The sequence below is a fragment of the Sphingobium sp. SA916 genome (assembly GCF_002894065.1).
GTDB classification, from domain to species: domain Bacteria; phylum Pseudomonadota; class Alphaproteobacteria; order Sphingomonadales; family Sphingomonadaceae; genus Sphingobium; species Sphingobium fuliginis.
In genome coordinates this window covers 1-57,671 of record NZ_LXYF01000036.1, presented here as the reverse complement: position 1 = coordinate 57,671, position 57,671 = coordinate 1, and the positions used below count along the sequence as shown (strand labels likewise).

The following is a 57,671-nucleotide window of genomic DNA, read 5'->3' as shown; positions in this document are numbered from 1 at the left end:
GCCATCAAGGGCAAAGCCAGCGGAGTGCGTTCAATGAGCGAGGACAAGGAGGTTGGACCTCAGGAATGGGAGAAGCTCAAGAACGCCGATGAGCACCAAGCGGATTCGGCGGAAGCCAACCGGTTCGGCTTGGATGAAGAAGGACGGAACAATCTCGTCTTTATGATTGTAACGCTTATCGGCCTTCTTCTGGTAGGCCTGTTGCTAGGCATCTACTGGTAAGAGTGGCCTGCTTCTTTCATCGAGCAGAAGCTCGGATCGATCGGTGATCGGGGATATTTTTTCTCGGCCTTCGCTTGCCCATGAAGCTGTACTTTGGCACAGGAGCGCCAAGCTTTAACGCTTGGTGCAAGGCTGGATCGGCAATATATGAATCCTCGTGTTTTTTCGCTGCGTTCGGCTTGGGCGCGCTCGGCAAGCGTGGCGGTCCCGTTGGCCTTTGCGGCGTTGGGTGGATGTGCGACGTTGCCTTCCAATGGTCCTACCGCAGGCCAGATAGAGAAATCGGTCGCGAAGGCGCAAAGCGGACCCAGTCTGACGCTCGTGGATTTGACGCCAACCGCGGTCGCAGGCTTGGCGGCGGCGTCAGCGAACGGCAATGCTGAACTTGCAAATTTGATTCGCACCGGGGATATGGATTCCCCAGAATTAATCCGGCCTGGTGACACGTTGTCTATCGCGATCTACGAAGTGGGCGTTTCGTTGTTTTCGGCTCAGACTGCGGCAGGCGGCGAGTTGTCCAGCCAGGTAACCAATCCTGTCGCGAATGCCCAGCGGATGAACGGCGTTCAGGTCGATGAGGCGGGTGGAATCCAACTGCCTTATATCGGCTATTTGTCCATCGCCGGCTTGAGCCCCCGGACGGTGGAAGCCCTAATCGAGCAACGCTTACGCGGGATGTCCCAAAGTCCCCGGGCGCTCGTGTCGATTGCCGACAGCCTAGCGACGACCTTCTATCTTTCCGGAGCGGTCGCGCGCCCAGGCCGTTACAGGCTGACCATCGCGCGCGAGAAATTGAGCGACTATCTCACGATAGCTGGGGGGGTGCAGGGGGATCCTGAAGATTTGGTGGTACGTCTCTTGAGGGACGGCAAGTCGGTGGAGATGCGTTTAAGCGATATCGCCATCAACTCCGCGAACGATGTCGTGCTTTTGCCGGGAGACCGAGTTGAGATAGTAAAGCGGCCCCGAACCTACACAGTGTTCGGCGCATCGGACCGAGTGGCGCAGGTTCCTTTCGGCGCTCCCGAGCTTTCCTTCGCCGAAGCAATTGCGCGCGCAGGAGGTCCAGCGGACGCACGGGCGAATCCGCGCGGCGTGTTCCTGTTCCGCCTGGAGCAAGGGCAGGAGGGCGCTCGCCCCGTCATATATCGTTTGAACATGATGGATGCGGGTCAATATTTCCTCGCCCAGCAGGTGGGAATGCGGGACAAGGACATCATCTATTTCTCGAATTCGGCGTCCGGTCCACCGACCAAGTTGATCGGCATTATCAATCAGCTTTTTGGCCCATTTGTGACGGCGCGCGCGCTCACCCAGTGACGGTTGGCGAATTGATCTTGCTGCGGAACGAAGTTGGGAATGGAATTGCAGGTTGATGGCTATTCTTCCATCTTGGTTTAGTCGCGATCGCCGGTGGAGACGCGAATTGCCTGCACCGAATTCCTTGCCGCTATTCGATGTTCATGCTTTGACCCCATCAAGGCGCGAATATAACCAGGATTTTATTCGCGCGCGCTGTCAGGCTGTCGGCGTGGCGCCAGCGCAGACGTTGGCGCGGGTCCTAGGCCGATACAAAATGTATGTCGATCCCCAGGATTACGGCCTTTCACCTCATCTGATGCTTGACGGTTATTGGGAAATGCCAACGACCGAAGCGCTTGTTCAATGCGTACGGCCGGGGATGATCGTCGCAGATGTTGGAGCGAATGTCGGCTACTTCACCATTCTGATGGCTGACCTTGTCGGTTCTTCAGGTAAAGTCATGGCCTTCGAGCCCAATCCCGCGATGGCAGAACGTATTCGCCGCAGCGCTTACCTGAACGGATTGACGGAGCGGGTCGAAATCTACCCCGTAGCTTTGCATGATGCAAACTGCCCTGTATCGTTCCTGATGCCTAGCGATGAGCCCAAGAATGCGTATATTGCACCCTACGAAGGGGTGGAACTGACGGGCGGAGTGATCCTTGACGCCGAACGCCTCGACAGCCGGGCGGATTGGCACAGCATTGAATTGCTCAAGATCGACGCGGAGGGCTCGGAAGAGCGGATTTGGGCTGGTGCCTCTGGCCTGCGGCATTCGGATCGGCTCCGTACTATTGTTTTAGAGTTCCAGCCTGGCCGGTACACGGACCCGCGCGCCTTTATCAAAAATATTTGCAGTTGGGGATTCGGTTTAGAATGGATTGATCCGGCCTCAGGGATCGAAGCAGTGACGATCGACGCCATACTCGCTCGCAGGTCTGATGAAGATGTTATGCTGGTTTTTCGGCGCTAGGAGACGAGATGTATGGAAGAAATCTCGATCAAGCGGATTATCGAACCGTTTGTATATTTCCCCAAGCACGCAAGCGCGATTCCTGGCCTTGGTGGGCCTCATCGCAGTCCTGATCCCAATTACTGCTTTCATACCCATTACTTCGAATATCTGCCGGGCGAAGTTCGCATTCACATCACTTTCCGAAAGGCGCGCGCCACAACCGGTGAGCTTTCGATCCGCATTCACGGCTATCGTCCGGACAATCAGCAACTCGGCATAAAATTGATGGCAGCTGAACGCGTTCAATTAGAGGGCTTGGCGGGAGAAGATCATACGATCGTCATCCGCTTCGCTTCCATCCCCGGCGTGCATTATGCGGCCTATGGCTATTTTTCAGCTCCTTCCAATCTCCGGTCGGAAGGCATTGACATGATAGCCGAGGAGCGGGGGGGGGATGATATTGAAAATTATCAGGAAGCCCATGCGCCTCCCACGATGCTGACTACCTCGGAACTGGTCGGCGTTAATTCGCTTGTAACGACCAACCCGGCCCAACTGCGCTTTCCCAATTCCCAAGCCTGCACCATTGGTCAGATTCAGTCGACCGAGTTCCGAGAATTGTGGCCGCAAATCGGAATACATGGTGATTCCGTTGAGCGGTGGCGGCAGCTATACCTGTTGCAGGTCCTTGAGGTATTTGGCTTTCTCCAGTCTGGCGGCCGTGTTCTGGCGGTGGGTCAAGTTCCGGAGCTTGTGCTGAAGATTTTCGAGGATCGGGGATGTCAACTGCTCCAAATCGTACCTGGCGATGCAGAAGAGGATGATCAACTGCCACCCACTTTAGGGCATTTCGACACGATTATCTGTTTGAATGCAATGACCGCTTCGGCTGGCTGGTCCACATTGACGAGCTTCATCGATCATGCGACGCGGCGTTTGACGAACGGTGGACTGGCCGTGTTGATGCTGAACTACAGCGCCGCTCCAGAACTCGGGGGCGAAGAAACTGACGGACTTTCCAGGCCGGATATCGAGCGGTTGGCATTGCGGCTGATCAGTCATGGCTATGACATAGCGCAGCTCAATTTCCCTTCCGGGCGCCAAGGCGACGTTCCTGTTCGAGCAATAGTGCCGTTCGGCCTTGTGGTTCGGCGCTAGCGGTCTATCAGTTGGTTTGAGTTAGATCCCAGTCAAGTAAATATAAGGCGGAACTGAGTGCCCACATTGCTTTCTAAGCTGAGCCGTTTCACGCTGACCAGCCGCCAAAGGCAGATTGCGGCAACAATGCGCAAAGCTGGTGATGATGCGAGAGAGCGCGGGCACTGGCGTCGCGCGGCCGATGCTTATGCCGCATATCTTAAGGTTCGTCCCGATGATTTCGGGATCTGGGTGCAACTTGGGCATATGCGTAAGGAAGCGGGTGATTTTGATCTTGCGGATCAGGCTTATAAGAAGGCGCTACGCCTGGAGCCCGACAATGATGACCTGCTTCTCAGTCTGGGTCATCTGCGGAAGTTGCAGAATAACGGGGAGGAAGCCGCCGCCTTTTATGTCAAGGCAGCCCGCGAGGGTGCAAATTCTCATGCATTGAAGGAGTTGCGGTCGACCTGGTTTCCAGAAACGATCCGCTCAAGTGCGATGAGTGAACTGAATGGCCAGGATGCTAAGGCCGAAGCGATCGTCAATCGCTCGCTTGATGGAGTTTTGCTCATTTCTGCGCTTGGTTTTGTCGCGGGAGCTAGCCGAGGGCAACTGCGGATGACCGGCTATGATCCCCAGATATTGCTGCGATTTCTGCCCAAGGTTGCATCCGCTCCTGTAATCGCGTTGCAAATTGCCTTTGATCGACACTCATTGAAGGCTGACAAGGGCACATTGTTCCTCGACCTTGGCAACGGGTTTAATAGCCAGGATTTTATTCTCCTGGACTATCCCGACGGACCAGATTGCACGATCGAGCTACTGATTGCCGCTCCCCAGGCCATTCGAGCCATACGTTGGGATCCGACTGAAGGCGAGACGAGTTCGTTCGAGCTTCGTTATGTCCGATGTCAGCCTATTCGCTCGATCGACGAGCTAATCGCAAAGATCGATGCTGGTCAAGGCAGAGAGGAGGCAGACCGGACCGGCAGTTCGGACGTTCCTACCCTGGCGCAGATCCGTGAGGGACTGACACCCTTTTTCCAGAAGGGAAAGCTGACGAACAGCGATCGGCAGATCATGCAGCCATTCCTTCCCCCTTGGACGGGCCGAGGGCATGGTTATGCGCATTGGCTGCACTTGTACGGCACTCCTGCCGAGGCTGATTTCCAGCGCATGGACGAGATGATCGAAGCCATGAACTGGCGTCCTCGTTTTTCCTTTGTGATGCCTGTGTATAACACACCACCGCAATTACTGTCCGAAATCATGGATGCGATGTTAAAGCAAAATTATCCTGATTTTGAAATATGCATTGCCGACGACCGCAGTACTGATCCTCGAGTTGAGAAGATTCTGCAAAAATATGCAAGCTCAGATGAACGTGTAAAGGTCACAAAAAGAAACATTAACGGCCATATTTCCCTTTGCTCTAACAGTGCGGCCAACCTGGCAACGGGTGATTATATCGTTCTGGTCGATCACGATGATCTCATTCCTCCATACACTTTATTTGTACTGGCGGCTTATTTGAATCGTTTTCCGGATGCGCGCATTATTTTCAGCGACGAAGATAAGATCAGCATGACTGGAGAGAGATTCGACCCTTATTTCAAGAGCTGTTACAACGAATATCTGATGTACGGCCATAATATGGTCAGCCATCTTGGCGTTTATCATCGTCAGTTGTTTGAAGTGGTGGGAGGTTTTCGTAAAGGGTTGGAGGGAAGTCAGGATTACGATCTTTTCCTGCGTTGTTCGGAATTGATCGATCCGCACCAGATCATTCACATCCCCCACGTCCTTTATCATTGGCGCCAAGTGCCAGGGTCGACGGCTATTTCCGCCGACCAGAAGGATTATGCGATCCTGGCGGCGCGGGCCGCGATCGGCGGTCATCTGGAGCGTTTGCGTCTGCCCCTCACATCGGTCGAAGGTCATGCGCCAGGTAACAGCGCTCTTGCGGTGCCGCATGAACTGGACACCAGCGTCAGCATCATCATCCCTACTCGCAACGGGGTCGATCTGCTGGATGATTGTCTCGCATCAATTGCGCGGCATAATCCGGAAAATATCGAGGTTCTCGTGGTAGACAATGATTCCGATGAAGAGGAATCGCTGCACTATCTGGCTGGCGTGGCGGAGAAATATGCGACGCTTAACGTTCAAGTCATAGCCGCGCCGGGTTCATTTAATTTTTCAGCGATCAACAATCTGGCCGCGGCCAGCGCTAAGGGCGAAATCCTCTGCTTCCTCAACAATGACACTGAGGTGATGGCGTCGGCTTGGCTGGATCGGGCACGAGGGCTGCTTGCGATGGGAGAGATTGGCGCCGTGGGCGCGCGTCTTATCTATCCGGACCATTCCATCCAGCATTTTGGGCTCGTCACAGGAATGTATGAGCATGGTGTTGCTGGTGGCGTGCACCTATTTGAGAATTCTCACGGCTACGGATATTTCAGCAAGCACCGGATGATAGGCGAGTTTACGGCTGTGACGGCGGCCTGCCTTTTCGTGCGCCGCGAGGATTTTGAAAGCGTTGGCGGGTTCGAGCCCCAACTTGCCGTCGCCTATAATGACGTGGACCTATGCTTGAAATTGCGTGCGTTGGGACGCCGCGTGCTTTGCGATCCATCGATCCAACTGGTGCACAAGGAATCGAAGAGTCGCGGGCATGATGTATCGCCTGAGAAGGTTGCGCGCTTGGATCGCGAAGCGCTATGGATGGTAGAGCGATGGGGCGACAGGCTGGTCGAAGATCCCTATTATTCTCCCAATCTATCAATACGACGGCCGGATTTTGCTCTGGCCTATCCCCCGCGGCAGCCCTGGCCTTGGGATTCGCATAATGGGAAGCCAAGCGTTGCCTCAGGTGCGATAATTCGTGCGCCGCGATTTGTTTCTCCGGGCCGGAAAGGTGATCAGGGGTATCTCGCGATCTGCGCCATATTAAAGAATGAAGCTATCAATATTCTGGAATGGATCGCTTATCACCGTGCCATCGGCGTAGAAAAATTTTATCTTTATGATAATAATAGTACAGATCATGTGAAAAAACTGCTTGGAAAACTCATCCTCCAAGGAATCGTTGATCTCATACCGTGGTCGATAAACCCGGGTCAGGTAGAGGCGTATGATGATTTCGCGGACCGCCATCGGCATGGCTGGACTTGGGCGGCGTTCATCGACCTTGATGAATTTATCAATCCATTCGGACATGAGTCCCTGGTCGAATGGCTGGAAGGATTTGCCGATGCATCGGCAATCGCCATTCAATGGTTCAATTTCGGTCCCAATGGAAATGATGTCCCGCCATCCGGTCTGCTGATCGAAGGATATACTACGCGATTGTGCGATGATCATGTTATGCATGGTCACGTCAAGACGATCGTCCGGATGGCGGACTATGATCGCGCACAAGGCCCGCATAGCTTCCATGTACGGGGGAAGGTTGTCGATGAATATGGCGAGGAAATCGATCAGTCGACCAACTACGCCCTCATGCAACCGAAGCAGCATCATGCGATCTGCATCAATCATTACTATACGCGGTCGCGACAGGAATGGCAGTCGAAGATTGATCGTGGACTGGCGGATCATGGTCCTAACAGCCAAACGGTTCGAAACCCGGCCTGGATCGAGATTTATGAACGCGAGGCGATCGTTGCGGATGACCGCATCACCAAGTTCGCTGAAGCTACGCGTAGGGTCCTGTCCGATTTCAATTTGCCGGTCGGTCCCCAATATTCGGAATTGCACAAGTGAGTGGCACGTTTCTAAAAGGCAGCGATAACCACCGGCAGCCGTCGGCCTTTTCTACACAATGCGCCGTCATTGGCGCTTTGATGTTGCGCGAACTCCACTCTCGCTTTGGACGAGATAATATCGGCTATCTATGGCTTATCGGTGAACCGATGATGCTGGCGACAGTAATCAGTTCGATACATTATTTCACAAGCCATTCGCATCAGGGCATGCAGCCCTACCCATTTACTCTGGTAGGTTACTGCCTTTTCATTATTTTTCGCGGAATATTTAATCGTGCAGAAGGCGCAGTGGAAAGCTCCAGTTCACTGATGTATCACAAAATGGTTAAGCCAATCGACGTAATGATCGTGAAAACTATTATCGAATCCTTGGGTTGTGTGGCCTCTTTGATAGTATTGATGGCAATAGGTATTATGCTCGGCATCGCTGAATTTCCTGTGAGGCCGCTCTATCTAATGCTTGGTGCTTTGATGGTTACTTGGTGGTCATTTGCACTTTCTCTGATTGTCGCATCTGTGACCTATGGCAGCCACACATTAGGTAGATTTGTGCACCCTATTTCCTATTTTTGTGTGCCTCTTAGTGGCGCATTCTGGACCATGTCGCTGTTACCTGCGAATTTTCGGTCAGCGATGGCCTGGAACCCGATGGTCGCTATGTTTGAAACTGCCCGTTACGGGCAGTTCGAGTGGGCGGATGACAGATATATGTATATCGGCTATCAGATTACCGTTTGCGCCTGTTTGACTTTCGTTGGACTGGTTTTCATTAGGACGCTGCAAAAGAGAATTCATGTGTAAATTATTGCTCCATGGAGGCCGGTAAATCAGATGTTTATGGATGGTATCATAAAGCCGGCAGACCAGAATCGGTATGAAGCGCGGCAGGCCTCTAGCGCGTTTCTGCGACGGCTTTATGGATTGCGTTATTTTCTTGCGCTCGTGGTTTTGCCGACGGTTCTCGTCGCCAGTTATTATTACATGATTGCGTCTGATCAGTATGAATCCAGTGCAGATTTCGTGGTGCGCAAGGGCGACAGCCAAGGGCGCACTTCCGGGAGTAGCACGGCAGCTTTGCTTGGATTTGGTGTTGGCGGTGGCGGATCGCAACAGACCGATGCGCTAATAATACAAGATTATCTTCTCAGCCATGACGCTGTTGCTAAATTGCGAGCTGACAACGCACTCATTCAGCGTTTCCAGCGCCCTCACATCGATTTTCTAAGCGCGCTTTGGGGGGAGACTCCTGCGCCTGAAACCGTCCTGAAATATTATAGGAAGCATGTCGACGTTGAGCAAAACATCGAGGACGGCATTACGGATGTTCGCGTCCGCGCTTTCACGCCCGAGGACGCACATGCGATCGCCGAAAAGCTGCTTCAGATGGGTGAACAGCGCGTAAATCAAATTAACGAACGGACGATGAGAGGGCAGCTCACGGCAGCGAAAAGCCAATTGAATTTGGCCGAGCAGGATCTGTCCGCAATTCAGGCGCAGCTCACAAATTTCAGGAGAACTAAGGGTGATATCGATCCGGCCGGAACCGGCAAGGCGCAGATCGGCATGGTCGCTGATTTGACGGGGAATTTGACTGCTGCCAGAGCTCGTCTCGATGCTATCAAAGGGTTTATATCGAGATCGAGCCCGCAATATCAAGCCGTGGAAGCCCAGGTTCGAGCGCTTGAAGCGCAGGTCGCCTCCCAGAACACTAAGCTTGTTTCGGGCGGGAATAATATAGCAACTGGCCTTGGAAAATATGAAGATCTGCTGATTCGGCAGGAGTTTGCCGGCAAGCGTTATGCGGCCGCTGCGGCTGCTTACGAGGATGCGCGGGCCCAAGCTTTGAAGCAACAATTGTATTTGGTGCGCGTTGTGGACCCGAACACTCCGGTCAAGTCGCAATTTCCCGAACGGGGGCGTGTTGTGCTGACTGTGTTTTTTTCCCTTCTGCTAGCCTACGGCATTGGATGGATGCTGCTCGCTGGCATTAAAGAGCATAGTCTCTAGGGCTCGTAACTGGAATGCGTCCGCTCAAGTTTCGTTTTTGTGAAATCGCTTGGAGTGGTTTTCATCGGACCCATTGGGGGTAGGTTAATGAATATTACCGTAGAAGCCCGAAACCAGATCATTCCTAGTGAGATTGTGTTCGATCCGCAGCTTTATCTCCTGCGTAATCCCGATGTCGCGGCTGCGGGCGTAGACGCTCGGTCGCATTGGGAACAATATGGGCGGGAGGAGGAGCGGCGCGGAGACCGAAAATCGTGGTGGGCACCCCACTTTGATGAGCAAGCCTATCGTGCCGCTTATCCTGACGCAGCATTAGCCGTCGAAGAGGGGCGTTTCGTCTCCGGGGCCGAACATTTTTTGGCGATCGGTCGAGTTGAACTTCGAAACGGTTCACGGATGGCGCCGGACGGTTTTTCCGAGAGCGACTATCGCGCGGCACGACCATCTGCAGCAGAAGCGGTGGATGCAGGTCTATATGTCAGCGGCTACGACCATTGGCTGCAGTGGGGCAGCCATGAGGACAGGATCGCGGCCAAACTGCGTTCGCAATCTAATTTGCCGGAGCATCCGGTTGCGGCGTTCGTGCCGAGCCGGGAGGTCGCACCTCCGTCGCCTGATAAGGTCAAATTTTGGGCGGACAATGGCTTCATGATCTTGGAAGGCGTAATTTCGGAGGAAAGATGCGAGGCGGTCAACCAACGAATTGACCGTTTGTGGACCGAACGGTCGAGCGAGGCTCCTGCGGTTTCCATCGATGTCTATCTTGAGCGGCCTGATTCTCGGCGTATCCCCATGAAAGATGCGCCTGACGACGCTCGCAGTCTACCGTATAAGATAAACGACATGGCGATATTCGATCCCATCGTACAGGCAGTGGCGCTCGACCAAAAAGTATGTGAAGCCCTGCGCTGGGTTCTGCGATCTGATCCTGCGCTTATCGGGTCACTGAATTTCGAACGAGGAAGCACCCAGCGCTTCCACACCGATACCTTATACATGCCTGGCAAGTCACCCGGTGGCATGACGGCAGCATGGTTCGCGCTGGAGGATGTCACTGAAGAGGCCGGTCCCTTACTCTATTACCCCGGCAGCCACAAAATTCCTATGTTTCGCTTTAGTTCCGGGCTTCCTGCACAGGTGGACGCCGAAGTTCCCTTCTACACAGAATACATGCAAAGGTCAGTGGATGAGCGCGGTCTTGAGTATAGCGCGTTTCTTCCAAAAAAAGGTGACGTCCTTATATGGCACGAATTGCTCTTTCACGGCGGCGCCCCAATAAGAGATTTGTCAAAAACAAGAAAAAGCTTAGTTGTGCATTATTGGCGATCTGAAGAAATGAATGTTCAAGAATTAGGATCGGTCAATGAAGCATACTATTGGAACCGTCCGCCTCTCGCGTAATATCCCTAACAGATTTTTTAAATATATGACGCATTGATTTTGTAGTTAACATCAATTGTTTTTCATTTATGCTTATTTGAGCAGATTTGGATGTACCGCGACGCAGATCGTTAGGGCGCAAACCGTATCCTAAATGAAGAAGCATATGAAAATCGAATTGATGAAACTTGTACTCGTAGAAATAAAAAAGCAGATCTCCTAGGTCTTTAAGGTCACGTCCATCAATGGTTATCAGAAAGCCCATCCATGGGATCGCCCTGTGAGATATGCAACTAAGTAACACCGAATGACAGGAATTTGACTTGAAGATACTTGGTATTGGCCATAGTCATTTATTCTCCTTATTCTCTGGGTACAAGGTGGGCAACTTTCCATCCTTGGAATTCGATTTTATTCATCTGCTTCATCCGGAGTTTCGCTTAGAAAACGGATTCGACAACATTGATGCTATTCTTGATATGATTGAGAAAAAATGTTTTAATGTAGATATTGTAGTTCTCAGTATTTCAGGAAATGAGCACCATATGCTTGGTTTGGTAGAAAGCGAGCGACCGTTTGACTTTCTTCTGCCTGAACAAGAAGGAAGTAAAATTGTCGCAGGTCGAGAACTTATTCCCTATGACCTTGTTTACAAGACCCTCGATCTTCAGATGAACACTGCTTTATATGAATCGTTTGCCGGATTATTTAAGTGTCCGGTCTATCAAATTGAAGCTCCTCCGCCGATATTAGATGAAGCTTACATCCGCGACCATGCGGGAATATTTAGTGAAATGATCGAGGAGCGAGGGGTGAATACCGCCTCTGTTCGACATAAGTTATGGCGAGTAGGTTCTGATATCGCGCGGCGGAGGGCTATTCAGGCCGGCTTCGTTTATGTAGAAAATCCTCCAGCGACGCTTGGCCCGGAAGGGTTTCTTCACTTCATGGCGTTTAACAACGATGCAACCCACGGAAACGCTTGGTATGGGGCGCATGTCATTAACAACCTCCTAGCTTTAATTAATGAGGTGGATCGTGGGTGATCATCCCTATGCTACCCAACCCGCGCACGCCAAGTGGAGCAAAGCTGTTGCGCGCGCACGAATTAGCGACGTTGATCCTGTTGTACAGGGGCGGTTCCTGATCGGCCTCGATGACAAAGTTGTTACTGCCGGGTCATGCTTTGCGCAGCATATCGCCCGGCGATTATCGGGCTCCGGCTTCAATTTCCATGTAACTGAAAAACCGCATCCGTTAATTGCACCTGAGATTGCTGAGACTTATAACTACGGCGTGTTTTCCGCGAGATATGGAAATGTGTACACATCGCGCCAGTTGCTTGAGCTGCTTTTAAGGGCACAAGGAAGCTTCGAACCACTGGAAAGTCATTGGCTCGACGACGCGGGAAATTTTTACGACCCCTATAGGCCTGCTGTGCATCCTGGTGGCTTCGCTAGTTTAGAAGAGTTGATCCAAGATCGTGATCAGCATCTACGGGCCACGCTTCGAGCGTTTGAGGAGATGGATGTATTCATATTTACGCTCGGGCTTACAGAGGGTTGGATTTCATCAGCGGACGGAGCCAATTTTCCGTCGTGTCCAGGTGTAATCGCCGGTAAATATAATCCAGATCGATATCGGTTTATCAATCTCTCGGTTGAGCAGGTGGTGAGTGATGTCTCAGAATTTATTCGTAATGTAAGAAGCTTTAATCCATCATTTCGGATGATTTTGACAGTATCGCCTGTTCCCCTTGCCGCAACGGCGACAGATCAGCACGTCTTGACCGCTACATCTTACTCAAAGGCTGTACTGCGTGTGGCGGCCGAACTGATTTCTGCCGAAGATCCTGAACTTATTGCCTACTTTCCTTCATATGAAATCATCACCGGGAACTTTTCCCGTGGAGCGTATTATGCAGAAGATCTACGAAATGTTCTGGAGTCTGGCGTGGATCATGTGATGAAACTATTTTTCCGTCACTACACATCAGTTGATGTAGAAGATCTGGGGAATTCAAACACTATATCGCCAACGTTTCAGGAACTCGATCACATGAATAGGCTGGTGCGCGTTCAATGTGAAGAAGCGATGTTGGACTCTGGGCTGTAAACAGATTTTTGATCCGCCACGAGTCGTTGGAGATAATATTTGATTGAGGATAGACTACCACAAGCTCGGCAGAGCCCTAGCCATTTTGGAAATCAGCGGCGAAGGGAATAACCAAAGCGATCCGCGAAAGCCTGGCAAGAACTTCGAATTGCAAAGAGTAAGTCGGCAGGCAATTGCGAACGCCAACGGTCGACACCGTCGTTCTGCATTGATGTTCGATGCTGCCCAGCATCCTCAGGGTTTGCAACATCCGCATCAAAATTCGAGTTTGTAGGGAGGTTCAGAAATGACCGGATGCGCTGAATTTCCATTGTTCGATCCGCAATCAAATTTTCATACTTGACGATTAAAACTTTTTCAGAAGGCAACTGCTCGATTAGCAGCAACATGTTGTCGGTGTCGTCTTTTAAGGCATTCAATCCAAATGGATCAGATTTGCTTCCTTCAAAGGCGAAAGTTGTGTCGCCCCGCCGAGCGCGGAAGTCGACCCGTGATAAAAAGACATCTGCGGGGTGGCGTGTTAAAAATATGAATCGGCTATAAGCATATACCCAATTAAGCAAATTGACGATGGCTGTTGGTTGGCACTTTTCTGCGAACCATGTAGATGAGCTAATTCCATTAGACCGATATGCTCTGCGCGCAATTTCGAGCGCTGACGTACGTCCCACTTCAAAAGCATTATTTGCATACGCAGCAATCTCGGATTGATCCATATAGGCAGGATGTAAAAATGGAGAAGGACCGACGGGTTTTGCCGGAGCCCACAGATCCTCTTGGGAATGAACCTCGTGATTTGCTGTGGTTGCCATCTGCGCCACGGAGCGGGCTAGCCATATAGATTGCATGAATTCTTGTGGATACGTCGCTGATGCCACGATGCCGTGCATTGAGCGCAGAACGTTCATCAACAAGGTTGAGCCCGACCGGCCCATACTCACCACATAAAGCGGTTGCGCGACTCTTGCGATATCCTCTTCCGGTCGCTCGATTCGTCCCTCGGCAAAGAAAATTGGTATTTCAACTCCGTCCGTCGTTATCGCCCAGGCGGTAAAACAAAACGATCGGGTCAACCACAAAGCATTGATAAAATCATCGAAGCCGTAGGCTTTTAGAGTGGAATGCGTACCAAGCTTATCACCTACATCTGCTCTTTTCCCCATCCGGATAGAACCGATATTTTGGCTCCCTACCCGAATCACCAAACCGTCATCAAGTTCACGTGTCGAAACGAACCATCCCGCGATTCTAAATACAGGTCCATCTACAACTGGGTGAATAGGTTCGTCAAAATAGGCTTCGACAGTACTTGAACTGGAAACTTGCGGTTGTTGAATAGTAATTTTCATAACCATGACACAACTCAGAGTGCATAAAGAAAGATACTTTTAGCTAATGCGGAAGAATTATTTGTAATTCTCTAGCTGCGCATATAACATGGTAAAGGCTGCTCGCAGGCGAGGCTTCTTCTCGAAACGAACCGTCGACTTCCAATCTATCGAAATAGGCGCCTGGCAAGTTAGGGTGCCTGAACTGTAAGAGACCATCAATAGCATTGCAAACTCGATCGAGTGCATGGCTGCGATCGGCTGCGTTTTCAGCAAGTTGATATAGAGCCAGCCATCCCTTTATTCTTTCCGTCTGTGGCCACAACCGTGCTGCTTTGTCCCTCGCCGACATATCTTCATTGAGCTCGTTGAACATTACGCCTCGCGCTGAATCGGTGCCATATTTCTCCGCCGCCGCAACCAGCATCTTGGCTGTTGTAATTGCGTCGTTGGATCTGCGATTACGACCCCATCGTGCTAAGAGCCAAGCCCATTCACATTGATGCCCAGGCTCTACGATCCTACCGAGTTCACCAGCGATTGGTGTCCAATCCGAATCGTAAAATTCATGGAGGGCTCCGGTTTGCCGGCAGATGAATCGATCCAGGGCTAGTTGGACGATCTCATCGGCCAGCTGTGACCATTTCCTGTCGTCCGGAGTAACATTTTCCCAAGCCAAGCAGCTTTCGAGCATGTGCATGTGGGGGTTAGCTTTCAGAGGGAGAGTGCGGGGATTCGCCTCCTCAAACCCAGCGATCGGGTGCTTCCACCGCTTGTAAATGTGATTTAGCAAGCTATTAGCACGTAACTTCAGATGAGCAGTCGAAGGATAAGCTTCAACAACCGCAGCAAGCCCGAATAGAACAAAGGCATAATCGTAGAGATCGAATTCCTTCCGAACTACACGCCCGTTCGATTCTATAACGGAATGGATACCTCCTTCTTCGTTGTAGTATTTTTCAAGAAATCGGAGGCCATTGAAGATTATTTCTTCGGTTGGTCCTTCCCAACCGAAATTGGCCGCGTTAGAAAAAGAATATAGTTGCCGGCCCACAACACGCGCACGCCGCGGATCATTAAGCGGGCATCCTAAAGCATCAATTTTTTCGAAAAAGCCCCCTTCATTATGATCGACGCCGATTTTGCCCCAAAGTGGATAGACTTGTAGCCTGATCCATTCGAACAGTTCTTGGCGCTTTGCGAGTGTTTTTTCCATATCAGTCATAAGATGGGGTACCTTACCGATTGATAAGTGCGCGGACGAAATCGGCCAAATTTCCGCCGGGAAAAAGGTGGCCCGAAATGCCAGCGCTGGTGGCGGCATCGATATCCGACTGCTTGTCTCCAATTAGGAAGCTTTTGGTCTTAGCGATGGGCCAATGGTCCATGAGATCCAATATCATTCCCGGCGCAGGCTTGCGCCAAGGTGAATCGGCCCGATAACGTGACTCTACTCCATCAATGTGGAACGGGCAGAACCGGCTATCGTCTATCCACGCTCCAATCTCCGCCAAGCCCCTTTTCATGTGATGCATAACTGCTTCGTAATCTTCAACTGTATAGTAGCCCCGCGCGATTCCGGCTTGATTGGTAACTATGAAAACCAAATAACCGGCGTCGTTTGCGCTCTTTATTGCTTCCCTCGCTCCCTCTATCCAATCAAAGCGCTCGACAGATCCAACATATCCATGATCGGCGTTAATTACTCCGTCGCGATCCAGGAAAATCGCGGGCCTCTTAAGAAGCTCAAATATTTCAACTTGCGCTCTGGCATAATCATCCGGTACGCCGATATCGATAAATCCGCCCTCTCCCACAACAGCCTTTAGACGACCAGATCTGGCTAACGCAGGCAACACATCGCTCTCCAGTGAGCTGTTGGGTGATAAGTCGGTTAACAAGCTTTGATTGAAGCAATAGACGCCTGCATTAACTAACATCGTCCCGAATTCGGAACCATTCGACGAAAATTCTGCAACACGGTCGCCGTCCAGTTTTACCTCACCATATCGTGGTGAAGAAGCCATTTGTCGTAGAGATAAGACGCCCGTGATCTCCGGTGAACTCGAAAGTAACCCTGCTAGCTTGCAGAGTGAGATACCGAAATAGCTATCGCCGTTCATCAGAAAGAAGGAATCTTCTAATTTGTTGCGCGCGTGCCAAAGGGCGCCGCCTGTCCCTGCTTGGTCAGGCTCAATAGATAGTTCAACCTTTATATCGTTCTCCACTCGACTTGGGAGTTCGTCAGCGAAGCGTTGCATTTTCGCGGAATGATATGCGGAGAGCAGGAGTATCTGCGAAATTCCCTGCCTCGCGATCTCTCTCACGAGTATTTCCAAAAATGGACATTTACCGACCGAGAGCAGCGGTTTAGGAGTGTCACGAGTTAGCTTTCCCAGTCTCGTCCCCAGTCCGCCTACCAAAATCGCTGCTTGGTTTATCATCGCTCGTTCCGTTGTTCGGGAAGTGTTAGAGTTGCCATGTGTGGGAGCCATCATGTGTGAACATGACTGGGGTTGCATTGGCTCCCGCAGCGCTCAATTTTTCTATAAGCCCGAACCGGTGTTCTGGGTGTACTAAGAAAAAGATGAATCCTCCACCACCTGCGCCCGAAACTTTACCTCCTAGTGCACCACATTCCATTGCGATTTCCATAAGTTCATCGATTCGACTATTTGAAATCCCTTGTGCGGTTGACCGCTTTGCCTTCCAGGACCGTGTGAGGATTTCCGCCATATCATCGATTCTGCCGGATAGAAGTGCAGCTTTCATGGATTGAGCATCGTCCTTGAGCCGATGGAGGCCATCCAAAGTCGCACTGCTCGAAGAAGAGATACCGCTCGTTTGTCGTTCGATAATGTCGGCCGATTTGCGTGAGCGTCCGGAAAAACAAATTACTATGGAGGATTCTAATTCCTTTAAGATTGCATCCGACACTCGAAGCGGATTGACTATGACGCGAGCATCAGTTGTAAACTCAATGAAGTTGACGCCGCCGAATGCGGCCGCATATTGATCCTGCCTACCGCCGGCTAAGCCCGCATCGACACGTTCTATTTCAAAAGCCAGATGGGCAACGTCATAAGGGCCTAATGGTGCGTTGATCGCCAAACGGAGAGCGTCCACCAGTGCCACGACGAGGGCGGATGACGAACCCAAGCCGGATCCGGGTGGGGCATCGACTGTCGTCGCGATCGTCATCGCTATTCTTCGTCCCCCATTGAAATCTCGCACCATTCTGTCATACGCAAGGGCGTGCAATGTAAGCTTCTCGCTCACCAACGGCGCGTCGAGGTCAAAAGCCTCAGTAATATTCAGATCATCAGCTCTCAAAATGATCTTGCCGTCATCGCGAGGAAGTATGCTCGCGAAGGCGAAGCGATCAATTGTCACATTCAGAACCGCGCCGCCGAACTCGTCGCAATAGGGTGAAAGATCGGTCCCTCCTCCGGCCAAGCCAAGGCGTAGAGGTGCTCTTGCGCGAATTTTGTTGAACTTGGCCATGCTTTATAATTCGCCTTCGTCCGAGAACGGGGGATTGCCCTGGTTATTTGACTTCATCCCTTGATAATCTAGGCGATACTGGTTGTAGTATCGCCTTAATTGTGGGGAGGGCTGCTCACTGATCCTGGAGAGCATACCGGTCTCCGTTTCTGAAACATTGGCTTTACGAATAACAATTTCGATTGCTGCTTCTCCGACAGGAGTCATCGTCTGATCATATCGTGGTAAATTATATCTATAACTAGCGGTAATTAACTCGATCTTTTCGACACGAGCCGAAGAGCCGATTTGCTTTACCATGTCGATCACGTTGATCGATTTTCTGCTCCAACTCGTTTCTTTCCAAATGGTAAACGTCCACTTATGATCGCTATTGAACGTGCTTGGAAACTCGCCCTGTTCGAAGAGATCTTCATCCGGTACCAGAATGACAATAAAGCCGCCTGGTTTTACAATCCGAACCCAATTGCGCAGGCCCTCGATTGGTTGATGAAGATGCTCAAGGCAATGGCTGCTCGTGACAAAATCAAGTGAGTTGTCGGCGACGCCTGCCATGAATTGAGCATCACCGTCTTCAAGATCCCAGATCTTTACTCCTGTCATGAGCGGAAACATTTCGCCATAGAGGGAAAGTGGATCTGGTCTACCACCAATGTCTATGCCGTTACCAACAAAATAGCGGCGTATGAAGTTACTGTCGTGAAGGCGGCGAGGAATGGATTTGGAGAGTTCCCGCATTCTTTTTTCCTGAAAGTTCTATGGATATGACGAGAGAGCGGCGCCGGGGGCTTCGTTAAGCCGTAGCCGCGCTAGAGCGTTTTCGTGCAATGATGGGCGGCAGCGCTCCGTCTGAGAGCACGTTCAAAACTGCTATCCGGTCAACCAACCGTTGAGCCACGGCAATGCTTGAATGCTGGGTCTCGATCAGCTTTTTGCCTGCTTGAGCTCGCTGGCGCGCCTCTGTCTGGTTATCGAAGACATGTCGCATAAGATGGGTCGCGTGAGTAACATCTGGCTCCGCCCAGCGGGATCCTTGCGATTCCACATATGCTCCGTCCGGGACAGGCGTCAAACGATAGTCAACAAGATAAGCAGTATCCTCAGACATGAAGTCCATATTTCCGCCATAGCCCGTTCCTATGACGATACGGCCAAATGCCATCGCTTCTGCCATGCCGCGCCCGAATCCTTCGCTTCTATGCAGCGAAATGAAACAATCAGCATATTCGATCAGCCCTGCCATTTCGGCTTGTGGGAGTGTTTTGTGAATCGTAATGATACGCGGGTCGTTCGCCAAGGATTCATCGAGCCGTCTGGCGGCAGTTGGGTGAAATTGCGCGCCAATCGTCTTGATAATTAGCGTGACGTTCGCTCCCTGACGCAATGGAAAGGCGTCGCGAAAAGCTTGAATTACACCTAAAGGATTTTTTCTCGTCTGAAAGGAACTGAAGTCAAAGAAGAATAAAAACACAAAGGAATTTTCCCTAATTCCGTAATTATTCAAATCAGGAAAATGCGTTGCGGGTGCTTCGACACGCAACGGCATGTGAATGACAGGTTTGTCGGTTGCTTGGCGGAGCGTTCCTTGGATAAACTTTGACGGAGCCCAGATTTCGTCTACGAGATCAATTGCTTCGCGCCAAGCCTCTGGAAAGCGTTCAAGTTCCCACGCCCAATATCCGATGTTGTACTGACCTCTCGTAAGTGACTGCCCCAAAATTCTCTTTGCCGCGATCGTTTGGTCGGCATTAATGTGCAGGAGGTTGATTTTCCCAGATGGGACAGGTGTGGTAAAGTTTTCCATTTCCGTATTGCCAAGTCCGCAGTTTAGACCCACGTTGAAGTCGACAATCTCAAATGGAACGTCGAGCAAGGATAGAGCGTGGGCTGTGTTGCGGACGTGTTCTCCCATACCCATTTCTGCTTTTGGATAACCGAAGAGTGTAACTACATCGCGAAGCTTCGGTAGAGAGATCAATTCGGCTGCAGGGCCAGCTAGCGCGGAACTGCTATTGTCAGTACAGGTAAAAACGGAATAGTCAGCGGCATTTATCAAGCCGTAGTTGATAGCCCTCTGCCAAAATTCTGAGTTTGTATGAGCATGGAGAGCTTTCGGTTCACTTCCCTCTGCGTCGGAGACGAACGCTTGTGGCCATTCCGAACCGTGTTGCGTTATCGCGACCAACAGGTCGGAGATGTCAATATGATTGCCATATTCCGAATGGAAATAGTTTGTTGCCCAATCAAGGAGTGATTTACGGCCGTTTAACTCGCGCAGATCAAAAGTGGCGATGAGATCTGAGCGGCTTTTATAAGTGGCATATAGAATTGCAGGTATTGGGACCACGTCATGGAGTAAATCGATCCCAGACAGATAATCGCCTTCGATATTAGAAAGAAAATTGTAAGAAAGTCTCTGGATTGTATGAAGATTATACCTATGTTCTTCGTCAGAATTTTCCGCCATTTTGACGTCTTGTATTATTTTCTCGATGACGTTTCGAGCAAAGGCTGGAACGGAATTTCCGCCAATTCCTGAGAAGATTCCCAATATTTGACGGTGGCGCTTTATAATATTTTTAGCTTCGCTGGCCTCCAAGGGCATTTCGTCAAGGCCATGGTTTTTAAGCCATTCAAGAAATCCCGCGATATCTCTGGGATTGCTCAGGTCGGGAAACGCATTTGCGACATCAGGTCGAATGGCGTGAAGTACAATGAAGAAGTCGGGTAGCATATAAAAAGCGTTTGGCGTTATTGCGGGCGCAAGATCATATGAATTGAAATCCGTGAGAGCCGGGTTGCGGCTCGATCGTCCGACCGAAACAAGGAGTTTCGTCAATTCACGTGCATATGCCCTGTTGTCATTTTGTCGCTCGAAAATACGGATTCCAGGAAGGGTTTGCGACTTGATTGAGTAGTCAAAAAATCCGTTCGACATCATATGATAACGGTACGCAGAAAATGCATCGCGTGTCGTCGCATTTAAGTTTTGAGCAGTTAATCGGTTTTGGTGTCGTGAAACACTGTTCCAATTTTGCATATCTACGCCACTGAAATGAAGAAGGCGTGCGACGTGCTTTCCTGCCATGAGTGTGCCGTCGTCTCTCTTCCAGAGTGGGCGGTGCATTAAATTCCAGTAGCCGACATTATAGCCCTCATGACGGAGGATCGCCACGCCATCATAGAGGGAAGGAACTGCATCGCACCATTTTTGATCGACAAAAATACCGTTCTCGAGATCGACACGGCAATCTGCTATGAGTTTGCGGCACCACCAGCCAATGAATTTGCGTCCTTCATCCGTTCGAGCAACCCCGCAGAAGCCCAGATTATAGATGCCTGCTTTGGCCATATCGAAGTCGTTGGGGTGTAATTCATCCTCGATCGGAGCCAGCGTATGTGGCGTAAGAATGATATTCGCCCCTTGATCAAATAGATCAAAGCATTCTTGCATGCGCGAAACCGCAACTAAATCCGGATCTAAATAAAAAGCACGATCTGCCTGCAACTTCTCAAAAATGTAGGCAAAAACAAATGGTTTTACGGCTGTATTAAGTTCAAGTATCGTGTACTTCAGGCACATCTCTTCAAATTGTGGAATATTTATTTTGGATATTGGGATTATTGCCGTATTATGCAGTGTTTTTGGTGGAGAATCACTCATTTCATCGCAAAGGAATACGGTGAACTGAAAATCGCTGTGAGTTTTTTCCAAGGACTGTTTTAATACAGCGATCTGAGGTAAATAATTAAAGGATGCGATAGTAAACATCATTGTTTGGGACATGAACTACGTTTCCTTTTGGCTTTTAAACGTTTTTTGCAGACCGGTGCGGCGTAATATTTTCTTATTTCGAAACGATCAAATCTAGAAGGAATCCATAGAAGGGTATGTTAATGTCAGCAAGGTCAAACTCGGTATGGGATGCAGGCCTTCTCTTGCTTCTGACTTCGATCAGGGCTCATTGACCAGAACCATAAGAAGACGGCCGACGCGAGCGAGCTGGACACCTCGAAGAACCGCCATTTCAGCAGTGGCCTGCAACAGGAGGGGTGAGCAGGCCTTCTGCGGCTGGTAACCGGTAAGACCGTATGTTCGTGCGGCGAAGTTGGCCCGCTCCGGAGTAAGCAGGAAACGGAGGTTACGCCGGACGGAACGGCGCCTTTCCCCATGCTCAGCCCGTTTTATTCGCGACGCTAGTTTTTTCGCGATCCTTGATCGCGAGGGCGGACTTCGACGCGATGAGGACGAGCGATCGGGGTGCGTCTTTTTCACCGCGGTGGTTCGATAGGTTTGCGAGATTGAAGGACTGGGTTCACCGGTACAGCGGCACGGCCGCAGCGGCTATGTTGCGGCCGGTTTGAAAGACGGCCCGGAACGCGCTGGCTTCGATCCGAGCGACGACGCGGCGCATACACTTCCAGCTTTTCGCCCCTAGCAGATCTCGGCATAGCTGCGCAGAATAACGCGGTCTTGCTCGGCGCGCTTGACGGCGCAGGCATCAGCGGCAGCGACAATGTCCGTATTGGCGCGCAGGGCGGCATTAGTGGCAAGGCCAAAGACATAATCGATGCCATCCGCCTCGCAGAAGGCCATGACTTCGGGCCGCCCATAATGCCCGTCGCCCGGGATGGTGATGTGCGTTTCGGGCTAATGGCGGCGGATATGCCGCACAAGACGCCGGATGTGCCCCGCAGCCTCCGCGCCCGATAGCGTCTTGCCGGTGCGCAGCAGCATGGCGACCGTATCGTAGACATGGATCGGCAGGAAACAGCGCTCACCATGATGACCATTCCAGAAGGATAGTTGCTGATAGCCATGCACGACATCACATGTGTCGTCGATGTCTAGCGTCACCGCCGCGGACACCTCAGCATAGCTGGCGCAGTAGAGGCCAACCAGCGCTCCCATCATGCGCGCCAGTTCGCGCGTGGTTGGCGCATTCTCCCATCTGCTCATGGTCGGTTGGCTCGCCAGGCCCGCGCCCGAACCGGGCAGCTTGCCCAGCGCCAGGCGAAAGCCGGGGTTGTCGCGCAGAGCGTCGAGATCATCGGCGTCCTCATAGCCGCAGGCGATCGCCAGAACCCGCGCCCGCAGGATGTCATCGAGCTTGTGGATAACACGGGAGGATCGCGCGGATCAGCGATGCAAGCGGCGAGCTGCCTGCAGATCCCCATTCGCGCTCGGCTTGAGCCAGCAGAAGAAAGCCGCCGTCCGAGGTCAACCGGCCGCCATCAAAGGCGCCCGTGAGTTTCTTGCCTCCTACCGCTGAAACGGAATCAGAGGCGCGCTATCGTCGCCCTCAGCGGGTGTGGCCTGTGGTATTTTTTGCCTCGTTGCGGCTTAGTCTAGATACCCGATTTCCTACAACAAGCCAATGGCTTACGCTACTCCCGCCAACCCCGCAAACACAGCCTCATGAATACGATTGGCTAAATCGTTCCAGTTTTGAGATAAATTTGGTTTCGCGAAAACTCCAACATCGTTCCAGCTATCCGGTTCGGCTGGTTCGCGCGGTGAACTGGGTTCCTGATCGATGAACATGGGTGACATGATCGGCGGTTTGTCCTCCTCGCCGGATACTTCAGAGTAGCTTGTTGATGGACTCACGCATGTGATCGACGCTGACGCTGGAGTAGCGCTGGACCATGCGCAGCGATTTCCAGCCGCCCATGTTCATGATGGTGATGAGGTCGATCCCGGCCATGACGCAGTGCGATGCCCAGTGGTGGCGCCAGTCATGGACGGTGAAATCCTCTATCTCGGCACGCCTGCAAGCGGTGGCGTGCTGGTTCCTGATCGGGTTGCCGCCGGGGATCTTCGCCTTGCGTGTGTCGGAATAGGGCTTGCCGAACCGGTTGAGGAACACATGCCCCGTTGTCGGCTGACCTTGCTTCTCCCAGATCGGGCGTAGGACGTCCATGACACGTGGATGCATCGGTACGGATCGGATGATCGCATTCTTGGTGTGATTGAGTCGGATCGAGCCCTCCTTCATATCGACGCCGTTCACGCCCCAGGGCAACTGCAACGCGGTCTGGATGCGTGGGCCATGGAAGGCGAGCAGCGTGATGATCGGCTGGATGTGTGGCGAATATGCCGCGATCAGCCGGTCGCGGTCTTCCTTGCTGAGGAAGCGCACCCTTTCATTGTTGAACGGGATCGCCTTGATCCGCAGGGGCGGGAGGTCGTGCAGATCGTGATGGACATTGATGGCCGCCTGGAACACTGAGCGATAGCGATCCTGGCCCGCCGGATCGTGCCCGGTCAGATAGGCGCGGCGAAAATGCTCCCATGCCTGTTTGGGCTCGCGGAGGTTGAAGTCTCCGATCAGGCCATTGAGCTTGCCGATGCGCAGGACATCGGACGGGCAGGGGGGCTTCGCCTTGGTCAGGTAGCTGTCGAAGGCCTGGGCTATGGTTCCCTGCGCGATGAGAGCGGCCGGACCGAACATCAGCCGGTGCCGTAGCTTCGTCTCATATTCCGCCATCAGGTGCGATGCAGCATCGCGGTCACTCGTTCCTGTACTGAATTCCTTGACCGTGATCCGCTTGCGGCCGAGCGCGATTGTTCCCTTGATATAGTAAATCCCGTTTTTGCCACGGGTACGGAAGGAGAGCATGTGATCTTCTCCAAGAGCAGTTGATATTGAGCCTCTGTGGCGCGCAACTTCCCGCATGCATGGAGGTAAGGCACGCCGTATTTGTCAAAGGTACGCCGCATCCATTTTGCCGGATGGGTACTCGTCATGCCGAGCCGCGATAGAATGTCATATGGTGTGAGAAGAGCGACGGCGGGACCGCGAGCGACTGCACGACGCACCATTTCCTCGCCCTCGGTGCCGGAGGTCGGGCCGCCTTTAGTCCCGACAGGCAGGCCTGCGGACTGCCCGTCACCGCTGCTTCGCTTGCGCTCCGTAGCTCGCCTCGTTCCAGCGGTGTACCCCTGATGAAGGACCGCCGCATCGGTTGAGCCAACCGCTGGGTAGAAAGCGTCATTTTTAGCCATGTCGATGCAAGCTTGGTGATATTGGGTAACTTGGCGACAGCTTGCATGAGCAACGCGGTTTAGAAGATTGCGGGACAGCGTCTCCCAGCATCAGTATCATGGCCGATCTCAACTCTCGCTCTCCGAGCTTGGATTGTCCGTGCTCGTCAGGATTTTTGATCGCCAGCGGCATGTTTTTGCTACGATTGCGCACCGGGATCATGACTGCCTCTGGCATGCGTCATCAAGCGACCAGAACATCGGGTTTTTGAGCCAGTCATTGACGGCGGATTCCCGCCATCCCGTGCTGCGGTTCGCGACGTGGATCTGTTGCGGAAAAGTGCCGCGCGCCACTTTCCTGTAGAGCGTCGCCCGGCTGAGACCGGTGCGGTCCAGCACGGCACTGATAGGAAGAATGCGATCAGGCTGCTGTGAGCTCATGGCAGATTCCTGTAGCTTGGACGGGGTTTTTGTGCGCTTGGGCTCCAGGATTGTGGGGTGTCTCGTATGAGGTCAAGTGTTTGAGACGACACCCCTTTTCGGCAATGTGGCCATGGACAGCCATGGGCGTCCATGCCTCGCCACGACGTGGGTGAAATAATTTTTTCCTCATCAGTCCAAGCCCGCTGCGGCTTGGCTGATGAGACTTTCTACGATGGCAGGTGAAGGGAGCGAAAGTCGGGCGGTCCAGAGCGGCCGGGTGATTCGGAGTTCAGATGGCGCGCGGTCGCCAAGCTGCCGTCGCGGCATTGGTGGGCGGTATGCCGCCGCGATAAAGCGGGTATGCAGACATCGCTTGACCACCACCGACATCCTCAGCAAGAGTTCCCCGCATTACCGCTTGAAGGCGGCGATGGCCCGCCTATCCCCCGGCATATGATGTTCTCATGGCCTTCTTCAGGAAGTCGGATAAGCCGTAAGTTATTTTGCTTTGGATGATTTAAGGACGCCTCCCTTCGGGTCGCGCTCTATTCCGCTTCGCTCCACCGAGCCGGCTTCGCCTGTCTCGGCCCTGCCGGGTTTCGATCGCTCACGCGCGATCCGGGCGGATCGCAGGCGGACATCGCTTGGGCAGCGATGGCGTTGGCCGGTCCCGGCCAGGCGGTGTGGGCGGTCGCTTCCCTCTAGGCCCGTCGCGGCGGGCGGCAAGCCGGCCTTTGGCGCGGCTCCTTCACTTGCGTTCCGGTCCTTTGGATGCAGCCCGCCGCTTTGCCGGGCCTGCCGGTGCGCTCTTGCCGCCCACTCCGCCGTCCGGGGCCGGGTATGTGCAAGAGGAGTAAAAGTCATGGAACTCAAGCATATCGACATTGCCTGCCTCTCGGTCTCGCCTGCGAACATGCGGGGCGTGAGGAAAACGCCGGATCTGACCAACATCCTGCCGTCCGTTCGGGCGCGGGGCGTGCTGGTGCCGCTGATCGTGCGGCAGAACGGCAGTCCTACTACCTATGAGATTGTCGCGGGCAAGCGGCGCTATCATGCCGCGCTGATCGTGGCGCAGGAGGAAGGAAGCGTCGATCCGCTGCCCTGTGCGATTATGGAGGCGGGCGATGACGCGGCGGCGCTGGAAGCCTCGCTGATCGAGAATATCGCCCGGCTCGATCCCGATGAGGTGACGCGCTGGGAGACGTTCACGCGGCTGGTGAAGGAAGGCCGGTCGCCGGAGGATATATCGCTGACCTTCGGCCTTACCGCCTTGCAGGTGAAACGAACGCTGGCGTTGGGCAATCTGTTACCCCGCATCCGCAATCTCTATCGCAGCGACACGATCGATGCCGTGACCGTGCGGCATCTGACCTTGGCGTCGAAGGCGCGGCAGCGTGAATGGCTGGCGCTGCTGGACGATGAGGATGCCCGGCCGCCCATGGGCCATCATGTAAAGGCGTGGCTGTTGGGCGGCAATGCTATCGCTACCGACAAGGCGCTGTTCGATCCGGCTGATTATAAAGGTGGGATCGTGGCTGATCTGTTCGGCGATCACAGCTATTTTGCCGACGCCGACCTCTTCTGGCAGATGCAGGAGGCGGCCATTGCCGAGCGCGTCGAGGGTTATCGCGATGCTGGATGGCCGGACATTGCCGTCATGGCGCGGGGTGAGGCTTTTCATGCGTGGGAGCATGAGCGATGCTCCAAGGCCAAGGGCGGGCGCATCTATGTGAGCATCGGCCATGGCGGCGACGTCAGTTTCCATGAGGGCTATGTGACCCTCAAAGAGGCGCGCAGGCTGGAACAGGGCGGGAGCGTGGAGAAGGCGGTTCGGCCCGAACTGTCCGCGCCGCTGGCAAGCTATATCGACCTGCATCGTCATGCCGCCGTGCGGGCCAAGGTCGCGGCAGCGCCCGCCATCGCCCTGCGGCTGATGGTAGCCCACGCCATTGCCGGTTCTTCGTTGTGGCGGGTCGACGTTGCCTCTCAGCGCGGGGCGAGCGATGCAATCAGCGAGAGCGTCGAGAATTGTGCGTCGGAAACTGACTTCGACAGGGAGCGGCGGTTTGCGCTGGACCTGCTCGGCCTCGATCCCGACATGCCGACCGTTACCGGCCACACCTATGATCGGGAGCTGATCCCGCTCTATTCGCGCTTGCTCGAACTTGATGACGCCATGGTGCTGGGCATCCTCGCCATCGTCATGGGCGAGACGCTGGAAGTGGGATCGGCGCTGGTCGAACTTCTGGGCGTTCAGCTCGGTGTCGACATGGCGTCCTGCTGGCAGGCGGATGACGTTCTGCTCGACCTGATCCGCGACCGGGAGGTGATGGGCCATGTCCTTGCCGATGTGGCGGGCAAGGAAGTCGCATCGGGCAATGCCGGGGCGACCGCGAAGGTGCGGCGGCAGATGGTCCGGGACTGCCTTGCCGGGGCCAATGGTCGGGAGAAGCGGGATGGATGGGTGCCGCGCTGGATGGCTTTCCCGCCCTCGACCTATACCGACCGGGGCGGGGTCGGCAGCGCCGAGCGGTGGGCGGCGGTGGCACCGCTGCTGGAGGCGAAGGATGAGCCGGAGCCGAAACAGGAACAGACTGGATCGGAAGCGTCAGAGGTTGATGAAGAGCGCGGAGGCGTGGCCGAGGACGAACCCGTCCAGCAAGCGGCATGATCGAGTCGATGGCAGGCGGCGGTTATCCGTCGCCTGCCTTCTTGCGGAACGTGTCCGTCAATACCCCTTTCGGGGGTGGTTTCTGACATCTGGCGTCATCGCTGGGTGCGAGGTCGGCTGGGCCAGCGGCGCGCTTCGTGGCCTGCGTCGCCCATGATCCCGATGTTTGGCTGAATGGATGCGGAGCGCTGCGGTAGGCAGCGCGAAGTTTCTGGCTGCGGTCATCGCGTGGGGTGCGATGGCGTCCGTTTGAGTCTTGTCGGCCTCCGGCGCGGCGGGGGTGGGCGTCGCTGCCCGATAGTCCCACCGCGGCGAGCCGCAAGTCGGGGCTTCGCCCCAACTCCTCCTCTGCGTTGCGGCCCTTGCGGGTGCGGCCCGCCTCTGACGGTGGGCCTTCCGGTCCGCTCCTGCCGCCCACCCCCGCCGTTCCGGCGGCCGGTGCGATGCGGGAAGGAGAAAGGAAATGGGGTATCAGGATAAGGGACAGACCGGCGCTACTCTTTATAGCGAGGTGACAGACCGGATTGTCGCGCAGATCGAGGAAGGCACCTTGCCATGGGTGCGGCCATGGGATGATGGCAGGGCAGCATTGGGCTTGCCGCGCAACGCAGGAACCGACAGGCGCTATTCGGGGATCAATGTGCTGATCCTGTGGAGCCGATTGTTCGAGGAGGGTTATGGATCACAGCGCTGGCTGACCTATGCCCAAGCGCAGGCGATGGGCGGTAATGTCCGCAAGGGGGAGCGCGGCACGACCGTCTGTTACGCGGATCGCTTCACCCCCAAGGAGGGCGACAACGTCCCGACCGGCCCGGACGGCGAGCCGCGACAGATTGCTTTCCTGAAGCGCTTCACCGTCTTCAACATCGACCAATGCGATGGATTGGGCGAGCGGGCTATGGCCGCCGTCACGACATGGAATGAGGCGCTGACCCTTCCCGTTGCGCAGGTGCTGATCGAGGCGACGGGGGCTGACATTCGCATCGGCGGCGGGGAAGCCTATTATGCCCCGCAGGATGACACTATCCGCGTGCCCCGGCCCGAACATTTCCATGAGCCGATCAACTGGTATCGCACGGCGCTCCATGAACTGGCGCATAATGCCGCGACCCGGATTATGCCGCGCCGCGTGAAATTGGCGCGGTTGTCAGCATGATCGCGCGCGCCCTGTTCGGCATAACCATCGTGGCTCCACCAACATGGAGCATCACGATCATGACCGACATACTGACCGAGGCGGGGACCGCGCGAGCGGCGCTGCTCGCCAACTTCAACGACTATCTCGTCAAGCAGCGCGGGCTGAGCGCACGAACGATCTATCACACACTGCGGTTCGCCAACCGGTTCCTCGATTATCGCTTCGGTGACGGAGCGATCTGTCTCGCGGACCTTCGCCCCGCCGATGTCATCGGCTTCATCGAGCATGTTCTGGCGGCAGCACGCCGCGACAAGACGGTTGCGACGCATGTTCGCACGTTCCTCCAATATCTGTTCGGGTGTGGGGCGACGGCCACCAATCTGGCGCTGAGCCTTCCCAAGACGGCCAAGCGCTGGGATGCACGACTTCCCCGGCATCTCTCGCCGGAAGGGGTTGAAGCGGTGCTCGCTTCGGCGCGCAGCAATCCGCGATATGGCTCGCGCGACTATGCGATGCTGTTGATGATGGCGCGGCTCGGCCTGCGCGCGGTCGAGGTCGTCGCGATCCAGCTCGACGACATCGATTGGCGCGCTGGCGAACTGACAGTGCGCGGCAAAGGCCAGTTGCACGACCGGATGCCGATTACGCCGGAGGTTGGCGACGCATTGAGCACGTATCTGCGCGAGGAACGTGGCCCAGCGACCTGCCGCACCCTGTTCGTCACGCAGCGCGCACCGTATCGGCCGTTCAAGGACGGGCAGATCGTCAACGCGATCCTCAAGGACGCGTTGAAGGCGACCGGACAGAAGCCGGTGACGCCCTATGTGGGATCGCACCTGCTGCGTCATAGCCTTGCAACCCAGCTGGTGAACGCCGGTGCGTCGCTCGACGAGGTCGGTGACGTGCTGCGGCACCGCTCGCGCTCGTCGACCATGATATATGCCCGGCTCGACATCGACGGGCTGCGGTCCGTTGCGATGCCCTGGCCGGTGGCGGGAGGCGCGCAATGAGCCTCACACCACACCTCGACCGCTATCTGGGCGTTCGCCGCAACCTCGGTTACGACCTGCGCACGAGCGAGCGCATCTTGCGCCGCTTCACGGGCCATGCCGACGCCGAGGGCGCCACATACATCGACACGGCGCTGTTCCTGCGCTGGCACGCGACGCTGGCGGAGGCGAACGGCTCGACCCGTGCCACGAGGCTCCGCGCCGTGCGCCTGTTCGCCCAATGGCTCAGCGGGTTCGATCCGGCGCATGAGGTGCCGCCGCAGGGGTTGCTGCCGGACTCTTCGAACCGGCCTCGTCCGCACATCTACACCAGCGCCGAGATCGCGGCGATCGTTGCAGCGGCCCGCGAACTGCCATCGGTCTATGGCCTTCGCGGCTTGACCTGCTCGACGCTGTTCGGACTGATCGCGGTCACGGGCCTGCGGATCAGCGAGGCGCTGGCGCTCGACCGGGATGATCTTGGTCAGGGCGTGTTGCGGGTCCGTCGTGGAAAGCTTGGCCGCGAGCGGCTGCTGCCACTCGATCCGGGCGTGGTGGCCAAGCTCGCCGCCTATCTTGCCGAGCGGGATAGGCTGATCGGCCACCCCGTGAAACCGTTGTTCGTCACCGACAAGGCGACGAGGCTCACCGACTGCACTGCCCGCTACAACTTCGCGCAGACGTGCCAGCGGATCGGGTTGCGATCCCGGCAACGGCATCAGCGACATGGCCGGGGACCGCGCATCCACGATCTGCGCCACACCTTCGCGGTGCGCACGATGATCGACTGGTACCGGACCGGCAAAGACCCGGCGCGCGAGATGATCCGGCTGACGACCTATCTGGGCCATACCGATCCCTCCAACACATACTGGTATCTGGAAGCGGTGCCGGAACTGCTCGATCTGGCGATGGCGCGTGCCACCGCTGGGGAGGTGGCATGATGAGCGTCGCCTTGCCCGCGCTGATCCAGCGCTTCTTCACCGACCGGCTGTGCACGCAACTGGAGGCGAGCCGCCACACGGTCGCGGGCTACCGCGACACGTTCCGGCTGCTGCTCCGATATGCGAGTGCCCAGCTTGGCAAGCCGCCGGTCAAGCTGACGGTGGACGACATCGACGCCGATCTGGTCGCCGACTTCCTCGTGCATACCGAGACGGCGCGTGGCAACAGCGCGCGCAGCCGCAATACTCGGCTCGCCGCCATCCGGTCGTTCTTCCGCTTCGTCGCGATGACTGACCCGGCCTGGCTGCTGCACTGCCAGCGCGTGCTGGCCATGCCCAACAAGCGCTACGTGAAGCGCACGGTAACGTTCCTCGATGCCGATGAGATGGCGGCGTTGCTGGCAGCACCGGATCGCTCGACGTGGGCGGGACGGCGCGACCACGCACTGCTCCTGCTCGCGGGCCAGACCGGCCTGCGGGCATCCGAACTGGTCGGCCTCACGCGGGGCGACGTGGTGCTCGGCTCCGGCGCGCACATCCGCTGCTTGGGCAAGGGCCGGAAGGAACGCGCCACTCCACTTCGCCGTGACACGGCCAAGCTGCTGGCGACGTGGATCGGCACCGACAAGGATGAAGGCAGGCCGCTGTTCCCGTCGATCCGGGGCGAACGACTGAGCCGCGATGCGTTGGAGCATCTGGTCCGCAAGCACTGCCTGACGGCTGCGCGGATATGCCCGAGCATCGGCGCAAAGCGGGTTACGCCACATACGCTGCGCCACAGCAACGCGATGGACCTGCTGCATCACGGCGTTGATCCAGCGGTGATCGCGCTCTGGCTTGGTCACGAGAACGTCGAGACCACCCAGATCTACATCCACGCCGACATGCGGATGAAGGAAAAGGCGCTCGCCCGCGTGGCTGCTCCGCCCACGCCGTCAGGCCGGTTCCGGCCCGACGACCAACTCCTCGCGTTCTTGGAAGGGCTCTGATTATGCCGAACCGTCGCACGGCCGAAGGCCGGAAAACCATCCTCAACCAGAGGCCGTGCGGCATAATCCGGGTCGCGGCATTATGGCCCTTATGCCGATATCGGCATAAGGGGCATTGGACCGGGCATCGTTCGCGGCTGGACCGTCTCCCCGATACCGGCTTTGGCAGTCCCGCCTATGCGCGGGAGGAGCTGATAGCCGAAATGGCCAGCGCCTTTCTCTGCGCCGAATTGGGCATCCTGCCGACCGTCCGTCATGCCGATTATCTGGGCACATGGCTTTCGGTCCTGCGCGAGGACAGCAAGGCGATCTTCCGTGCCGCCAGTCAGGCCAGCAAGGCCGCCGACTATCTGCTGGCCTTCCGGCATGGGGAAGAACAAGGGACGGAAGAACAAGGGGAGGAAGCGGCATGACCCATGACCCCCATGCCGCCGAGCGGCAGCGCTACCGCGCCGCGCTGGCAGGGCTTCCCGCCATCCCCCGGATCGTCTTCCTGCTGCATAGCCTTGATTGCCTGAACTATGAGCAGATCGCCTTCCGCATCGGGGAGGATGTGGGCGCGGTGGAGCGGCACTTCGCCACCGCGCTCAAGCATCTGGTGCGGGAGATAGACGGGCCTTTCCCATGAACCGCCATTTTGGCGACAGTCTCCCGGCCGCGCCCGTTCATCTTCATTTGGTGGACGGGCGCTCTTTGGCTAGGAGGGGGACGATGCGCACCGACCTCGACCATCTGCCAGCCTCCAAGCAGCGCGAACTGGAGCGCGTGGTGCAGATCATCTTCGAGGAATTCGGGGACGCCAACAACCTCGCCACCGGCAAGCGCAAGGCGGGCCGCATCCACAAGATCATCCTCTACGGCAGCTATGCGCGGGGCGGATGGGTCGACGAGCCGCACACCGCCAAGGGCTACAAATCCGACTATGACCTGCTCATCATCGTCAACCAGAAGGAGCTGACCGACCGCGTCCAATATTGGGAGAAGACCGACGAGCGCTTGATGCGCGAACTGGCCATCACCCAGACGCTCAAGACCCCGGTCAATTTCATCGTCCACACCTTGCAGGAGGTGAATGACGGGCTTGCCCATGGGCGCTATTTCTTCATGGACATCGCCCGCGAGGGGATCGCGCTCTATCAGGCCGACGATAGCGAACTGCACAAGCCGATGCCGAAAACGCCAGCGCAAGCGCTGGCTATGGCGAAGGAATATTTTGAGGAGTGGTTTCCAACCGCGAACCACTTTCACGGTTCAGCCATGCATTCTATTGAGCAGGGCTGGTTGAAGAAAGCGGCGTTCGATCTTCATCAGGCCGCAGAACGGCTCTATCACGGCGTCCTTCTGGTTTGCACTTTTTATACCCCACGCAATCACAATCTGGGCTTCCTGCGAACCCAGGCCGAGCGCCTCGATTTCCGGCTCTTCAACGTCTGGCCTCGCGACACGCGGGCCGAGCGGGCGATGTTCGAGAAGCTGAAAGACGCCTATGTGAAGGCGCGCTACTCGAAGCATTACACCATCAGCGAGGAAGAGCTGACCTGGCTCGGAACCCAGGTCGAGGAGTTGGGCCGCGTCGTCCAAATCGTCTGTAGCGAGAAGATCGCCGCTCTTGAGGCCGCCCTCTAGCCGGTGACGAAATTCTTGAGCGCCCGCAGATCGCGGGTGATCCATTTGGCATCCCGCGCGAACATCTCATCATCCATGCCGGGCTGACGAAACAGCGCCAGCATCACCTCCGCCCCGTCGCCATTCTGGATGACGCGGAGGGGAACATGGATTTCCTTGCCGTCCCCTGTATCGACGAAATGATCCATCACCCCATAATCATTATGGGGCGTGAACCGGATGGTGACCGGCCCCTCCGGACCATCGGCAAGCCATTTGTCACCTTCCTGCCGCAGGTCGGATTCGGCAAGGCCTGATGCCCATTTGGGGAAGACCTCCGGTCGCCAGATCGCTTCATAAAGAGCCTGCCAGTCGCGGTTGATGGAGATGCTGTAGGTGCGCGCGGGCAGCATGGCGCCGGTCCTTTTTCTGATTCGAATATCGTTGGCGGGTAGCGCCGTTCGGCGGCGCTGTCACCGATCGGTCGGAAGTGTCGCCCATCGGGAAATCAATGTGGACGCAGCGGCGGGGCGCTGCGAAGTGTCCGACGCACGGCCAAGGCCGAGTGTAATGCACCCTACGCACGGGTGCTGCGCAGATTTATCTATACTTTTCAGAGGGATATTGCCGAATAGGCTTATTCGGGGAAACGAAAAATCCGAATAACCTTATTCGATCCGTGGCTGGCCGATCAGCATAGTCCATTGGTTCGAAACGAAAAAGTCCGGCAAATAAGGCTATTGGCCGGGGCAAATGGCGGGCTGTTCCCAGCGACCTGAGAAGAGTGCGGGCCGGTCAATCCGAAGATGCGCACTTCAGTGCGCACCCTCTGTTCATGCGGATCGGCGCGCTGCTATCTCGATCCAACCGTGGCGGCGGTCCCTGAACAAAGGAACTGACATGCCCGTGATCACCATACAACTCGACGGAGAGCTGCATCGCCGCCTCAAGCGCCGTGCTGCTACCGCCAATCTCTCCATCTCCGCCCTCGTCCGGCCCCTGATCGAGGATGTCGCTGTCGGTCGCGGCGGCTACATCTTCACCGGCCAGGATGAACTGATGGGCATCGCGATCCAGACCTACGCCCTGGTCGCGGAACTGGTAGCCGACCAGTCGCCGCAATTGCTCGCCCGGGGGACGGCCAACGCCCGCCTGCTAATGCGGGACCGGGGGCTACTCGATCCATCCGAGGACCCGCTGGCTGATGTCGCGCACGGCGGTTCTTATCGTGGGGAGGATGGACAATGAGCATCTTCCGGAACGACACATTGGGCTCCATGACGCGCGGCGGTCAGGCCATTGTTCACAATCTGCGGATGACGATGCAGGTCATCCGTCAGACCGGCATTGCCTGCCTCATCGTCTGGGTCATGCTCACCGGCTGGGCGCTTCTGGAGTGGGTGCCGGCCTATACGCAATATCTGCTGAAGCGGATCGGCGAGGCTTGGTTTCAGGTCTATGTGGTGGGCAGTCCATCGAGCGCGATCCAGTTCATGACGCCGGCCGGCTTTCGCTACTGGACCCGGGCCGATGCGATCCTCCAGTCGAACGCCGCCCGAAAGGCGCTGGCCGAGGGACAGGAATATCTTCTCTTCTACGGCAGCGGCGCGGCGCTCATCGCGTTCGGTATCATGCTGTCCGTCTGGTATTATTTCACCAAATCCGGGCGGCATATCGGCTCCAATCAGTTCCTGCGCGGGGCGAGCTTCGCCAAGGCGCGAGAGTTGCGGCGGCGCTTGCGGCGACTACCCAAGGGCTGCCTCAAGGTCGGTGGCATTCAGATTCCGGCCGCCTACGAGCCGGAGCATCTGCTGCTGAGCGGTGCCCCCGGAACGGGGAAGACCAACATCCTCCACGTCATGCTCGAGGGCATCCGCAAGGAGGGCAAGCGTGCGATCGTCTATGACACGGCGGGCAGCTTCGTCGAACGCTTCTACCGTCCGGGCAAGGACATCATCCTCAATCCCTTCGATAGTCGATCGTCTCAGTGGGCGCCCTGGATGGATGCCCCTATCGACTATCATTACGATCAGATCGCGGAATCGGTCGTGCCTGACAGCGGCAAGGATCCTTTCTGGGCGAAGTCGGCACGGGGCACGCTGGTTGCGGTCATGCGCGGCTTGAAGGAGCAGAACCGGATGCTGATTTCGGTGATGCTCGACGTCATTACCCGTTCGGGTCTCAAGAGCCTGGCCGAATTCGTGGAAGGGTCTGACGGCGCGGCGTTCATATCGCAGGAAGGGGAGAGGACATCGGCTGGTATCCAGGCCGAACTCGCCTCCGTGCTGCGCGGGTTCCGCTATCTTGACGACACGAGAGCTGGTCTCTCCATCCGCCGGTGGGTGACCAATGAGGATGACGACGGCTGGCTGTTCATCACCGTCAAGGCCGACCAGCTGCCGACCCTCCGCCCGCTTATCACCATGTGGCTCGACATCGCCATCAATGCGATCATGAGCATGACACCCGATCAGCAGCGACGGCTCTACTGCGTCATCGACGAACTGCCTTCGCTGCAACGCTTGCCGTCGCTTTCGGATTTCCTGGCCCGTGCCCGCAAATATGGTGGCTGCGGTATCCTGGGATTTCAGTCCTATCCCCAGCTTGAGGCGACCTATGGTCGGCAGGAGGCGGCGGCCCTCACTGGCTATTGCTCCACCTGGGTCGCGCTGCGAGCCAATGACGAGCCCACCGCGCGGCATATTTCCAGCAATCTGGGGCAGGTCGAGCAGGTCGAAGCCAATGAGGGCATGTCCTACGGCGTCAACGACATGCGCGACGGGGTCAGCCTCTCGCGGACGCAGGTTACGCGGCCGCTGGTGCTTCCCACCGAGATCGTGAACCTTCCCAATCTGACCGGCTATCTGCGGTTCGGGCGGGATCTTCCGGTGATCCGGTTCACTGACCGCTATCATCCCGCAAAGGCGGATCAGCCCGCCTATGTCGATCGCACCGAACCGGCGGTTCGGCTTGATCCGATAGCGTCAGAAACCATCGATCCAACCGCTGCCAGCGCTCCAGACGATGCCGACAGTCCCGATGCGACCAACGGCCGCCATCGTCCCACGGACATACGTCTCATCGGGCAAAGAAGCGGCGCAGACGGCGGGGCCATCTGGCAGCAGAGTCGACCCAACGGTCCATTCCGGCCCGCCGACCCCGCTTGATCTTCACCCTATCTTCTCACCGAAAGGAATTTCTCATGCGCCGTGTCACACGGAATTTTGTCGAGCCCAGATCATTGCCTTTAGAGGAGCCTCAAGCTCCAGAGGATCATATGATCGCGCCGATCAGCGTCCGCATCGGGACCGCAGTTAGGATGACCGGGATCGGGCGGTCAAAGCTCTATGAGCTGATCCAGCAAGGGGCGATCGATGTGGTCAAGATCGGTTCGGCCACGCTCATTCCGGTCGCCAGTCTGCATCGGTTGCTGGAGCGAAATCGGAGGTGAGAATGAGACGGTCGGAACATTCTACTCACTCGGCTTTGGAGTATCGCTCATCGATACCATCAATGTCCTGCGGGTTGGAAACGTTTGATACCGCCCGTTAGGCATTGATTAACAATAGAGCCCTTGCTCCCCGTGCCATAGCCGCCGGACGTCAGCCGGACCTGCCCGTCTCAAAAATTGGACGTCTCTTCCATCGGAGAAAGGCTGGTGTTCCGGCCAATATTTATTTATGCCCTCGAAACGAATACGGTTCTGATCTTTAGTTAAAGGATGCTGTCGCGTCGAGCCATGACCGAATTGAAATCAAGCGATACTCATTGCGTTGCCGGCCGGCATTGGTTTCAAAGGCTGCATCATCGGGCTGGTCACACACATGAGGTGAGGCTTGCCGTTCGGCCATTTGGCAATTCGCATCTTTTAGCTGTGGTCCTCCTTCTGCTTGGAACTATACTCACGAGAGTAACATTCATAGGCGATCCGGCTGTTCATATGGACGAGGAGTTCTACCTGCTCGTCGCTGACCGCATCTGGCATGGAGCCCTGCCCTATGTTGACATATGGGACCGCAAGCCCATCGGGCTCTTCCTGATTTATGCGTTGTTGCGCCCGCTAAGTCCAACTGGGATAGTTGCCTATCAGATAGGAGCATTTTTCAGCGCATTCATGACGGCAATCGTCATTCGGCAAATTTGCTTACGCTTCTGCAATAATGGCTGCGCTATCCTCGGCGGGCTTCTGTATCTTCTTTTTTTGCCGCTGCTTGGAGGCATGGGGGGACAGGCCCCGGTGTTCTACAATCTGCCGATGGCGGTAGCCGCTTTGCTAATCCTGCAAGCACAAGGATCCGCCTCCAGTCGATCAGTTCATCGTTACGCATACATAGCAATGGCACTTTGCGGCATTGCCATACAGATCAAATATTCGGTGGTTTTCGAGGGAATGGTCTTCGGATTGTGGCTACTGCAGATCAAATGGCGTGATGGCGCTTCGATATTTGACCTGATCCGGTTCGGTTCGGTTCTTATTACGATTGCCCTCACCCCAACTGTCGCAGTCGCAGCCGCATATGTGCTAGGCGGGCATTTCTACGAATTCTTTGACGCCAACTTCCTTTCGATCATGAGAGTTGTCCCGCCGCAGCCTGCAAGGAGATTGGAATTCTTGGCAGGCACAGTTTATTCCATCCTGCCCTTGCTGCTCATGGCCATTGCAGCAACCCTGTTGCTCTTGCGACGTCCGTTTCAAGCCAAAAACCTTTTCCTTGTGACTTGGGGAGCGGCGGCAATCGGAGGATTTTTCGCTCTAGGGAATAATTACGCGCACTATGCACTCCCGGCCATCGCGCCACTGAGCATTCTGAGCGCAACTCTATTCCCGCGTATGGGCATCGGCTTAGTGGCCGGTGGCGTATGGTACATAATTTCGTTTGCAATGCCGGCTTGGGGCGTACCGACCATCCGCGAGCATCATATTAATTCCATGGTCACCGCTCTGCGCCCCTACGCAGCACACGGATGCATTTATGTGAACGATGGCCCGCCCATCCTTTATTTGTTAACGTCATCCTGCCTTCCTACGCCTTATATTTTCCCAGAGCATTTGAATAATGCCGGTGAAAGCAAGGCTATAGACGCGGCCCGCGAAATGAAACGCCTGCTGCGAACGCTCCCTTCGGCTATTATGGTAGCGGATAAGATTTTGGACCACCCGCGCAACCGGAACACGGCCGCCATGATCGATGCCGCCATCGCCGCACATTATCACGAGGTTGTCCGTCTGCCCGACGTGTTCGGAGGCCGGCAGCAAATCATATACGCAAGGAACGATTTTCAGTGAGCAACAGAACGCAAATCATCCTGCTGTTGCTCGTTGCATTTCTTGTGCGAATTTTTGCCGTTTGGCCTTTTTCAATACATCATCCCGATGAAATATTTCAATATTTAGAACCAGCTCACCGTCTGACATTCGGCTACGGCACGATACCTTGGGAATATCGATACGGGATGCGTAGCTGGCTTATTCCCTTGCTTGCCACGCCCCTGATGGCATTGGGTCATGTCATCGCGCCGTCGACGCTCCTGTACGCCAAACTACCGATCCTCCTATCAATTGCGTCCGGCCTTTCTATCACTTGGTCAGCCTGGACCATCGGTCGGCGCATGGGTCCTGTCCATGGTTGGATTGCTGGATTTGTGGCGGCGACCTGGTTTGAACAGATATTCTTCTCCCTCCATCTGCTGACCGAAACATTGGCCACCGGTTGCATATTGCCAGCGGCCGCCCTTTTGACATGCAGGGATGTGTCGTACCGGCAATGGCTGTGGGCTGGCTTTCTGCTTGGGTTGGCGTTCATACTCCGCTTCCAATATGCGCCCGCAATTATGCTTTTGCTTCTCATAAGCAGTGTTTCCAACATCCGTCGTTGTTGGCTTCCCATTCTTATCGGCGGCCTCGCCGCGCTGATCCTTGCAACGGTGGTAGATTTGGCGATGGGCCAGATCCCTTTCAGTTGGATCGTTGAAAATTTCAGGCAAAATCTGATCTTGAACCGCTCGGCCAATTATGGTGTTGACAGCCAGATCGCGTACCTCGCTTTGATTTGGCAATATTGGGGTTGGGCAGCAGCCCCGCTATTCCTGCTTATCCTTCCAGCAATAGAGAAAAATAGAGCGATATTTTGGGTCGCCATTCTCAATCTTGCTGTTCACATGGTCATAGGACACAAGGAATATCGCTTCATATTCTTGACTGTCACGATCCTTATTATCCTGGCTGCCATAGGATCGGCCGAGTTGGTGGTACGATTTTCTGCTCGGTTCAACGTCAGGGCATCTTATGTGGTACCCGCGCTGCTACTCCTCTGGCTCGGCAGTTCAACGAGCCTGGCGGTGGCTGAACCGATGCAATCGCGCTGGACTGCCTTTGGCCCCGGCATGCAACTAGTCAGGAAATATGGCGCCGCTCCGGGAAGCTGCGGTCTCGCACTGCATCATCTGCGGTTCTGGCAAACTGGCGGGTACAGTTATCTCCATCGGGACATCCCGACCTATCTCACCGGATGGAGCAACGCTGATCAAATGAACCGTCAGGATTTCCTGAACGCGGCTGCAGGATTCAATGGAATTATAGCACCCCAAGGCTCGATAAGCGCCAGTACCGGTTATCATCGCGTGGAATGCGCGGGATTCGAAGCCGACGCAAACGCGGCCAACGCTCGCGTGTGCCTATATGTCCGACCGGGCGGCTGCAATCAGCATGCAGCGGAACATTGGTCAGTCCAGAATGTCCTGCTCAGACACGATCAGTAACCTCGGCAATCTATACTTTTTCTTTCGTTAATCAGTTCGATATAATGGCAGTGAAGCGACCTCTGGGGGGATTCCATGCAGCAAGCTTTACATCGGCCCGAAATCGGCTCCGCCTTACGCCCGTTGGAGCTATGCGTGGTTGTGCCTGTACTCAATGAGCGGGCCAATATCGCCGAACTGATTGACCGTGTGAGCAATGTCCTGAGCGAGATTGAATGGGAGATCATGTTCGTCGACGACGGTTCTTGTGACGGCACCCCGGAACTAATCAGCCAGCTCGCCGCCACAGATCGCCGTATCCGGCTCATCCGGCGCTTCAATCGGCGCGGGCTTTCTTCTGCGGTGATCGAAGGCATGATGGCATCCACCGCACCCGTCGTTGCCGTGATCGACGGCGACTTGCAGCATGATGAGACACTGCTACCGAAGCTCTATCAATCCATTACCGAAGATCGCAACGATGTTGCCGTTGGCACCCGCTACACAGCCGAAGGTTCGATCGGGGAGTGGGATCGCAAACGCGCGTGGATCAGTGCATTTGCGACACGTCTTGCCGAAGCCATCGCACGGACGCCGCTCAGCGACCCTATGAGCGGATTTTTTGCGGTCCGTCGCGAGACAATTGCGGAACTGGCACCACGCCTTTCCGGCATCGGTTATAAAATTCTTCTCGACATCATGGCATCGGCGCCACGGCCATTGGAGGTGGCGGAATTTCCATACACTTTCCGCACGCGGCAACATGGAGAAAGCAAGCTCGACAACATAGTTGCGCTTCAATATCTGGAAATGCTGGCTGAAAAGCGGGTCGGACATTTGGTACCGATCAAGTTCCTCAAGTTCAGTTGCGTCGGTGCCTTGGGCTTGGGCGTTCACATGATAGTCTTGTTGACTCTTATCTCGGCTCATGCCGCCTTTGGTACGGCCCAGACGGTGGCCGTATTGACTGCGATGACATTCAACTTCCTGTTGAACAACAGCTTCACTTATCGGGATCAGCGATTGAAGGGGCTGCGAATGCTGACAGGTCTCCTTAGCTTCTATGCGATCTGCGGCCTGGGGGCGATTGCCAATGTCGGGGTAGGCGAAATGTTATTCGGCTCCCATTATGATTGGTGGTTTGCGGGGTTGGCCGGAGCGGCAGTTGGATCGGTATGGAATTATGTGATGGGTAGTCTGTTCACCTGGCGAAAGTCCAGCTGACTGCGCGCGTAGAAGACTTTTGCGCCTGTCGATGAAGTAAGAGCTGTATAAATTTCGCCGGTTTGGGCGGCATTCGGGGGGGCACGATGGATCAAGCTGAGACTGTTTCTGCTGACTGGGCTGTTTCGATAGACGATATGGCGGTCCAGGCTCCGATTAATGCTCGAATGCGAGAGAATCAGGGAGTTGCAGCCCGGCTGGTCGCGGCAAGCTCTCTTATGCTGTTCTTGGAATTGGCGTTGATCCGTTGGCTCGGGGCCAACGTGGTTCACCTGTCTTATTTCTCCAATTTCGTGCTGCTCGGATCATTCTTGGGGATCGGTGCCGGTTTTCTTGTCAGCCGCAAAAGCTGGTCGATCATCCCTGTTTCGTTGCCTCTCCTCACCATTCTGGTGATCGGTGTCTTGAAATTTCCAGTCAGCATTGAGCGTAGCGGATCTGATGTGATTTATTTCACGTCGCTGACCATCAGTGGTCCCCCGGCATGGCTTGCGCTACCTGTTGTATTCGCGCTGGTTGCGGTGATCCTTGCTGGACCGGCCGAGGCAGTCGGCCGATGCTTCGGCAAGATACCGCCTCTATGGGCCTATCGTTACGATCTCATCGGATCGCTGATCGGAATTATTGCCTTTTCCGCGCTGAGCTTCATGCAGGCGCCGCCAATATGCTGGGGGCTTATTGTCGTCTCCGTTTATCTGTGGCTGACTGATCGGCCACGACGGCTAGTCGCCTGCGCCTGGTCGATCGCGCTGGTCCTAATGCTTGGAGCAGAGACGTTGTCTCCCGGCGTGAGTTGGTCGCCCTATTACAAGATTACCACACAGGAGGTTCCCGACATTGGTGCCGCTGAGAAAGGCTTCCTGTTGATTAAGGCTAATGGCGTTCCACATCAACTGATGGCTCCGGCCCAATGGAAAATCGGGCAGGGCGAACGGATTTACGGAACGCCTTATCTTCGTCTTCCCGGCAACAGCCTAGAGAGTGTCTTGATTATCGGTGCTGGTTCAGGTTCCGATGTTGCGATCGCCCTCAAGGAAGGCGCGAAGCATGTCGATGCGGTGGATATCGACCCGCGCATTCTACAGATCGGTGCTGAGAAAAACATCGACCGTCCCTATGTAAGTTCAAGAGTGACCCGACACGTCAACGACGGCCGCGCCTTCTTGGAAAGCACGGACAGGAAATACGATCTGATTCTGTTCGCCTTGCCGGATTCCCTGACACTGGTTAGCGGAGCTTCCCAAATTCGTCTGGAATCCTTTCTGTTCACGAAAGAGGCGATGGAATCAGTACGTCGTCACCTCAAGCCGAACGGTGCTTTCGCGATGTACAATTATTATCGCGAGAAATGGCTGATTGATCGGTTAGCCGGTACAGCGGCGTCCACGTTCGGTCACGCTCCATGTGTCGACACCTTTAACGAAGCGCAGGCAGTGATCGCCGTCGCGATGAGGCAGACGGACCAGCGTTGTAAGCAGGCATGGGGTGTAGGTGCAGACCAGCGCGTTGCTCCGGCTACTGACAATGCTCCGTTCCTCTATTTCAAGGGTGGCTCATTCCCGCCGCTCTACACGGTCACTTTGTTCGCTATCCTGGCGGCATCGCTCTTGGCAGTGCGGGGTCTGGGCGGACCCATCCGGCAGATGCGACCTTATGCCGACCTGTTTTTCATGGGAGCGGCGTTCCTGCTCCTGGAAACGAAAAATGTCGCGACTTTCGCCCTGCTTTTCGGGACGACTTGGTTCGTCAATGCCCTGGTCTTCGCCGGCGTTCTGGTCGTCGTACTCGCTGCGGTTGAGACGACACGGAAGCTGCGCACTCCACCGCTTCCGGTGGTGTTTGCCGGGATTGCTGCGTCATTAGCGATTGCCTGGTATGTACGGCCAGAGTGGCTTCTGCCGTTGCCATTCTACCCGCGGCTGATCACCGCGACTGTTCTTGCATTTCTGCCGATTTTCCTGGCCAATATTGCGTTCGCAAAGAGGTTCCAGGAATCCTCTGACTCGCAATCGGCTTTTGCTATTAATCTGCTTGGAACGATCGTCGGCGGCTGTCTGGAGTATTCTGCGCTTTTCACAGGTTATTCCAATCTGTTGATCATCACTGGGCTACTCTATCTCATCGCATTCCTGCTGGTCCCACGGGCTAGCCAATCGTATTCATGAGGCTGTATGTGCGGGGTTGGCGGGAGTAGCGTAAGCCATTGGCTTGTTGCAGGAAATTGGGTATCTAGACCAAACTGCAACGAGGCAAAAAATGCCACAGGCCACACCCGCCGAGGGCGACGATAGCGCGCCTCTGATTCGTTTCCAGCGGTAGGACGCAAGAAACTCACGGGCGCCTTTGATGGCGGCCGGTTGACCTCGGACGGCGGCGTTCTTCTGCACAATGGAAACTAATTGTCTGGCGGGGGACCGCGCGTCTGCCAGTAGTCTGGTGATAGGTTCTGCTTCTGGCTCTGCGCCTCGCATCGCGGCATAAGCTGCCGCGCGCCAGTAATAATTTGCCATCCTAGGGGGCAGTGGAAGCGCGTCTTCGCGCGATAACACCGTACGCTGGCCATTATTGTTCTTCCATGCCGCAACGGGGATCGGGACAGAAACGGCGCTTCTTCGGTGTCGCCTTGCCGGCGCTGTGTTTCGCAGCCATTTGCTCGCCAGTGATGGCGCAGAATGAAGGAAAGAGCGCGTCGACCTTGTCGGGCGGCTTCGACCTGATCGAAACGCGGATGGGGAAGGGGGACGATGCCTTTCTTCTCGACGGGACCTTTTCCTACGGCGGTGCGACCGATCAGGTCATGCTGGTGACTCAGGGAGGCGGAGCGCTGGGCGGTCAGATCGATGAGGTGCAGGCGCGCCTCTTCTTTGGACATACGGTGAGAAACATGACGTGGTTGGCGGGTGTGCGGAAGGATTTCAAACCCCATCCGCGCGACCTCCACGCCGCGATCGGAGTGCAGGGCACAGTGGGCTCGCGCCTTAGCTGGGAGAGCTACCTCTTCCTCTCGGACGATGCGCAACTGACAGGTGAAGGGCAACTCATCTGTATCGCTCCGGTGAGGGCCGCCTTGCGGTGATCGGCTGATATTTCGAGATGGCACTGGTGCAAGCGCCGGTGTTTGCACCGATACTAAGGACGGTGCGATGAGCCAGATCACAGTAATTTCAGGGCCGGAGCGGTGCCGGGTGTGGAGCGACGAACAGAAGCGAGAGCTGGTCGCGGCAGTCTCGGCGCCGGGGCGAACGTAGCGGAGATTGCCCGCCGTGCTGATCTACGGCCGAACCAGATCTACAGGTGGCGGCGACAGATGGAGCAGGCAGCGCAGGGCTTTGCCGAGGTGCAGGTGCATCCTGATCCGGCACCGGTCATTGGGACGGCGATTGTCGTGGAGTTCGAGCGGGCGATCGTGCGCATTCCCGCTGGCGCATCCCCTGGGCTGGTTTCGGCAGTGCTGCGGTCGGTCAAGCCGTGATCCCAGTTCCCTCCGGCGTTCGGATATGGATTGCAACAGGGCACACGGACATGCGGCGCGGCATGCGCAGCCTGGCCCTGCAGGTGCAGCAGAGTTTCGGACGCGATCCCTTCGCGGGCGATCTCTACATTCCGGGGGCGCCGCGGCGACCTCTGCAAGATCATCTGGCATGATGGCATCGGCATGTCGCTTTATGCCAAGCGTCTCGAGCGCGGGAAGTACATCTGGCCCTCTGCGGTGGACGGCGTGATTGCCATTTCTCCCTCGCAGATGGCCTGCATGTTGGAGGCGATCGACTGGCGTAATCCGCAGGCTACATGGCGCCCGACATTGGCCGGATAAAAGCCACGGCATGACCTAAGAAGCTAGGGATTCCGGTGCTTTTTGGCTATGCCATTGGCCATGGGGACCGAAGCGCAAGCAGAGATCGACAGCCTTCGCGAGCGGCTTGCCGCTGCCGAGGCTGTCGCCGCTGAAGTCGCCCGCATCAAGGCGATCAACGCCGACCTGGAAGCCCGTAACGCCCTTCTCGAACTGCAGAACGAGAAGATGCGTCGCACCCTTTTTGGCCAGCGATCCGAACGCACGTGCCATCTGCTCGACCAGATGGAACTGACCTTCGAAGAGTGCGAGACCGGCGCCAGCGAAGATGAGCTCCTGGCTGCCCTGGCAGCGGCAAAGACCAACGTCGCGCCGTTCGAGCGCAAGCGGCCCGCCCGCAAGCCCTTGCCCGAGCATCTGCCGCGCGAGCGCGTCGTCATCGCCGCGCCCGAGGCCTGCCCCTGCTGCGGCTCGGATCGGCTGTGCAAGCTGGGTGAGGATATTACCGAGACACTTGAGGTCGTGCCGCGCCAATGGAAGGTGGTCCAGACCGTGCGGGAGAAGTTCTCCTGTCGTGTTTGCGAGAAGATCACGCAGCCGCCGGCGCCGTTCCATGTGACGCCTCGCGGGCTCTTTGGTCCCAGCTTCCTGGCGATGCTGCTGTTCGAGAAGTTCGGCGCGCATCAGCCGCTCAACCGCCAGCGGGACCGCTATGCCCGGGAAGGCGTGGATCTGAGCCTTTCCAACCTGGCCGATCAGGTCGGCGCCTGCACCGCCGCGCTGATGCCGCTCTATCTGCTGATCGAAGCCTAGGTCCTGGCGGCCGAGCGACTGCATGGGGACGATACGACGGTGCCGGTGCTGGTCAAGACCAAGACCGCTACGGGCCGGATCTGGACCTATGTCCGGATGATCGACCTTTTGGCGGACCTGCGCCGCCCGCAGCGATCTTCCATTATTCCCGCGACCGGCGGGGCGAGCATCCTGTGGGCCATCTTCGCAGTTGGAGAGGCATTCTTCAGGCCGATGCCTATGCCGGCTATAATGCGTTGTTCCATGCCGACCGCCTGCCGGCGCCGCTCACCCGCGCCCTGTGCTGGAGCCATGCGCGCCGCTATTTCTTCGAGCTGGCCGATGTCGCCGCGCAGCTCAAGAAGCGCCGCAAAAAGGCCGTCATCTCGCCGCTGGCGGTGGAGGCGGTCCGCCGTATCGACGCGATCTTCGACATTGAGCGCGCCATCAACGGCAGACCAGCCCAGGAGCGCCTCGCCCTTCGGCAGGAGCTCAGCGCTCCGCTGGTTGCCGATATGGAAGAATGGATGCGCGACAACCGGTCAAAGCTGTCAAAGAACAGCGATGTGGCCGAGGCCATGGATTACATGCTCAAGGCTTGGCCGGCCTTCGCCGCGTTCCTCGATGATGGCCGCATCTGCCTCTCGAACAACGCGGCGGAACGCGCGCTGAGAAGTATCGCATTGGGCAGAAAATCGTGGCTCTTCGCTGGTTCAGACCGCGGCGGCCAGCGCACCGCCTTCATGCTGAGCCTCATCGGCACAGCAAAGCTCAACGATATCGATCCGCAGGGCTGGCTCGCCGACGTTCTCGCGCGCATCGCCGACATCCCCCAGAACCGTCTCCACGAACTGCTGCCCTGGAACTGGGCACCGCAGAGGATCAACGCGAAGCCGCCTGATCTGTGGCCTTCACCGAATGCCTACACTCATCTATCAGGTGCCGATCACAGGGCGGCTCTATCTCGAACCACGCGTGTCGGTGGGATGGTCCGCGCAGGGCGCAGATGGACAGGGCATGGCCTCCGGCCTCACCGAAGGCGAAGGGACGCTCCGCCTCCGCTATCGGCTGACGCCCAAGATCAATATCTATACAGCGGTGATCCATGAACGACTGCTTGGCGGCACCCGTCGGCTGGCGCGTCAGTCGGGCGATGCGTCGCATTCGACCATGGCGGTGATCGGGTTCGGCTTCAGCCTGTGACTTCTCAGATCTGCCAGGGTTCGGCTCTGGCGGCATGTCGCGAACCCATCGGCGTCGCAAGCTCGATCGGCGCCGGGCGGTAAATTTCCGGCAGTGGGCACGAGCCTGCCGCAACAGCTGCGATCATGGAAGCAGGCGGCCCCCCCTACTCCGCACCGCCAAATAGGCGCCCGATCGGAAAGCCGTCGCGCATGATTGGAGAACCCAGAACGATATAGCTGAAATATTTCTCGATGCCCGCGTCGCTCTCCAGCAGCCCCTCGATGATGCGCTGATAATGGCTGACGCTGCGGGCGACGACCTTCAGAAAATAGTCATAGCCTCCGCTGACATGTGGCACTTGACGATTTCGCATACTTCCCTCGCTCGCGCGAGGAAGCGCCCGAAATCGGCAACGCGGTGATCGGCCAATGTCACCTCCGTGAACACCATCAGGTAATCGCCCATTTTCTCAAGCGCGACCCGCGCACCGTAGGATTTTATGTAACCTGCATCCTCCAGCCTCTTCAGCCGGCTGAGACATGGACTGGCGGACAAGCCGATGGCGTTCGCCAGACCGACGTTCGTGACGCGACCCTGTTCCTGGAGATAGGACAATATCTTTAAATCCAACCGGTCCAGTTTTTCCATTGCACGCTCCACCCGCGCGATCCGCGCGGCCAATGCTATGATTTTTCGGTCGGCAGAATCCATCGGCTCGATACGTCCAAGCCTGCTATTTGGATTGTACAAAGCTCCTAAACCGCAGAATCTTTGGCGGCATTACCGCATGATGGACCGGCAGACCCCTTGGCCTGCCGAAATCAGATGGGACGGGGAAACAGACCAGCGAAATGAAGCTCGACCGGATCGTATCGAAGAAGATCCAATCTAAGCGGTTTCGCTATGCGGTTCCGCGAAGATCGTGTCGGCAACGAAGTGCGCGGCCAGCGCGCCGACAAGCTGGGCAGCGACGAAGGCGGGCACGCAGGCCGGGGCGATCCCGGCGAAGCTGTTGCTCAACGACCGGGCGATGGTGATTGCAGGATTGGCGAAGCTGGTCGCCGAGGTGAACCAATAGGCTGCGGTGATGTAGAGCGCGACGCTGATGGGGATGCTCTCGGGCCGCATCTTCGCCGTTCCGAGGACGGCGAGGATCAGCCCGAATGTCGCGATGGCTTCGCCCGCGAGCTGGCCGGGACCGCTGCGGATCTTGGCCGACAATTGGAGGATCGGCACGTCGAACATCAGATGCGCGAGCCAGACGCCAACTATGCCGCCAACGAGTTGGGCAGCAACGTAAGCGATAGCCGTATCGGTGCGGATGTGGCCGCGCAGCCGCATGACCAGCGTGACGGCCGGGTTCATATGGGAACCGGACACCGGCCCGAACATCGTGATGAGGACGAACAGAATCGCGCCGGTCGCGAGCGTATTGCCGAGAAGGGCAATGGCGACGTTCCCGCCGGCAAGCCGCTCGGCCATGATGCCCGAGCCGATGACCGTGGCGAACAGCATGAAGCTGCCCGCCGCCTCGGCGAAGACGGCACGCCGGGTCACGCGGCCGTTATGCGGTTCCCCGCCCCATCGACGACCTGCTCGCCGTCCTCCTTCGCGAAGGCTCCGCGCTGCGCATCCGGCAGGATGTCGAGCACTGCCTCGGACGGCCGGCAGAGCTTCACGCCGAGCGGCGTCACCACCAGCGGACGATTGATGAGAATGGGGTGCGCCATCATCGCGTCGATCAAGGTTTCATCGGATAATGTATCGTCACCCAGGCCGAGGTCGGCATAAGGCGTGCCTTTCTCGCGCAGGAGTGCGCGCGGCGTCATGCCGGCGCGCTCGATCATTTCGATGAGCAGTGCGCGCGACGGCGGTGTCCTCAGATATTCGACGACATGCGGCTCGACCCCCGAATTACGGATCAGCGCCAGCGTGTTCCGCGAAGTTCCGCAGCCGGGATTGTGATAGATGACGATGGTGGTCACGGGCGCCCGGTCCTTCAGCAACAAGTGAGGTCGGCGAGCAGCGGCTCGCAGAGTTCGGCGCGGCCCTGACAGCAATCCTTGGCGAGAAAGATCATGAGGCCGCGAAGCGTGTCGATATTGGCGCGCTGAATCTGATGCCGGCCGCGCTTGTCGGCGCTGACGAGGCCAGCCTTCGCCAGAACAGCGAGATGGGTGGAAAGGGTGCTTTGGCTCAGGCCGCTGGCTTCCACGAGCGCCCCCGTGGACAGACCGTCGGGCTCATGCCGGACGAGCAGGCGAAAGGCATCGAGCCGCGTGGGGTGTGCGAGCGCCGCAAGAGCTTTGAGAGCGAGGTTCGGATCCATGCATCGGATTTATCCGATGGGTTTTCATCTGGCAATATGCATCGACATTTCCCGATAGATTAGAGTGATCACCATCGTCTTGCCGTCTATGGAAGACTTGGCGGCCCTTCCCATTGCATCGATGCAGATTTCTTGAGCCGTTGCCGCAACCAGGTGAGGCCGGGTGCCTGATGGTGTTGCATCATCACCCGCATGTTCGGCAATGGGATAGGGGGGCTCGAAGATGTCGAGAGACAGCGCCCCAGCCATGACGCACGCCAGTCTTTCGTGCGGTCGAGCAGACCAAGCCGGCCTGTTCATGAATCACAATACTATCTAATTTGGCGTCGAATCGCTTGCCCCACGCTGCGCTGAGGGAGGGGCAGCCTTGCACCATGGCGGAATGAATATGCGAATGAAATTTGGCGCCCCGGTCGATTTGCGCGCCATCGTCCCTACGCCGGATATAAGCACATGAGCGACCCGGACATCTCGCGCCTCACTGACAAGCAGAAAGAATGCCTTCGCTTGGTCGCCCAGAATCTCAACACCAAGCAGATCGCCAGGCAGATCGGCAAATCAGATCATGCGGTGAACCAGCGGGTGCGCCAGGCATTGCGCGCGCTGGGGGTTGCCGATCGTTTCGAAGCCGCCCGCATCCTCTCTGAGGTGGAGGGACGGCAGACATATCAGCCATTGATATATCAACCGGAAGAGGTTGCCCTCGCCCCGCAAATGTCGATTGTTGGGGGGCAGGAGATGCCGGTCGAACATCAAGCGCTGCGCATCCCTCCGCTGGGAGGCCGAGACAATGATCTAGATGCGTTGCAACGCATGAAGTGGATCCTGAGCCTGGCGCTCATGATCGGCGGAACGGTTGCCGCGCTTGTCGCGGCCGGCCTGTGGATCATGTCTTTCTTTTCATAGCGGTCGCGCGTTCAGACAATCCGACTTTCAAGACGACGCTCGTCGTCCAAGGAGATCCCATGTCCAAAGCTGACAGCCCCATGCCGCTTAGCAAAAATGCCGCCCAGACGGTGGTCACCGACCTGAACATGGCTTACGCCAAGCTCGACGATTTACTCGCCCACACGCTCCGGGCCAGCGCGAACATGATCGAAGTGGGGCGGTCCATGGGACTTGATCCTCTAAGCGGGCAGAAGATTTTTTCCGACCTTACACGCTGTACAAACGCCATATTGCAAAGCCGCCAGAGCCTGGTCGAGGCGCATAGCAAGGCGCACCGCATCCGCAAGCGCTCCGAGGTCGCCGACGAGAATCTTTTTGGCTGCCCCCGGGAGAAAATGCAGAGCGGCAAGGCGGGCGTGCCGTCGCTGTTCGGCGATATGCCCGGCAGTGCCGCCGCCTGAGAGGCCGCCTATCTCGGGGAAGTCGAATGGATCTGTCCGCCGCCTTCAATGCAGCTCTGATCTGCATAGCGCTTTATGTCTGGCTCCAAGGTGGCTGGGCAGGAAAAGCAGGTGCCTTGCTCGTCATGCTGGCGAGCGTGCTCACCTATATCGGAATGGGTGGCCATCATCCATTCGGCAAGCCCAACCCTCTGGTGTTCAGCGGCGACCTGCTGCTGCTGATCGGGTTCATCTATCTCGCGCTGACCTCGTCACGATGGTGGCCGATCTGGGCAGCGGCCTTCCAATTCAATGGCGTCTGTTCGCACCTGGTTGCCTGGGCAGCGCCCAAGCTGGTTTCCAAGGTCTACTACAGCATGACCACCGCCTGGGGCATTCCCATCCTGATCGTCATGGCCGTCGGCGTGCTGATGGATCAACGTGCCTCGAGGAGGCTCGAAAATGGGGGGATTCAAGGATGACCGCCATGTTCGGCCAACGCGCAGCACTGCTCCGCCCCACGGATCTGAAGGCGATCGAAAACGATCTTGCCCGCCTCAGCGAAACCATCCGATCGCTGACGGGACCCTCCGAAATCCTTGTCGATGCCGGGGGGCAGGAAACCTCTTCTTCGATGGATGACGTGGCGGAGAAGCGTCTTGGCTCCCTGGCGCGGCGTTTGTTGCGGGAAAGCGATGCTCGGCAGGCGGTGTTACCGTTCGGCATCACCGTCGATCCGGCCTGGCATATGCTGCTGGACCTTTTCGCTGCCGAAACAGAGGGGAAGGCCATTTCAGTGAGCAGCGCCTGCATCGCTTCGGGAGCGCCGCATACGACGGCGCTGCGCTATCTCAATCAGCTGTGCGAGAAGGGGGCCGTGATCCGGGCGCCGGATACCGTGGATGGCCGCCGGATGCATATTCATCTGGCGGAGGAGTTCCGCTCTCGAATACGCGACTATCTCGTCCTGGTGGCCGAGGGGCGGGAGGAGCATCAAACCCCGTAATAGCTGCCAGTTTGAGTGACCAATATGAACCCATCTCTCAGCAAGTCTTTGATTCCTGATGAGACATGGCCAAAGATAAGCGCTATCCTTCATTTATCCCGAGCCAAGAAGCCACAGGGTCGCGTTCCCGCCTCTTCGTGCCTCCCTCCACGAAGAGGCGGGACAATTTTCATCAGGGCCACCCGATTTGCATTTTGGCGGGCAATCCATCTGCCATGCCGCCACTGACATGACTTTGTTCATGAAGGTCGTTCCGGATAGATATTACGGCACTCGCGCGATAAGGAGCCATTTCGTCGCTGGCATGCGTATATGCTGGCGGGGTAAGGGCCAGGGTGGCAATTTAGGATTATGTCGGTGGACGCATAGCGCCGCATCCAAAGCCGTTCCATCTGCGCGATGGACGACTCGGTCAGAAAGGCGCAATATCATTGCTCTTCTCCCCCTTTGGAAGAAGTCTTGGCCCCGCCTTCGTCCCCCTACTGAGGCGGGGCCATTTTCAGTAGCTGTCAGTTGCGTCGGCGGCGGCCGCAAAGTCGCTCATCCGTGGGCGACACCATCGCCAGCCCCGCCTCGAAAGTGCTCACACCGGGCATCTTTTTTCGAACCATCACTGCTTGGTCGAAAATGGACGGTCTGCTCGCCCTCGAACCCTTACTAGCCGGTGCGGCATGCCAGGCAGTGCGTTTCCGATCAATCAAGCTGTGGATCGGCGTGCAATATGGGCTCTGACGCAATTTTGATGACGGAGGTCATGTCGCCGCCGCGATCAGTCTGGCCTCAAGGAGGTCAAGCTTGGCTCGGCCGTACATCTGCCGCTTGACGAGCTTGAGCTTGGTGATCTGGCCTTCGGTCTGCCCGTTTGACCAGTTCGAGGCGATCGCGGCCCGAACGGCATCAATGTCTTTGATCATGCCGCGGGCGAAGGAGTTCACCAAGCTCTGACGTGCCCTTTCAAGCCAGGCATCGAGAGAGGAGACCGCTTTCTTGCGCAGCATGACATGGAAGGCGTCGGTGATGTCGCGTGCCTCGACGAGTTCGGGGACGGATTCCTCGATCGCCGCGACGGTGATCGTTTCAGCTCTCGACAGAGCTTCGCGCTCTACCATCATCAGCCGCGCGATGGTTCGAGCTGACGGAACCCGATGCAATCCCTCCGCTTTTTCCGCTCGCCGCTTCCGCGTTGCCCATTCGGTCACTACCCGAAGCGAGCCGCCGAAGCCCTGCTGCCGCATCGGCCGCCAAAGCTCTGCAGCATTGCGCTGGCCACCAGCCCATTCGGCATCGAGCCAAGGCAACCAGGCTTCAAGGGAGTTTTCCCGAGTGCGGAAGATATCGGTCCGCTGACCACGCAACACAGCCCGCACATACCCTCGGCTGCGCCCGGTCCGGCGAACGATCTCCTTGATAGCGAGCCCAGATTTTGCCTGCTTCAAAATGACCTCGTTGTTCTCCTGCCGGCGAAGATAGCCCTCATATTGTAAGCGTTCCGCCGCCGTGAGCAGCTCCGGATTAACGATGGTCGTGCCGATCGCCGTACGGATTTCGCGCATCGAGCAGCGAACCGCATCGAGAAAGGCGTGGCTGGCATTTTCCATCAGATGCCAACGATCAGCCACTTGCTGGGCGTGGGGAAGGGCCTGGGCGGTGGCTAACGTATATCCACCTCCGCGGTCCCGGGCGACGACCTCAATCTGTGGTTGTCCCACGAGCCAGCCGCGTGCGGTGGCCGGTTCCCGGTCGGAGAGCAAACGGATCGGCCTACGCCGTTCTAGATCGCAAATAATTGTTCCGTAACGCTGATTGCGCCGTGATGCCTAATCGTCAATGCCGACCACCGTGGGTGCAGCATGTTCAGGACGGCCACGGCGACGGATCGACCGCAGAAGCGTATCCTTGCTGACGGGCGCCATCAGCCGATTGGCAAAACGAGCGCCGGGCCGGCCGCCAAGTGCCAGGCCGAGATGAAAGACCAGTACACCGAGCCTACTGGTTCGGCGCGCCCAGGTTCACGACCTCTGTATCGAAGCGCTCGGCGAAATACGTCTGGCACAGTTCGCTGTCCGACAGCGGAATCTCCGCGCATTGAGAACCAGACGAACGGATCGGCCGGCCAGCGGAAGGTCACCCAGCCGCCGAGAGTAATGGCTATGCACCGCCGCCGCCTTCACGTCGCAGCTTGGGCACCGAGAATATGGCTTTGCCGAACGAACCGCGATTTCCATCACCGCTCCAGCATTGTCGACCTGTTCTACCACCAGGCCCGCTGGCACCAACGCTCCATTACGCAATCGACGAGGCATGCTGCTGATCCTCCATGGAAAATCAGCCAAACCCTACCAGCCAGTTGCATCAAATATGAGTCAGAGCCCCGTTCGGACGCCGATTGACAGTTGAAAGGGCGGCGGGTTTCGACATTAACCTGCTATAAATCACCCATATCGCGATTTATAGAAACGAGCATCGGGACCGTCGGAGAAGCCTTCGTTTGGGGTCGATCAAGGGCGGCGGTGGAGATGACTGCGGACCCGCTCGACGCCCGCTGCTGCTAGGTCCGTCGGCGTGCTCCGCTCTGGCCTTTGGAATTTCACGCATGTCAGATGCGAGATAATTCTTGCCTATTCCGTCAGCCAGTGGAATTATCGCGTATCTGAAATGCGAGATAATCTTATGACGATCCATCTGGTCGGCGAGACCATCGATGCCAAGCGCGCGCACCAGCGCGCGCGAGCCGGCGAGCTCGTGCAACTCGTGCGGGGCGTATATGTCGATCAAAATGTCGATGCAGACGCTGCCATATTGAATCATGCGATCAGGATCGCCCATTATCTCTATCCCCATGCCTACCTTTCGTCGGCGAGCGCCGTGCTGCTTGCGCCGACACCCGATGGCCGGCTCTTTATCAGCGGCAGGCGCAACCAGCGCACGAGGCTGCGCAGCTTTGAGATCGTTCAGAACGAAGCGCCACCGCATCCTTCGACCGCGTCAGCAGTGATCGGCGACGATCTGGGCGAGTTGCGCATCGACGCGTCCTCACCCCGACAGCGCTTTCTGGAAGCCTTTCGCCTGCGCAGCGAGCATGCCAGTGCCATTACTGCCGAAATGCGCGTCCAGATGGCTGCGCGCCTCGTCGAGGAGCATGGCACGCCTAAGGATGCAGCCGATGCAGTCTGGGCGCTCGCGCGTGAAAATGGCTGGTATCGCGAAGGCGAAGGTGCGGAACGCTTCTTATTGGCGCAGCCGAGCACATCCAAAGCACCCGTCAACAAGGCGGCGCTGGATCTGATGATCGCATGGCATGGCGAGCCGCTCGGCCGCCTGACTCATGACGGCTTTGAGTGGCGCTGGAAGCCGGCTCGGCGTTCAGGGCCGGGGCTCGTCCGGGAGACAACGCCCGGGAAACTTCCGGCATTTGTCGAGTCCCTCTTACCGGAAGGCTGGCTCGCCCGGGTGCTTCACGAGCGCGACGAGCGCGCGGCGTTGAAGCGTGGGCGGCGTTATATGTCGAACATCACCGTGGTAGAAGCCCGCGACGGGCTGGCGGCACTGCCGGCGGACATTCTCACGACGAGGCTGAACGGCTTTATCGACGCAGGCCGCTTCACCGGCCGCTATGATGGCCCGGCGCGCGGCGCAATCAAGGAGGGCTTCGAGCAGAACCTCGCGCGCATATTCGCTCGCGCAGAAACGCCGCGCCTGTCGGGCGTCCAGATCAAGGCACCGATGCATCTGACGCCCGATGGCGTACTCCTCCCGGCCATCGGCCTGCCATTCACCCATATCCTCAAGCCGGCAGGCACCGCTGGCTTCGAGATGTTGCCGATTGTGGAATGGCTCTGCCTTGAACTTGGCCGCGCCGCAGGTTTTGCAGCGCCTGACGTGGCCCTGACGGCGATGCCCGATGGCATGACCCCCGCGCTCGTTGTGGAGCGGTTCGACATCCGCCGGGGGCCAGATGATCAGAGGCAGATCGCGCTTGAGGATTTCTGCTCGGTCTTGGATCTTCCCGCGGCGGCCAAATATGATGGGACGATGGAGCGGATGGCGCGCGGACTGCGGCCGCTGTCGACCGCCCCTGCGGCCGATCTCAACATTCTCTTCCGCCGCGCGGTTTTCGCCTGGCTGATCGCCGATGGCGACATGCATCTCAAGAACCTCGCGCTGCTCAAAATCGCAGAACCGGATGCCAGGGTCTTCACCTCTGTTCGTTTCGCCCCGCTTTATGATGCAGTCACGACGCGGGTATTCCCGGGTCTCGGCGCCGATCGCATGGCGTTAAAGCTCAACGGCAAGGACGATCGGCTGATGCGCCGAGATTTCATGACGTTGGCGCGCACGATCGGCCTGCCCCAAAGCGATGCGGAGAGAGCCATTGCTGAATTGACCGGCAGCCTCGCACAAGCCGTCGAAACCATCCGCCTACCGGCTTTCGCGGCGGAGGCCGAGGCCGCTATTACCGTCCAAGGTCAAGTATTGGCCATTATCGGCGAGCGCTGCACCGCGCTTGCCGGCGATACGGGTTAGCGAGCAGGCCGATCGGGACAGCGCATTGACCGTGGCGAGCTGATCCTGTTTCCAGTGTAACTGGGGCCAGCGGTTCCCTAATGTATGTCGCCATATTCTCCGCATTTTGCGCGGAGATAAAGAGTGCCAATCTCCGCAGGGTAGCCTCACCAGACACATACTGGCTTCTTGCCCTTCCATCTGGCGGGTCGGCGAGGCGGCAGATTGAAGATTATTACGCTCTGAACGGTCTGCCAGAGCGCACACCGGATGCTTTGCTTGCCGATTTCATCGCCCGCCAGTTTGGCTTTGCAACTGATACCAGATTTTCAGACTGTTTGAAGCATATGGTGTTCAGTCAGTGCCTAAAAGGCACCGCGCGGTTCAACTGGATTCCGCCCAAGCCGGTGCCGGAGATCAAGCCGCCGAGGCTAGTGATCCAGATTCGCGTCCACGCCCAGACGCAAGGCCGCGGCCCGCAACCGCTTGTCACGTGTCCAGAATTGCACGTCAGGCGTTAGAAGGGTTGCTGCCAGCAGGTGTGCATCGATGTAGCCGATGCCAATACCGAATAGCCTATGAAGGTCTATGAAGGCATGAACTTCCTCGTCGTGCGCGACGAGAACTGATGGCAATCCACGTAGCGCTTCGAGAATGAGGTCTCTTTGCCGAAGGCTGCCCAGTGCCAACTCCCCGATGACGAAAGGATGGGAGAGAACCTGCCGTTTGCTGAGCGATTGGGAAAGGACGGGATCATCATGACGCAAATGATCAATCCAGACGGAAGTGTCGACCAAGATCATACAGGATCGGGGCGTCGGCGTGGCGCGGCTTCACCATGAGGCTCAGTGCCACCAAGGCGGACAAGCCGCGCTGAGCTCTCCCTTTCTATGAGGGCTTTCAGCGCTTCGCGAACGAGTGACGATTTTTCGGTCAGGCCGGTGAAAGCCTGTGCCTTCGCGACAAGCTCATCATCGAGAGCGACTGTAGTCCGCATAAAACTGCTCCTTTTCAGGCACGAAACATAGCATCAAATGGTGCTATTTCCAGTGACTTCGTTGATCGTTTGGAGTTATTATTTCCGCGCAAAAATGGAGCAGACCGCGCGGCGTGCCCCAAATCTCGCCTTGGTCCAGACGACCCCACCTCAGCTTAGCCTGTTGATGGACTCGCGCATGTGATCGACGCTGACGCTGGAATAGCGCTGGACCATGCGCAGCGACTTCCAGCCGCCCATGTTCATGATGGTGATGAGGTCGATCCCGGCCATGACGCAGTGCGATGCCCAGTGGTGTCGCCAGTCATG

At 56.7% G+C, this 57,671-nt stretch carries 51 protein-coding genes and 6 pseudogenes (1 of these 57 running past the window's edge); 37 read left to right on the top strand and 20 right to left on the bottom strand.

The features are described 5' to 3' along the window. From A8G00_RS11055 to A8G00_RS11015, 10 genes are all read left to right on the top strand, one after another. Nucleotides 1-222: the 3' portion of a hypothetical protein gene (locus A8G00_RS11055; RefSeq protein WP_172451840.1), read on the top strand. 45 nt of this gene lie to the left of the window's left edge; the window shows 222 of its 267 coding nt (coding positions 46-267); its start codon lies off the left edge, out of view; the stop codon is at nt 220-222. Nucleotides 223-369: 147 nt separating this feature from the next. Further along, nucleotides 370-1,542 carry a polysaccharide biosynthesis/export family protein gene (locus tag A8G00_RS11050; protein WP_103000699.1) on the top strand — a complete coding sequence of 391 codons (1,173 nt, stop codon included), beginning with the start codon at nt 370-372 and terminating at the stop codon, nt 1,540-1,542. Nucleotides 1,543-1,597: 55 nt separating this feature from the next. After that, the gene (locus A8G00_RS11045) at nt 1,598-2,497 is read left to right on the top strand and encodes an FkbM family methyltransferase (protein ID WP_103000698.1); all 900 of its coding nucleotides are present in this window, start codon (nt 1,598-1,600) and stop codon (nt 2,495-2,497) included. A gap of 12 nt (nt 2,498-2,509) precedes the next feature. Further along, on the top strand, nt 2,510-3,637 hold the full coding sequence (locus A8G00_RS11040; protein WP_103000697.1) for a hypothetical protein: 1,128 nt from the start codon (nt 2,510-2,512) through the stop codon (nt 3,635-3,637). Between the two features lie 57 nt (nt 3,638-3,694). After that, entirely contained in the window at nt 3,695-7,384 is a 3,690-nt protein-coding gene (locus tag A8G00_RS11035; protein WP_146032591.1) for a glycosyltransferase, read from the top strand. Beyond that, nucleotides 7,381-8,187 (top strand): ABC transporter permease, encoded by an 807-nt coding sequence (locus A8G00_RS11030; protein WP_103000695.1) that lies wholly within the window; start codon nt 7,381-7,383, stop codon nt 8,185-8,187. Before A8G00_RS11035 ends, A8G00_RS11030 begins: the two co-directional genes overlap by 4 nt. A 30-nt stretch (nt 8,188-8,217) precedes the next feature. Then, nucleotides 8,218-9,393: a lipopolysaccharide biosynthesis protein gene (locus A8G00_RS11025; protein ID WP_103000694.1), complete on the top strand. Its 1,176-nt coding sequence runs from the start codon at nt 8,218-8,220 to the stop codon at nt 9,391-9,393. Nucleotides 9,394-9,480: 87 nt separating this feature from the next. Further along, nucleotides 9,481-10,794: a phytanoyl-CoA dioxygenase family protein gene (locus A8G00_RS11020; protein WP_146032590.1), complete on the top strand. Its 1,314-nt coding sequence runs from the start codon at nt 9,481-9,483 to the stop codon at nt 10,792-10,794. A 302-nt stretch (nt 10,795-11,096) separates the two neighbouring features. Next, complete coding sequence (locus A8G00_RS24795; protein ID WP_146032589.1) at nt 11,097-11,819, top strand: hypothetical protein; 723 nt, start codon at nt 11,097-11,099, stop codon at nt 11,817-11,819. Beyond that, nucleotides 11,812-12,888 carry a GSCFA domain-containing protein gene (locus A8G00_RS11015; protein WP_103000692.1) on the top strand — a complete coding sequence of 359 codons (1,077 nt, stop codon included), beginning with the start codon at nt 11,812-11,814 and terminating at the stop codon, nt 12,886-12,888. The genes A8G00_RS24795 and A8G00_RS11015 overlap by 8 nt, the downstream gene beginning before the upstream one ends. Before the next feature lie 92 nt (nt 12,889-12,980). Here the strand turns inward: A8G00_RS11015 and A8G00_RS11010 are convergent, their stop codons facing one another. The 10 genes and pseudogenes from A8G00_RS11010 to A8G00_RS10970 form a co-directional block, all read right to left on the bottom strand. Next, complete coding sequence (locus A8G00_RS11010; protein ID WP_172451839.1) at nt 12,981-14,237, bottom strand: sulfotransferase; 1,257 nt, start codon at nt 14,235-14,237, stop codon at nt 12,981-12,983. Between the two features lie 43 nt (nt 14,238-14,280). After that, nucleotides 14,281-15,441, bottom strand: coding sequence for an AGE family epimerase/isomerase (locus A8G00_RS11005; RefSeq protein WP_172451838.1), 1,161 nt, complete (start codon nt 15,439-15,441; stop codon nt 14,281-14,283). 13 nt (nt 15,442-15,454) lie between these two features. Beyond that, a complete protein-coding gene (locus A8G00_RS11000; RefSeq protein ID WP_103000689.1) occupies nt 15,455-16,660 on the bottom strand; it encodes an HAD-IIIA family hydrolase in 1,206 nt (401 codons plus the stop codon). Between the two features lie 25 nt (nt 16,661-16,685). After that, nucleotides 16,686-17,720, bottom strand: coding sequence for a dehydrogenase (locus A8G00_RS10995; protein WP_103000688.1), 1,035 nt, complete (start codon nt 17,718-17,720; stop codon nt 16,686-16,688). 3 nt (nt 17,721-17,723) lie between these two features. Next, on the bottom strand, nt 17,724-18,458 hold the full coding sequence (locus A8G00_RS10990) for a methyltransferase domain-containing protein (RefSeq protein WP_103000687.1): 735 nt from the start codon (nt 18,456-18,458) through the stop codon (nt 17,724-17,726). A 55-nt stretch (nt 18,459-18,513) separates the two neighbouring features. Continuing rightward, nucleotides 18,514-21,495, bottom strand: a complete 2,982-nt coding sequence (locus A8G00_RS10985; protein WP_172451837.1) for a glycosyltransferase — start codon at nt 21,493-21,495, stop codon at nt 18,514-18,516. A 607-nt stretch (nt 21,496-22,102) separates the two neighbouring features. Continuing rightward, nucleotides 22,103-23,046: pseudogene (locus tag A8G00_RS10980) on the bottom strand (IS1380 family transposase); the annotation flags it as partial. A 57-nt stretch (nt 23,047-23,103) separates the two neighbouring features. Further along, nucleotides 23,104-23,265, bottom strand: coding sequence for a hypothetical protein (locus A8G00_RS25145; RefSeq protein ID WP_172451836.1), 162 nt, complete (start codon nt 23,263-23,265; stop codon nt 23,104-23,106). A 40-nt stretch (nt 23,266-23,305) separates the two neighbouring features. After that, complete coding sequence (locus A8G00_RS10975) at nt 23,306-24,343, bottom strand: site-specific integrase (protein ID WP_103000685.1); 1,038 nt, start codon at nt 24,341-24,343, stop codon at nt 23,306-23,308. 584 nt (nt 24,344-24,927) lie between these two features. Then, the gene (locus A8G00_RS10970; protein WP_103000684.1) at nt 24,928-25,149 is read right to left on the bottom strand and encodes an AlpA family transcriptional regulator; all 222 of its coding nucleotides are present in this window, start codon (nt 25,147-25,149) and stop codon (nt 24,928-24,930) included. Nucleotides 25,150-25,993: 844 nt separating this feature from the next. Between A8G00_RS10970 and A8G00_RS10965 the strand changes: the two genes are divergently transcribed. From A8G00_RS10965 to A8G00_RS10930, 8 genes and pseudogenes are all read left to right on the top strand, one after another. Beyond that, nucleotides 25,994-27,802, top strand: coding sequence for a ParB/RepB/Spo0J family partition protein (locus A8G00_RS10965; RefSeq protein ID WP_103000683.1), 1,809 nt, complete (start codon nt 25,994-25,996; stop codon nt 27,800-27,802). Between the two features lie 463 nt (nt 27,803-28,265). After that, nucleotides 28,266-28,958 carry an ArdC family protein gene (locus A8G00_RS10960; protein WP_103000682.1) on the top strand — a complete coding sequence of 231 codons (693 nt, stop codon included), beginning with the start codon at nt 28,266-28,268 and terminating at the stop codon, nt 28,956-28,958. Further along, the gene (locus tag A8G00_RS10955) at nt 28,955-29,950 is read left to right on the top strand and encodes a tyrosine-type recombinase/integrase (RefSeq protein ID WP_253257967.1); all 996 of its coding nucleotides are present in this window, start codon (nt 28,955-28,957) and stop codon (nt 29,948-29,950) included. Before A8G00_RS10960 ends, A8G00_RS10955 begins: the two co-directional genes overlap by 4 nt. Then, nucleotides 29,947-30,873 (top strand): tyrosine-type recombinase/integrase, encoded by a 927-nt coding sequence (locus tag A8G00_RS10950; RefSeq protein ID WP_103000681.1) that lies wholly within the window; start codon nt 29,947-29,949, stop codon nt 30,871-30,873. The genes A8G00_RS10955 and A8G00_RS10950 overlap by 4 nt, the downstream gene beginning before the upstream one ends. Beyond that, entirely contained in the window at nt 30,870-31,862 is a 993-nt protein-coding gene (locus A8G00_RS10945) for a tyrosine-type recombinase/integrase (protein WP_103000680.1), read from the top strand. Before A8G00_RS10950 ends, A8G00_RS10945 begins: the two co-directional genes overlap by 4 nt. Before the next feature lie 110 nt (nt 31,863-31,972). Continuing rightward, nucleotides 31,973-32,275, top strand: a pseudogene (locus A8G00_RS10940) (zincin-like metallopeptidase domain-containing protein); the annotation flags it as partial. After that, on the top strand, nt 32,272-32,490 hold the full coding sequence (locus tag A8G00_RS25140) for a sigma factor-like helix-turn-helix DNA-binding protein (protein WP_172451835.1): 219 nt from the start codon (nt 32,272-32,274) through the stop codon (nt 32,488-32,490). The pseudogene A8G00_RS10940 and the gene A8G00_RS25140, both read left to right, overlap by 4 nt. 83 nt (nt 32,491-32,573) lie before the next feature. Further along, a complete protein-coding gene (locus tag A8G00_RS10930; RefSeq protein WP_103000677.1) occupies nt 32,574-33,488 on the top strand; it encodes a HEPN domain-containing protein in 915 nt (304 codons plus the stop codon). Here A8G00_RS10930 and A8G00_RS10925 read toward each other — a convergent pair. Next, on the bottom strand, nt 33,485-33,880 hold the full coding sequence (locus tag A8G00_RS10925; protein ID WP_103000676.1) for a polyketide cyclase: 396 nt from the start codon (nt 33,878-33,880) through the stop codon (nt 33,485-33,487). The genes A8G00_RS10930 and A8G00_RS10925 overlap by 4 nt on opposite strands. A gap of 487 nt (nt 33,881-34,367) precedes the next feature. On the opposite strand from A8G00_RS10925, the gene A8G00_RS10920 reads away from it, so the two are divergent. The 13 genes and pseudogenes from A8G00_RS10920 to A8G00_RS10865 all read left to right on the top strand — a co-directional run bounded on the left by A8G00_RS10920 (nt 34,368) and on the right by A8G00_RS10865 (nt 47,217). Then, the gene (locus A8G00_RS10920) at nt 34,368-34,715 is read left to right on the top strand and encodes a CopG family transcriptional regulator (protein WP_103000675.1); all 348 of its coding nucleotides are present in this window, start codon (nt 34,368-34,370) and stop codon (nt 34,713-34,715) included. Next, entirely contained in the window at nt 34,712-36,634 is a 1,923-nt protein-coding gene (locus A8G00_RS10915; RefSeq protein WP_103000674.1) for a type IV secretion system DNA-binding domain-containing protein, read from the top strand. Before A8G00_RS10920 ends, A8G00_RS10915 begins: the two co-directional genes overlap by 4 nt. Before the next feature lie 152 nt (nt 36,635-36,786). Beyond that, nucleotides 36,787-36,918 carry a helix-turn-helix domain-containing protein gene (locus A8G00_RS10910; RefSeq protein ID WP_367379449.1) on the top strand — a complete coding sequence of 44 codons (132 nt, stop codon included), beginning with the start codon at nt 36,787-36,789 and terminating at the stop codon, nt 36,916-36,918. Between the two features lie 489 nt (nt 36,919-37,407). Next, nucleotides 37,408-38,754, top strand: coding sequence for a hypothetical protein (locus A8G00_RS10905; RefSeq protein WP_103000672.1), 1,347 nt, complete (start codon nt 37,408-37,410; stop codon nt 38,752-38,754). After that, nucleotides 38,751-40,226, top strand: coding sequence for a hypothetical protein (locus A8G00_RS10900; protein ID WP_172451834.1), 1,476 nt, complete (start codon nt 38,751-38,753; stop codon nt 40,224-40,226). The genes A8G00_RS10905 and A8G00_RS10900 overlap by 4 nt, the downstream gene beginning before the upstream one ends. Before the next feature lie 75 nt (nt 40,227-40,301). After that, nucleotides 40,302-41,429: a glycosyltransferase family 2 protein gene (locus A8G00_RS10895; RefSeq protein WP_103000670.1), complete on the top strand. Its 1,128-nt coding sequence runs from the start codon at nt 40,302-40,304 to the stop codon at nt 41,427-41,429. A gap of 86 nt (nt 41,430-41,515) precedes the next feature. Next, nucleotides 41,516-43,594: a methyltransferase domain-containing protein gene (locus A8G00_RS10890; RefSeq protein WP_216365614.1), complete on the top strand. Its 2,079-nt coding sequence runs from the start codon at nt 41,516-41,518 to the stop codon at nt 43,592-43,594. Between the two features lie 497 nt (nt 43,595-44,091). Further along, nucleotides 44,092-44,505: a copper resistance protein B gene (locus A8G00_RS10885; RefSeq protein WP_216365613.1), complete on the top strand. Its 414-nt coding sequence runs from the start codon at nt 44,092-44,094 to the stop codon at nt 44,503-44,505. 102 nt (nt 44,506-44,607) lie between these two features. Continuing rightward, nucleotides 44,608-44,706, top strand: a pseudogene (locus tag A8G00_RS25620) (hypothetical protein); the annotation flags it as partial. Between the two features lie 30 nt (nt 44,707-44,736). Continuing rightward, a complete protein-coding gene (locus A8G00_RS25615) occupies nt 44,737-44,901 on the top strand; it encodes a hypothetical protein (protein ID WP_253257972.1) in 165 nt (54 codons plus the stop codon). A 30-nt stretch (nt 44,902-44,931) separates the two neighbouring features. Continuing rightward, complete coding sequence (tnpB, locus tag A8G00_RS10875; protein ID WP_216365612.1) at nt 44,932-45,243, top strand: IS66 family insertion sequence element accessory protein TnpB; 312 nt, start codon at nt 44,932-44,934, stop codon at nt 45,241-45,243. A gap of 60 nt (nt 45,244-45,303) precedes the next feature. Then, nucleotides 45,304-46,883 (top strand): annotated as a pseudogene (locus tag A8G00_RS10870) (IS66 family transposase); the annotation flags it as partial. Between the two features lie 49 nt (nt 46,884-46,932). Continuing rightward, the gene (locus A8G00_RS10865) at nt 46,933-47,217 is read left to right on the top strand and encodes a copper resistance protein B (RefSeq protein WP_103000668.1); all 285 of its coding nucleotides are present in this window, start codon (nt 46,933-46,935) and stop codon (nt 47,215-47,217) included. A 145-nt stretch (nt 47,218-47,362) separates the two neighbouring features. Here A8G00_RS10865 and A8G00_RS10860 read toward each other — a convergent pair. From A8G00_RS10860 to A8G00_RS10840, 5 genes and pseudogenes are all read right to left on the bottom strand, one after another. Then, nucleotides 47,363-47,847 (bottom strand): annotated as a pseudogene (locus A8G00_RS10860) (Lrp/AsnC family transcriptional regulator). A gap of 240 nt (nt 47,848-48,087) precedes the next feature. After that, nucleotides 48,088-48,756, bottom strand: coding sequence for an MIP/aquaporin family protein (locus tag A8G00_RS10855; protein WP_103000667.1), 669 nt, complete (start codon nt 48,754-48,756; stop codon nt 48,088-48,090). Beyond that, nucleotides 48,753-49,184 (bottom strand): arsenate reductase (glutaredoxin), encoded by a 432-nt coding sequence (arsC, locus tag A8G00_RS10850; RefSeq protein ID WP_044660227.1) that lies wholly within the window; start codon nt 49,182-49,184, stop codon nt 48,753-48,755. The genes A8G00_RS10855 and arsC overlap by 4 nt, the downstream gene beginning before the upstream one ends. A gap of 14 nt (nt 49,185-49,198) precedes the next feature. After that, nucleotides 49,199-49,528: a helix-turn-helix transcriptional regulator gene (locus tag A8G00_RS10845; RefSeq protein ID WP_103000666.1), complete on the bottom strand. Its 330-nt coding sequence runs from the start codon at nt 49,526-49,528 to the stop codon at nt 49,199-49,201. A gap of 24 nt (nt 49,529-49,552) precedes the next feature. Further along, nucleotides 49,553-49,777 (bottom strand): hypothetical protein, encoded by a 225-nt coding sequence (locus A8G00_RS10840; protein WP_103000665.1) that lies wholly within the window; start codon nt 49,775-49,777, stop codon nt 49,553-49,555. 204 nt (nt 49,778-49,981) lie between these two features. Here A8G00_RS10840 and A8G00_RS10835 point away from each other — a divergent pair, with 204 nt between their 5' ends. The 5 genes from A8G00_RS10835 (at nt 49,982) to A8G00_RS24790 (ending at nt 52,594) form a co-directional block, all read left to right on the top strand. Then, on the top strand, nt 49,982-50,434 hold the full coding sequence (locus A8G00_RS10835; RefSeq protein WP_103000664.1) for a helix-turn-helix transcriptional regulator: 453 nt from the start codon (nt 49,982-49,984) through the stop codon (nt 50,432-50,434). A 59-nt stretch (nt 50,435-50,493) separates the two neighbouring features. Next, the gene (locus tag A8G00_RS10830) at nt 50,494-50,877 is read left to right on the top strand and encodes a hypothetical protein (protein WP_048577276.1); all 384 of its coding nucleotides are present in this window, start codon (nt 50,494-50,496) and stop codon (nt 50,875-50,877) included. Nucleotides 50,878-50,903: 26 nt separating this feature from the next. Continuing rightward, on the top strand, nt 50,904-51,338 hold the full coding sequence (locus tag A8G00_RS10825; RefSeq protein ID WP_103000663.1) for a hypothetical protein: 435 nt from the start codon (nt 50,904-50,906) through the stop codon (nt 51,336-51,338). 5 nt (nt 51,339-51,343) lie between these two features. Beyond that, nucleotides 51,344-51,862, top strand: coding sequence for a hypothetical protein (locus tag A8G00_RS10820; RefSeq protein WP_146032588.1), 519 nt, complete (start codon nt 51,344-51,346; stop codon nt 51,860-51,862). Nucleotides 51,863-52,408: 546 nt separating this feature from the next. Next, nucleotides 52,409-52,594, top strand: coding sequence for a hypothetical protein (locus A8G00_RS24790; protein ID WP_146032587.1), 186 nt, complete (start codon nt 52,409-52,411; stop codon nt 52,592-52,594). A gap of 20 nt (nt 52,595-52,614) precedes the next feature. Here the strand turns inward: A8G00_RS24790 and A8G00_RS10815 are convergent. Then, nucleotides 52,615-54,165: pseudogene (locus tag A8G00_RS10815) on the bottom strand (ISL3 family transposase). Between the two features lie 367 nt (nt 54,166-54,532). Between A8G00_RS10815 and A8G00_RS10810 the strand changes: the two are divergent. After that, the gene (locus tag A8G00_RS10810) at nt 54,533-56,386 is read left to right on the top strand and encodes a HipA domain-containing protein (RefSeq protein WP_103000662.1); all 1,854 of its coding nucleotides are present in this window, start codon (nt 54,533-54,535) and stop codon (nt 56,384-56,386) included. A gap of 410 nt (nt 56,387-56,796) precedes the next feature. Here the strand turns inward: A8G00_RS10810 and A8G00_RS10805 are convergent, their stop codons facing one another. The 3 genes from A8G00_RS10805 to A8G00_RS10795 form a co-directional block, all read right to left on the bottom strand. Further along, complete coding sequence (locus tag A8G00_RS10805; protein ID WP_103000661.1) at nt 56,797-57,168, bottom strand: type II toxin-antitoxin system VapC family toxin; 372 nt, start codon at nt 57,166-57,168, stop codon at nt 56,797-56,799. After that, nucleotides 57,165-57,362 carry a type II toxin-antitoxin system VapB family antitoxin gene (locus A8G00_RS10800; RefSeq protein WP_013041066.1) on the bottom strand — a complete coding sequence of 66 codons (198 nt, stop codon included), beginning with the start codon at nt 57,360-57,362 and terminating at the stop codon, nt 57,165-57,167. Before A8G00_RS10800 ends, A8G00_RS10805 begins: the two co-directional genes overlap by 4 nt. 150 nt (nt 57,363-57,512) lie before the next feature. Continuing rightward, the coding region (locus A8G00_RS10795; RefSeq protein WP_172451831.1) for a tyrosine-type recombinase/integrase at nt 57,513-57,671 on the bottom strand (159 nt) is incomplete at its 5' end.

Excerpts from the sequence above, each read along its gene's own strand:
- A8G00_RS10955 (WP_253257967.1), top strand. The coding sequence starts at position 28,955 with ATGATCGCGCGCGCCCTGTTCGGCATAACCATCGTGGCTCCACCAACA.
- A8G00_RS25615 (WP_253257972.1), top strand. The coding sequence starts at position 44,737 with ATGGAGCAGGCAGCGCAGGGCTTTGCCGAGGTGCAGGTGCATCCTGAT.
- A8G00_RS10945 (WP_103000680.1), top strand. The coding sequence starts at position 30,870 with ATGATGAGCGTCGCCTTGCCCGCGCTGATCCAGCGCTTCTTCACCGAC.
- A8G00_RS10885 (WP_216365613.1), top strand. The coding sequence starts at position 44,092 with ATGGCGCAGAATGAAGGAAAGAGCGCGTCGACCTTGTCGGGCGGCTTC.
- A8G00_RS10865 (WP_103000668.1), top strand. The coding sequence starts at position 46,933 with ATGCCTACACTCATCTATCAGGTGCCGATCACAGGGCGGCTCTATCTC.
- A8G00_RS10805 (WP_103000661.1), bottom strand. The coding sequence starts at position 57,168 with ATGATCTTGGTCGACACTTCCGTCTGGATTGATCATTTGCGTCATGAT.
- A8G00_RS10825 (WP_103000663.1), top strand. The coding sequence starts at position 50,904 with ATGGATCTGTCCGCCGCCTTCAATGCAGCTCTGATCTGCATAGCGCTT.
- A8G00_RS11005 (WP_172451838.1), bottom strand. The coding sequence starts at position 15,441 with ATGACTGATATGGAAAAAACACTCGCAAAGCGCCAAGAACTGTTCGAA.
- A8G00_RS10840 (WP_103000665.1), bottom strand. The coding sequence starts at position 49,777 with ATGGCTGGGGCGCTGTCTCTCGACATCTTCGAGCCCCCCTATCCCATT.
- A8G00_RS25145 (WP_172451836.1), bottom strand. The coding sequence starts at position 23,265 with ATGTTCATCGATCAGGAACCCAGTTCACCGCGCGAACCAGCCGAACCG.
- A8G00_RS10930 (WP_103000677.1), top strand. The coding sequence starts at position 32,574 with ATGCGCACCGACCTCGACCATCTGCCAGCCTCCAAGCAGCGCGAACTG.
- A8G00_RS10845 (WP_103000666.1), bottom strand. The coding sequence starts at position 49,528 with ATGGATCCGAACCTCGCTCTCAAAGCTCTTGCGGCGCTCGCACACCCC.
- A8G00_RS10970 (WP_103000684.1), bottom strand. The coding sequence starts at position 25,149 with ATGAGCTCACAGCAGCCTGATCGCATTCTTCCTATCAGTGCCGTGCTG.
- A8G00_RS10920 (WP_103000675.1), top strand. The coding sequence starts at position 34,368 with ATGCCCGTGATCACCATACAACTCGACGGAGAGCTGCATCGCCGCCTC.
- A8G00_RS11050 (WP_103000699.1), top strand. The coding sequence starts at position 370 with ATGAATCCTCGTGTTTTTTCGCTGCGTTCGGCTTGGGCGCGCTCGGCA.
- A8G00_RS10820 (WP_146032588.1), top strand. The coding sequence starts at position 51,344 with ATGTTCGGCCAACGCGCAGCACTGCTCCGCCCCACGGATCTGAAGGCG.
- A8G00_RS10810 (WP_103000662.1), top strand. The coding sequence starts at position 54,533 with ATGACGATCCATCTGGTCGGCGAGACCATCGATGCCAAGCGCGCGCAC.
- A8G00_RS10925 (WP_103000676.1), bottom strand. The coding sequence starts at position 33,880 with ATGCTGCCCGCGCGCACCTACAGCATCTCCATCAACCGCGACTGGCAG.
- A8G00_RS10830 (WP_048577276.1), top strand. The coding sequence starts at position 50,494 with ATGTCCAAAGCTGACAGCCCCATGCCGCTTAGCAAAAATGCCGCCCAG.
- A8G00_RS11045 (WP_103000698.1), top strand. The coding sequence starts at position 1,598 with ATGGCTATTCTTCCATCTTGGTTTAGTCGCGATCGCCGGTGGAGACGC.
- A8G00_RS10990 (WP_103000687.1), bottom strand. The coding sequence starts at position 18,458 with ATGCGGGAACTCTCCAAATCCATTCCTCGCCGCCTTCACGACAGTAAC.
- A8G00_RS10985 (WP_172451837.1), bottom strand. The coding sequence starts at position 21,495 with ATGATGTTTACTATCGCATCCTTTAATTATTTACCTCAGATCGCTGTA.
- A8G00_RS10950 (WP_103000681.1), top strand. The coding sequence starts at position 29,947 with ATGAGCCTCACACCACACCTCGACCGCTATCTGGGCGTTCGCCGCAAC.
- A8G00_RS11020 (WP_146032590.1), top strand. The coding sequence starts at position 9,481 with ATGAATATTACCGTAGAAGCCCGAAACCAGATCATTCCTAGTGAGATT.
- A8G00_RS10890 (WP_216365614.1), top strand. The coding sequence starts at position 41,516 with ATGGATCAAGCTGAGACTGTTTCTGCTGACTGGGCTGTTTCGATAGAC.
- A8G00_RS11025 (WP_103000694.1), top strand. The coding sequence starts at position 8,218 with ATGTTTATGGATGGTATCATAAAGCCGGCAGACCAGAATCGGTATGAA.
- A8G00_RS10915 (WP_103000674.1), top strand. The coding sequence starts at position 34,712 with ATGAGCATCTTCCGGAACGACACATTGGGCTCCATGACGCGCGGCGGT.
- A8G00_RS10995 (WP_103000688.1), bottom strand. The coding sequence starts at position 17,720 with ATGGCCAAGTTCAACAAAATTCGCGCAAGAGCACCTCTACGCCTTGGC.
- A8G00_RS10910 (WP_367379449.1), top strand. The coding sequence starts at position 36,787 with ATGACCGGGATCGGGCGGTCAAAGCTCTATGAGCTGATCCAGCAAGGG.
- A8G00_RS10965 (WP_103000683.1), top strand. The coding sequence starts at position 25,994 with ATGGAACTCAAGCATATCGACATTGCCTGCCTCTCGGTCTCGCCTGCG.
- A8G00_RS10895 (WP_103000670.1), top strand. The coding sequence starts at position 40,302 with ATGCAGCAAGCTTTACATCGGCCCGAAATCGGCTCCGCCTTACGCCCG.
- A8G00_RS10975 (WP_103000685.1), bottom strand. The coding sequence starts at position 24,343 with ATGCTCTCCTTCCGTACCCGTGGCAAAAACGGGATTTACTATATCAAG.
- A8G00_RS10800 (WP_013041066.1), bottom strand. The coding sequence starts at position 57,362 with ATGCGGACTACAGTCGCTCTCGATGATGAGCTTGTCGCGAAGGCACAG.
- A8G00_RS25140 (WP_172451835.1), top strand. The coding sequence starts at position 32,272 with ATGACCCATGACCCCCATGCCGCCGAGCGGCAGCGCTACCGCGCCGCG.
- A8G00_RS11040 (WP_103000697.1), top strand. The coding sequence starts at position 2,510 with ATGGAAGAAATCTCGATCAAGCGGATTATCGAACCGTTTGTATATTTC.
- A8G00_RS10905 (WP_103000672.1), top strand. The coding sequence starts at position 37,408 with ATGGACGAGGAGTTCTACCTGCTCGTCGCTGACCGCATCTGGCATGGA.
- A8G00_RS11010 (WP_172451839.1), bottom strand. The coding sequence starts at position 14,237 with ATGAAAATTACTATTCAACAACCGCAAGTTTCCAGTTCAAGTACTGTC.
- A8G00_RS11000 (WP_103000689.1), bottom strand. The coding sequence starts at position 16,660 with ATGATAAACCAAGCAGCGATTTTGGTAGGCGGACTGGGGACGAGACTG.
- A8G00_RS10835 (WP_103000664.1), top strand. The coding sequence starts at position 49,982 with ATGAGCGACCCGGACATCTCGCGCCTCACTGACAAGCAGAAAGAATGC.
- A8G00_RS10960 (WP_103000682.1), top strand. The coding sequence starts at position 28,266 with ATGGGGTATCAGGATAAGGGACAGACCGGCGCTACTCTTTATAGCGAG.